Below are 56,741 nucleotides of genomic sequence, written 5' to 3'. Positions count from 1 at the left end.
TACGACACCCGGGGCCACGGCCTCTCCTCCAGCGTGTCCGGTGACTACGCCAACCACGACGACCTACGGACCCTGCTGGACGCCCTCGACATCCCGAGCGCCGTCCTCGTCGGCCTCTCGCACGGCGCCCGCATCGCACTGGACACCGCTCTCGCCCACCCGGACCGCGTGACGGCCCTCGCGCTGGCCTCCCCCGGTATCAGCGGTCGCGCCTTCAGCGACCCGTTCGTCCTGGAGCACATCAGGCACCAGGTGGCGGCGATCGGCGAACCGGACGGCGTGGAGCGCTACGTCGAGCACTTCCTACGGATGTGGGTGGACGGACCGCACCGCGAGCCCGGCGCGGTGCACCCCGGGATGCGCGAGCGGATGCGCGCCTCCGCCGAGGCCAACGCCGAGGTGCATGCGGACGGCCTGGGGGCCGGCATCGCTCTGGAGGTCGGGGCCATCCACCGCCTCGGCGAGATCCGGGTGCCGACCGTCGTCCTCGACGGCGACCTCGACAGCACGGACATCTCGTCCAACGCCCATGCGATCACCCTCGCCGTCCCCGGCGCCCGCAGGGTCCGCATACCGAGCGCCGCCCATATGGTCAATCTGGAGAACACCGCACTCTTCGACCAGGAGTTGCACGCCTTCCTGTCCTCCCTGGACTACTGACCTGCGGTCCGCCCCACCCCCAGGAGGGCACATAAGGGGGCATCTGCTGCGCTCCCGGGCCGACGGTTAGAGTGGCCGGGCCGTGGTGTTCGGGAAGACCGGTGACGGACCTTGTGGTCCCAGGCCGGAGCGGCCCTCGCCACTGTGATCGGGGAGTTTCCGGCCCCATGCGCCCGCGCCTCCACGCAGGCGACGCCACTGACCGCAGCCCGCGGCCGGGAAGGCGGGCCGGACGCGTGCACCCGTAAGCCAGGAGACCGGCCACGGCATCTCACGAACTGATTCCACGAGGTGCTGGAGCTGACCGCCGGATGGCCGTGTCCACCGATACCCCCCAACCCGCAGATACCGCTGCCCCGACCCCCGCGTTCCGTTGGCGCCGGCAGGACACGGTCCGCACCGCGGGCCTGATGGCCGTCATAGCCGGCCTGCACATCGTCGCCTTCGGTGTGCTCTTCCTCCTCGTGGTCCCCCACCACTACGCCGTGGGAAGCCAGGTGTTCGGCGTGGGCCTGGGCGTCACCGCGTACACCCTCGGCATGCGCCACGCCTTCGACGCCGACCACATCGCCGCGATCGACAACACCACACGCAAGCTGATGGCCGACGGCAAGCGACCGGTCTCGGTGGGCTTCTGGTTCGCCCTCGGCCATTCCAGCGTGGTCGTCGCGATGGCCGCCCTGGTCGCCGGCGGAGCCCAGCTCGCCGGCACGCTCCTCAACGACGAATCCCGTACCCACCAGGTCCTCGGCACCGTGGGCACCACCGTCTCGGGAACGTTCCTCTACCTCATCGCCGCCCTCAACCTCGTCGCACTGGCGGGGATCTGGCGGGTCTTCCGCGGTATGCGCGACGGCCGCTTCGACGAGACCGAGCTGGAGCAGCAGCTCGACTCCCGCGGCTTCATGAACCGCGTCCTGGGACGGTTCACCCGGTCCATCACCCGCCCCGGCCAGATGTTCCCGCTCGGTTTCCTCTTCGGCCTCGGCTTCGACACCGCCACCGAAGTGACCCTGATGGTGATGGCGGGCAGCGGTGCCGCGGCCGGGCTCCCCTGGTACGCCATCCTGTGCCTGCCGTTGCTCTTCGCCGCCGGCATGAGCCTGTTCGACACCCTGGACGGCACGTTCATGAACTTCGCCTACCAGTGGGCGTTCTCCAACCCGGTGCGCAAGGTCTACTACAACCTCACCATCACCGGCCTGTCGATCGCCGTCGCCTTCTTCATCGGCACCATCGAGCTGGTGACCGTCCTGCACGACAAGCTCGGTCTCCATGACCCGCTGACCGGCTGGATCTCCGCCCTCGACCTCGACAACGTCGGCTTCATCATCGTCGGCCTGTTCGTGGTCGTGTGGGCGGCGGCGCTCGCCTACTGGCGCCTCTCCGGCGTCGAACAACGCTGGGCAGCCCGCACGTCAGCGAAACCCTGAGGCCTCACCACCCGCCCACGGACGCCCCGTTCACCGCCCCGGCGAACGGGGCGTCCGACGTCAGGCACCTCACCCCTACCGCCCACTCCCCCTCCCCCTTCTCCTACTTCCGGACCAGCAGCACGATCCCGGCCACCACCAGCGCGAGGACCACCGCAGCCACGCCGTGGGCGAGCCGCTGCGCGCGCAGCACGGGCAGGAACCGGTCAACGGCGCACCGGCCGGGCCCCGTCAGCGCCAGTGCCGCCGCACCGGCAGTCAGCAGCAGCTCGTACTCCACTCCCTTGGGCGCGAAGAAACCGCCGCCCCACTTCACCGCGAGAGCATTGATCATGGTGCCGACGATCGCGGCGGCGGCGATCGGCGTGAGCAGCCCTACGACGAGCCCGAGGCCACCGAGCATTTCGCTCAGCCCGGCGACGACCGCCATCGTCCTACCCGCCGGATAGCCGCTCATCGCGAAGAACTGCCCGGTGCCGTCCAGCCCGGGGCCGCCGAACCAGCCGAGCAGTTTCTGGGCGCCGTGGACGGCCATGGTCAGTCCAAGCCCGATCCGGAGCACGAGAAGCCCCACGTCATAGCCGTAGGACGAAGGGGCGGGGCGCGGCGGTGCGCCGATTCGGGCACTCGGGATGGTGCCGAGGGAGGACGTCATGGGCAGCGCTCTTTCCGGTGTCGGGGGCAGGCCGGACAGCCCACCACAAGTACTTGAACATTCAATTCATGGCCTACGACCATACACAGCACCCCCACCCCGAACAACCACGAGCAGCCCCCACCAGGGGAGCCACCCGGCCCCCACTCCGCCAGGAGCAGCAGCGTCGCGATCCGGACATCAGGAACAACGGCGACACCCCCCTCGGAGACATCAACACCGGCCCAGGAATGCCCGATTGCCTCATGCGCGCGCGTCACTGCGTCACCTGCCCACGTAACGGCACCGAGGAACGGCCCCTTCCGCTCGGATTCCCGCCCACCCACACCCACACATCGCCCGGACATACCGCGCAGAAAAGCAGAAATGGCCTTCCGGAGGAGATCTCCGAAAGGCCATTCTCTGCATTTACGCTGGTGAGCGCGGTGGGCACAGCTGGGTTCGAACCAGCGACATCTGCTTTGTAAGAGCAGCGCTCTACCACTGAGCTATGCGCCCTTGCCGAGCCGACAGACTACCTTGCCGCCGGGGCTGAACTGCAAACCAATGCGCGAACTGCGAACTTACCGGCCGGTGTGTTCGTTTCCCTTCAGTGGGAGAATGGCAGTCGGCCCTGGGGCGATCCAACGGGAGAGGGATGTGACGGCGACACACACGCAGCCACACGAGCAGCGAGCACGCCGTCGACCCCGTGGGGGCGCGGTCCGGGATGTTGCGGCGCTCGTGCTGCTGCCGTTGCCGTTGCTGGCGGCGATGGTGCCGATGTCGTTCGCGGGCGGGGGTACGCGCCGTTGGTTCGGGCGCGGGGAGAGTCACCGGGGCGACGCGCAGGCCGCGAAGGATGCCGCCGCGGCCGCGTTCTACGACCTGGACACCGCACAGCGGGATCTGCGGATCTCCATAGAGACGATCACCGCGGTCGACAATTCGCCCGCGGCACGCCGGGCCGCCGAGGAGTACGCGGGCTTCGGCCGGCGGATCGACGAAGTGAGCCAGGGCTACATCACCGCCGTGGACTCCCACGATCTTGACCGTGACGACCTGGACGGCGCGGCCGTGGCTCGGGCGCGGACGGATCTCACGCGCGCCAAGGACGAGCTGGACCGCGTCAAGGCCGATCTCGACCGCTTCGCGCAGGGCCTGGGCCCACTGCTGCAGACCGCCGAGACGCAGCTTGCCCGGCTGGCCCCTGCGGTGGAGCGGGCCCGGCAGGCGCTGCTGGCGGCGAGCAACGCACTCGACGCCGTCCGCGCGCGGGGGCTGAAGGCCGACGAACTCGCAACGCAGCTGGCGGCGCTGGCACCGGAGCTGACCAAGCTCAATCAGGGCGCCGGGCAGCACGGCGTGAAGGAAACGATCCGGCGCGCCGACGACGTGCTGCGCAAGGCCGAGGTGGTCAAGGCCGAAGCGGAGCGGCTGCCGGAGACGGCCGCGGAGATCGACAAGCGCCTGGTGTCGCTCCGGACCCGGGCGCAGTCGATCACGACGCGGGCGGGAAAGGTCGATCCGGTTCTCAGCGAGCTGCGGCGGAGATACAGCGCGGCGTGCTGGCAGGACCTCCAGCACGTACCGGAACAGGCGGCGCGGGACGTTCAGCAGGCCGAGGTCAAGCTACGGGAAGCGCAGCAGGCGCGGGACGAGCAGCGCTGGGCGGACGCCACCAGCCGGCTGGGCACGGTCCGGGCGCTGCTGAACACCACGGATGAGGCGGTATCGGCGGCCGGTGACCGGCTGCAGCGGCTGGACTCGGTGTCGTTCGACCGGCAGAAGGAGGTCGAACGGACGCGCTTCGCCATTCGGGACGCGCAGCGGCTGGCGATGGCCGGCCGCAGCACCCCCGACCCCCGGCATGCCGGACCGCTGGACGACGCGGTGGCGCGGCTGGACCGCGCGGTCGACAGCCTGGAGGGGCGGCATCCGGACTGGTGGCACTTCCTGACGGAGACCGAGGCCATTCGCCGGACGGTGGCCCAGGTGGTGCAGGAGATCCGCGACGCCCGGGGCGGCGGCGCCTGAAGGCCTTGGCGGCCGGCGCCCCGCGGTGACGGCGGCCGTGGCGGCACGGGGTGGCGGCATGCGGAAAGGCTGCCCGTACGGCGTCGCGAGCAGCACAGCGCGATGGCGTGAAGCCGCGCGGAGGCGGATCCTGGAGTGGAGTACGGCCCAGGCGGCACCTCTGCGCGAAGGAGGCCGGACATGGCTACTGGGGCTACCGGTCACACCCTGCACAAGCCCACGAACCCGCTCCATCACGGCAAGCTGCGCCATACACGGCTTGATGAGCATCTGCCCACCGACCACAGCCTGAGCAAGGTCTACCGCATCGGCGCGGGGCTGATGGGGCTGGTGCTGCTCGCCTTCGGCATCCTCGGCCTGATCGACAAGATCGGGTTCTTCGACACCGGCGGTGACACCGTTGCGGGACTGAACACGAACGGTGCGCTGAGCGTGCTCTCGATCGTCGTCGGAGTTCTGCTCTTCGCGGGCATGGTGATCGGCGGGAACTTCGCCTCGACCCTCAACATCGTGTTCGGCGTGCTGTTCCTGCTGAGCGGTTTCGTGAATCTGGCTCTCTTGCAGACGGACGCGAACTTCCTCGCCTTCGAGATCCAGAACGTGCTGTTCAGCTTCATCGTCGGACTGATGCTGCTGGTCTTCGGGATGTACGGGCGGGTCAGCGGTGGCCTGCCACACGACAACCCCTACTGGCGCGCCCGGCATCCGCAGGAGGCGGAACGGCTCGACCGCAGGCAGCAGCGCCCGCTTTCCGGCGCGGCGGCAGCACGCCGGGCGGCGCTCGGCGAGACCGGCGGCGAACGGGGTCCTGCGGTGGGCGGTGGCACCAGCGGGAGCACTGGGGGCAGCGAAGGCAGTGGGGGCGCAGGCCGCAGCGTCGGCGACACGACGAGCGGCAAGGGCATGAGCAGGGGCAAGGGCAAGGAGATCGGCGGCTTGTAGGGGCGGGGCGGGGGGCGGAGCCCCGGACAGGAACCGGGGCGGGACCCGGGCAGGGGCGGACGCACATCGCTCCGTAGGCACGTCCGCGCATCCACCACCCCGGCACGCACCACCGGCGCCCACGCCAATCGCCCTTCAGCGCCGCGCCCTCCCCTTTCCGTCCCTCCCCTCCGCCCTCCGTCCCTCCGTCCCCCCTCAGCCGGGCGCGGCTGCTCCGCGCCCGACCTGGACGGCGTTCCCGATTAATTGCTAATTAACGACTACTTGTGCAAGCCTTTATCCATCACGTGGGGGCGATGCCACGTCGGCCGCGCCCCGAGCAGGGGAGCAGCATCATGGGGCAGCAGTCGGGAAATACGGCGTCCTCGGCGTCGCCATCGGCGTCCTACGCGGGACGCGGGGTTCACCGTGTGGCGGTCGAGGCACTCGCGAAGCGGATCTTCAGCGGCACGTACGGCGAGGGCGGCACTCTCGACCTGCCGGACCTGCTGGAGGAGCTGGACATCAGCCAGACCGTGCTGCGCGAGGCGATCAAGGTGCTCTCCACCAAGGGGCTTGTCGACGCCCGGCAGAAGCGGGGCACCTTCGTCCGGCCCCAGGAAGAGTGGAATCTGCTGGACGCCGATGTGCTGCGCTGGAAGCTCGAGGCCGGCGCCTCCTCGGATTTCTTCGCCGATCTGCTCGAACTGCGCCGTTCCATCGAACCGGCCGCTGCCGCGCTCGCGGCGGAACGGCGTACCGACGACGATCTGGCGGCACTCGACGCCGCGTTGAGCGCGATGGCCGCGACCGACAGTGATCCGGTGCTGCTCGTGCGGGCCGATGCGTCGTTCCACACGGCGATGCTGATCGCGTCGAACAACCGCTTCTATGCGCAGATGTACCGCGTGATCGTCCCCGTACTCATCCAGCGCGACCGGGCGGTGCATGCCGACGGCGAGGTCGACCATCCGCATCCCGCGCACGCCGCGGTCGTGCAGGCGGTGCGCGACAGGGACGTGGACGGCGCCTACGTGGCCATGCTCGAACTGCTCGATCTGTCCGCCCGCGATCACCCCTAGAGGGCCGCCACGCGCAGGCCCTTGCCCCCTCTGACCGGCACCCCGTGTCCCCGTGCCCCGTATGGACGGCACGCCCAGCCGCCCAGAGCCCCCTCACCCGCCCACCACCCCGATGACAGTGACGCCGAAAGGACGGCCCGGTTCATGAAGATCAGCCGCATCGAGACATTCCTCGCCCCGCCGCGCTGGATGTTCGTACGGGTGGAGACCGATGAGGGAATCATCGGATGGGGTGAGCCGGTGGTCGAAGGGCGGGCCGAGCCGGTGCGGGCAGCGGTGGAGGTGCTGGCCGAATACCTCCTGGGGCAGGATGCCTCGCGCATCGAGGATCACTGGCAGGTGATGACCAAGGGCGGCTTCTACCGCGGCGGGCCCGTCCTGTCGTCCGCCGTGGCCGGCCTGGACCAGGCGCTGTGGGACATCAAGGGAAAGCAGCACGGTGTGCCCGTCCACCAGCTGCTCGGCGGGCCCGTACGCGAGAAGATCCGCGCCTACGCCTGGATCGGCGGCGACGAGCCGGACGCCATCCGCGACGCCCTGACCGCGCAGATCGAGGCGGGCTTCACCGCCGTCAAGATGAACGGCTGCGGCCGCATGACGCCCGTGGCCACCCGCGCCGACATACGCGCATGCCTGCAGCGCGCCGAGACCGCACGCGAAGTCCTCGGTGAGGACCGGGACTTCGGCCTCGACTTCCACGGCCGCGTCTCCCCCGCCAATGCCCGCAGGCTGCTCCCCCTCCTGGCCGAATACGCGCCGATGTTCGTCGAGGAGCCCGTCCTCTCCGACTACATGCAGGCCCTTCCGGACCTCGTCAATGCCTCCAACATCCCCCTCGCACTCGGTGAACGCCTCTTCACCCGCCGGGAGTTCCTGGCCCCGCTGCAAGCCGGCGTCGCCATTCTGCAGCCGGACATCTCGCACGCCGGCGGCATCTCCGAACTGCGGCGGATCGCCGCACTCGCGGAGGTGTACGGAGCGCAGCTCGCCCCGCACTGCCCCCTCGGACCGGTCGCACTGGCCGCGAGCCTCCAAGTCGCCTTCACCACCCCGAACTTCCTCATCCAGGAACAGTCCATCGGCATCCACTACAACAAGGGCGCGGAGCTGCTGGACTACGTCGCCGATCCGGAGCCGTTCCGCTTCCACGGAGGGTCGCTGCTGCGCACCGACCGCCCCGGCCTCGGGGTGGAGGTGGACGAGGCCGCGGTACGGGCCGCCGACGCCCGCGGCCACGCCTGGCGGAACCCCGTCTGGCGCTACGAGGACGGCGCGTTCGCCGAATGGTGACCGCAGAGGGTTCGCATGCGGCGACGGCGACGAGGGCGGGGCGGGGAATCGGCGCACGCACGGGGACGCGGGCAGGCACGGGGGCGGCCGAGGGCTTACGGTCTTGACCGCCCGCGGCGGGCACGCGCCGGGCCCACCCCCACCGCATGCCGCCCCGCCTCCTCACCATCGCCACACCACACCCCGCGCACCGCGCCTCGCCGTGCCGTGCGGGGAGCACGAGAGAGAGTAAGCACCATGGACTTCAACACAGCGCTCCGGGACGAGCGGCTGGTCGCCATCATCCGGGGCAGCGACGCCAAAGCGGCGCTCCGTACGGTCATGGCACTGGTGGAGGAAGGCATTCCGCTGATCGAGGTGTCACTCAGTGGAACCGACGCCCTCTCCGTCATCCGACAGGCGCGCGCCGAAGTCGGTGACGCGGCCTGGCTGGGTGCGGGCACCGTCCTGACCGCCGACGACGCCCTACGCGCGGCCGACGCGGGGGCCAACCTGATGGTCACGCCGGGCCTCGGGGCCGGTCTGGAGGAATCCGTGCGCCGGGGCCTGCCGACGCTCGCGGGCGTGATGACACCGTCCGAGGTGATCGCTGCAGTGGCGGCCGGCGCCTCGGCGCTGAAGCTCTTCCCGGCCTCGGTCGGCGGCCCGGACTATCTGAAGGCGCTCCGCGCTCCCTTCCCCGACCTGCCCTTCGTCCCCGTCGGCGGGGTGGACGCGGCCGCGGCCGGTGCCTACTTCGCCGCCGGCGCGGTGGCCGTGGGCGTCGGCTCGCCACTGATCGGGGACGCGGCGGACGGCGGCGACCTGGACGGACTGCGCCGGCGTGCGGCGGAGTTCAAGGCGGTGTGCGCCCGATGACCGGACAGACAACGGCCCGCGGGGACGGACACGGGCCGGACGGTACGCCCGGGGGCGGCCCGGACGTCTTCACCTTCGGCGAGACGATGGTCGCGCTGCGCGGCAGCGGACCCCTCAAACTCGGCGGCACCATGAACGTGTCGATCGCCGGCGCCGAGAGCAACGTCGCGATCGGGCTGGCCCGGCTCGGACACGACGTGCAGTGGGCAGGCGCGGTCGGCGACGACGAGGCCGGACAGCTGGTGCTGCGTACGCTGCGGGCGGAGGGCGTCCGGATCTCCGGTGCCTCGGCCGACTCGGACGCCCCCACCGGGCTGCTTCTCTTCGAGCCGCGACTGCCGGACGTCACCCGGGTGCACTACTACCGCGCCGGGTCGGCCGGTTCACGCATCACGGACCACGCCGTCGAGCGGGCCTTCGCCGCCGCGCCGCCCCGCGCAGTGCACCTGACGGGCATCACGCCGGCCCTGGGCCCGGCGGCCCGTTCGGCGGCCTGGCGCACCCTCCGACTCGCCCGGCAGCACGGCTCGCTGATCTGCCTCGACGTCAATTTCCGGGCTCGGCTCTGGAGCGCCGAGGAGGCCGCTGAAGTACTCCGCGCATGGGCGCCCTTGGTGGACGTCCTGATCGCCTCGGACGACGAGCTGCCGCTCTGCCTGCCGGCGGAACGGAGCACTCCGGCCGGCGCCGCGCCCGAAGCCGCTCCGGCCGGCGCCGTACCCGCATGCGCTGCCGCCCCGGCCCCGTCCGACGACCCGGCCGCCGTCATCGCGGCGCAGGCCGCGCTGCTCCTGGACCTGGGCGTCGGCGAGGTCGTCGTGAAACTCGGCGCGGACGGCGCAACGGCCTTCACCCGGGCCGGCGCGCTCCACCGGCCCGCCGCCTCCGTACGGGCGGTGGACGCCGTAGGTGCGGGAGACGCGTTCGTGGCCGGCTATCTCTCGGCCCTGCTGGACGGCCACGACACGGCCGGACGTCTTGAGCGAGCGGTCACCACCGGCGCGTTCGCCGTCGCCTCCCCCGGTGACTGGGAAGGCGCGCCGACCCGTGCCGAACTGGGGATGCTGGGCGCGCCACCCGGCACCGTCGTGCGCTGAGCTGCGCCACGGCTAATCTGAGGCCATGCCTCGTTACGAATACCGGTGCCGCCCCTGTGGTTCCACCTTCGAGCTGAACCGGCCGATGGCCGAGTCCTCCGCTCCGGCTGTCTGCCCCGACGGCCACAAGGACACCGTGAAGCTCCTCTCCGCGGTCGCCGTCGGCGGCGCCGCCTCCGCCCCTGCCCCCAGTGGCGGGGGAGGCGGCTGCTGCGGGGGCGGCTGCTGCGGCTAGGGCTGCCAGGAGCTCCTTGCGGCCGGCCCGCCAGGCGGCTCTCCCCAACGGTCCGAAATCGGTGGCCATTCCGCGCGCCGGATGTGATCATCACGGGGCCGTTCGCCAGCCTCGGAGGCCGCATGCTGTTCCGTCCCACCACTGCCACCGACCTCGACCGGGTAGCCGCCTATGTCGTCGACGATCCGGTGAGCTGGATCCCCGAGGACCGCTACCGGAAGGAGCTGGCCGAGCGGGGATTCCGCCCCGAATGGACCTGGATCGCCGAAGAGGACGGGGAGATCCTGGCGCGTGCCCTGTGGTGGGGCCGGGGCGACAGCGATCATCCGCTGGCCCTGGACTGCCTCCATGTGAGCCGCTCGGTACGTGACCGTGCCGCGCTGGCCGCTGAGCTTCTCGCCACCGGACAGCGCGCCTTCCGGGCGGAGGGTGCGAAGCAGGATCCGCTCTACAACCTCTCGCTGCCGGACGGCTGGCGGGAGGACCCCGCCATCAGCGAGGCCGTGGCCTGGCGGAAGACCGCAGCCGATCTGGCCGGTCTCGGCGAGGAGGTCGAGCGGTTCCGCTACGCATGGACCCCGGATTCCGGTGTGCCGGAGCGAGCGGGCCGGCTCGTCTTCTCGCCGGAACCGGATGACGAGGCGTTCGTGGCGGTCTTCCGGCGCATCGCCGTCGGCAGCCTCGATATCGGCACGCGACGGAAGCTCGCCGCGATGGGAGCCGATCGCCAGGCCCGCGACGATCTGGACTTCTACCTGGGCTGTCCCGGTAAGCGCGAGTGGTGGCGCCTGGCGCGTACCCAGGAAGGGGCGGTGGTCGGGATGGCCATCCCCTCGCGCACTCCCTACAACCCCAACGTGGGCTACCTGGGTGTGGTGCCGGAATTCCGTGGCCAGGGGCACATCGACGAGATCCTCGCCGAGATCACCCGTTTTCACGCGGACAACGGAGCCCAGCGGATCACGGCCACCACGGACACCGTCAACGTCCCCATGGCCGCCGCCTTCGACCGTGCCGGCTACCGCGCCACCGAGATACGCCTCAACTTCGAGCCGCCGCCAGCCTGACCTGCGGGGAGACGCGGTTGCCGAGGGGCCCGAGGCGGTGTGCCGTCGGGCCCGCGCACGGCCTACCGCTTGCGTGCGACGGTGACGCCGTCCGCCACGGTGAGCATCACTGCCTCCATGCGCTCATCCGCCGCCGCATGATCGTTGAACTCCTTGATCGCCTTCGCCGATCCGGTCGCCGCCGGGTCGGTGACCTGGCCGTGGAACAGGACGTTGTCCACGACGATCAGGCCCCCGGGCCGCAGCCTCGGCACCAGTTCCTCCCAGTAGGCGATGTACCCGGCCTTGTCCGCGTCGAGGTACGCAAGGTCGATGTGCGGTGCGGCCGGCATCGCCCGCAGCGTGTCCACGGCGGGCGCGATCCGCAGCTCGATACGGTCCGAGACGCCGGCCTTCGCCCACGCTTCGCGGCCGTACGCGGTCCACTCCTCGGAGATGTCACAGGCGATCAACGTGCCGTCCGCGGGCAGGGCCTGGGCCATGGCCAGCGCGGAGAAGCCGGTGAAGGTCCCCACCTCGACGACATGCCGCGCGCCGATCAGCCGCACCAGGAAGGCGAGCAGCGGCCCCTGTTCCTCGGCCGACTGCATCCCTGCCGCATCGGGGAACCGCTCGTGCGTGACCGCGACGAGATCCCGCTGGGCGGAGTCCAGCGGCGGATTGTGGGCGAGGACGTAGGCGTACATCTCGTCTGTGATCGGCGTGCTCTTGGAATCGGTCACTGGCTCTCCTCGGTATCCGACCATCTTTCGGCCGGCTCCGGATGGCGCAGCCAACCGCCTCGGCGAGATTAACCGAGCAGCGTTGCGTACGTCCGCTGGAACTCTCCTTCTGTGTGCCGCCGTTTCCCCGGTGCTGCCCCGGCCCCCGTCCGACGTGCCCTTGGGCTGCGCCGGCGCGTGTCAGCCGGCGCGGGGCGGGGCCGCAACGCCGCGGAGGAAGGCCCGGACGATTTCCTCGCCCGCCGCGGCGCCCCGCTCCTCCAGCGCGATGACGTGCGGGGCCTGCCAGCCGGAGTCGGCCAGTTCGCCGTGGCCGGGCCGCCAGCCCCGGTCCGCCGCCAGCAGGAGGTCGGCGTCGAGGAGCGAGTCGCCCGCGGCGAGGACCTCACCGGCCCCGGTGCGGCGCGCGACCTCCGCGACCGCGGCGCTCTTGGTGAGCGGCTTCGGGACGGCGTAGATCTTGCGGCCCTGGAGGGAGACCGTCCAGCCGCGTTCGTCCGCCCAGTCGGTGAGGTCCTTCACCCAGGTGTCGGGAAGCAGCGGCCGCTCCACGACGAGATAGGCGAAGAGGTCCTCCGCGACGCGCTCCTTGAGGAGCCAGGCCGGGTCGGCGCTGCGGACGAGGTGGGCGCGGATCTCGTCCAGCGGCGCGCAGTCCGAGGCGAGGCGCCCGGCGACCGTGCGCTGCCAGTCCGGGTCCGACTCGCCGCGCACCAGGAGATGCCCGCCGTTGGCGCAGATCGCGAACTCCGGTGGCGGGCCGGGCAGATGAATGCGCCCGTACTGCTCGCGGGTGCGGGTGGTGGTCGGCACGAAGGTGGTGCTGCCGGCCAGTTCGGCGAGCAGACCGGCCGCCGTCTCCGTCATGTAGGACAGCGGCTTGTGCTGGTAGGTCTCGACGCACAGGAGGCGCGGGGCCTCGGCGTCGGGCATGGAAAGGCCCAGCGCGGCGGCCGAATAGATCAGGGTGCGGTCGAGGTCGCTGGCGACGATCGCGCTCATAGGGAGGCCACCGCCTTGCCGTCGGCGCCCGTGGCCCCGCGGGTGAAGCGCGGGTGGATCAACCCGACGCAGGTATAGGGGAGTTCGCCGACCTCTTCGACGGGCACACCCCGCTGTTCGGCCAGGAGGCGCACATGGTCGAGATCGGCGCCGGCGCCCCGCTTGGCGAGGATCTTCCAGGGAACCCTGCGCAGCAGGACGCGGGTGGTCTCACCGACACCGGGCTTGACGAGATTGACGTCGTGGATGCCGTATTCCTCGCTGATCCGCTCGACGGCCGCCCAGCCCTTCCAGGTGGGGGCGCGGTCGGTGGCGGCCAGCTCCGCGGCATCGGCCGCGACGGACTCGGCGACATCGTCGAACCGCGCGCTGACCGCGTCCAGGAAGTCACGCGACACATCGGTGCCGGCCAGTTCGCGGTAGAACTTCGCGCCGTGGAAGTCGTCCGGCCCCACGAGGTCGTCGCGCAGGACGGTGCGCGATATCAGCCCGGAGACGGTCGAGTTGAGGCAGGCGGAGGGGATGAGGAAGTCGTCGCGGGTGCCGTAGGTCTCGACACAGCCGCCGGGGTCGGCGAGCACGGCGATCCTCGGGTCGAAGCCCGGGAAGTCCTCCAACGCCTGGGCGAGTTCGCGCGTGATGGCGCCCTTGCCGGTCCAGCCGTCGACGAAGACGACGTCGGCCGGGTCGTGGTGGGCGGCGAGCCAGCGCAGCGCGGTGGTGTCGATGCCCCGGCCGCGCACGATCGAGACGGCGTAGTGCGGCAGGTCCAGACCGTGGGCGTGGTGCGCCCAGCGGCGCATCAGCACGCCGACGGGCGTGCCGGCCCGCGCCAGCGAGACGAGTACCGGACGTCGGCCGCGCTCGGTGAGCACGGTCTCGGTGACGGCTCCGACCGCCCGCGCGATCCGGCCCGCGGAGGTCCGCAGCGCGCTGTGGAAGAGGGCCTGGTACTGCTCGTTCGGCTGGTATTCGACCGGCAGCGACTCCGCGTAGTGGGCGCCGCCCTGCTGAATCGCCTCCTCGCGCTCCTCGGTGGGCGCTTCCAGCGTCACGTCGGACAGGTCCTGCAGCAGCCAGCCGACCTCGTCCGCGGTGTAGGAGGAGAAGGCGGGGCCGCGCAGCGGCTCGGGGAGGGGCATGGAGCGGGCCTGTCGTTGCGGAGGGTGCGGAGCGGAGGGCGCGTCCGCGGGCGGGGCGGCGTGCGAGCCGGCCTGCGGGACATAGGAGGGGATGACGGCGAGCAGCAGGCGGCCGGTGTGCTCGGCGAGGCGGCCGAGCAGTCCGTCGGCGGCGTGCAGCTCGGGCAGGTCGCCCTGCGAGTCCACCACGGCCACGATGGCGTCGAAGCGGCGTTCCGTGTCGCTGCCGGCAGCGACGTTGTACGCGTACCTCTCCCCCGGTCCGTCGGCCGGGCCGTCGTGGGCGGGGAAGGAGAGCCGGGTCCGTATCGCGTAGCCGGGGTCGTCGACCGCGAGGACGGGCGACCTGGTGGTGGTCGAGAAGTGGACCGCCGGGGTCGCCCCCGGCACGGCCGGTTCCGCGTTCGGTTCCCGGGCACCGTGCTCCACCCCGGCGAGATGGGTGTCCAGGGCCTCGGCAATCCGCAGGGGTGCGTACATCAACTCCTCGTTGCCGAGGACGAGAATCCGGCGGGCGCCGTCGAGCCGGTCGGCGATCCGGGCCGCCATGCCCGGCAATTCGGCCTCCAGCCGCTCGCGGTGCGCCGGTGTGAAACCGTGCCGCCCGCCGTCCGGCAGCCCCGCCGGCCAGGCGAGGGAGATCCGCTCGACGTCCACGGCTCCCGTCCCTCCGGGGGCGGCGGACGGTCGCGGTGCGGTGCGGTCCTCATGAGCGGCGACGAGCTCCTGGCCGCGCTCCAGGACACCCGCCGGCAGCCGTACGCCTCCCGCGGCCAGGGCCACGAGGTCGACGCGGGCGCCCAGTTCCGCCGCGCACTTCTCCAGGTGGCCGCGGTCGGTGTCGGAGCGCATATCGACGAGCGCGACGACGACGTACCGCTCGCGCGGGAAGCGCTTGTGCAGCGCCTTGATGGTGTTCAGAATCGTCCTGCCGGTGGAGAACTCGTCGTCGACGAGCACCAGCGGACCGTCCCCGGCGAGCAGGTCGGGGTTCTCCGGGAGCAGCAGATGCGAGGTGGCGTGGCTGTGCTCCTCCTCGAAGCCGCCCACCTGCGCGACGCCCGCCACCGGGCGGCGCGTGGAGTGCAGGTAGGGCGCGAGCGCCAGGCCGTCGGCGACGGAGTGGCCCAGGCCGGTCGCGGTCTCGGCGTAGCCGAGGACCACGGACCTGGCCGCGTCCTTGTCCCCCAGCAACTCCCTGACCCGCAGCCCCAGCCCGAAGCCGGCGCCGTGGACCGTTCCGGGCCGCTGCGGGACGTGCTTGCCCAGCACGTTCGACACGAGCAGATGGGCCCGCTTGGGGTTGCGCCGCAGCGCGAGGCCCAGCAGCTCCGGCAGCTCGTCCCCGCCGCTCAGCGAGACTCCGAGCCGCTCAGCGACCCACTCTCCTGTCCACACCACGCGTTCCGTCTCCTCCATCGTGTCGTTCGCCGTGTCCTGCATCGTGTTGTCCGCCGTGTTGCGCCCGTGTCGTTCGCCGACGGGTGCGGCGTGTGGTGCGTCGTCCCGCTCCGGGGTGCCCCGGAGCCGCCCTCGCCAGGACGTGTCCGCCCTAGGCCTGCGGGAGGCTCGCGGTCAGCAGCTCGACGAAGCCGATTCCTTCGCGTGCGACCCCGAATGCCTCGGCGCGCAGCAGGGTGCGCTCGGCCCAGGCGCGGTGCGGCTTCACCTCGTTCATCTTGTTCGTATAGGCGGAGCGCAGGACTCCGCCGTCGCAGCGCTCGGGCCGCAGGATGTCCGCGGCGTCGCTGAACTCCTCGTGGCTGACGACCGAGAGCGCGTGCACCGGCGCGACGTGCGAGGGGTGAATGCAGGTCTTGCCCGTCAGTCCGTTCGCCCGGTCCAGCTCGATCTCGCGCAGCAGTCCGTCCATGTCGTGCTCGATCAGTGCGGTCCGCAGCTCCTCGGCGCGTCCCAGGAAGGGGCTGCGGCGCAGCTGCGGTTTGAACATCCGCTCGTGTACGCGGAAGTACTCCCAGACCGGGCCGGTGACGGTGAATCCCGTCCCGTCCGCGCGCCCCAGGACGTTCACCACGTCGGAGATCACGGAGGCGACGATATGGACGTCGTAGGCCGTCATGTCGGGTGCCCTGCGCAGCCCGTAGGCGGAGCAGAAGTCGGTGACGCCGAGCCGCAGGGCGAGGACCCGCTCGCGGTACTTGTCGACGGTCTCGGCGATTCCGCGCAGCGTCTCGGCGCGGCTCTCCAGGTGCAGCAGCTGCGGAGATTCGAGCACCGGCATCGCGAACAGCCGCCGACCGCAGGAGGACTCGGCCTCCGCCAGCGCCTCCAGGAACGGAACTCCCCGCTCCCCGGTGAACTTCGGCAGCACGAATCCGGAGAGCCGACGGGCGGCCGGCCCCATCCGGCGCACCAGGTCGGGGATCTGCCCGGGGGCGCGGACACGGATGAACAGCAGCGGAAGATCGGTGCCGGCGTCGGCTGCCTCGTCGAGGAGGGCGAACTGCCGCACGAGGTTCTCCTCGCCGGCCTCCACGTCCCCGTCGCCTATGGAGTCCTCAAGGCACAACACCATGGAGACCACGCCGCGGCCGGCCTGCTTGAGGACGTCGGCGGCGAGCCGCTCACGGGTGGCGGGGCTGTAGAGGGTGGCACCGAGGGCGACCGCGAGCGTGCGCGAGGGGGAGTCGGCGGTGAACTCCACCGGCTCCTGGTGGAACAGTGCCTTCCGGATATCGGGCGCAAGGTGCCCAAAGTGACGCATACAACTCCCCGTATACAGGCGGGACCCGGGCACCCCCGCTGCGTCTCGCTGTCTCGATCCAGCCGGTAATCGTACGTGTGGCGGAGCACTGTTAGTTCCCCCGCGCATGAAAATCTCGTAACCCACACAAGGCGCCGAGGTGTCCGTGACCGCGACCCGCCCACGCCGGGCGGGCCCCCGCGTTGTCCCTGCGACCTCCGGGAAGGCAGGATTGCGGCATGACGCACGCGATGGTGAAAGGGTCGAACGTACCCCTCGATGCCGCGGCTGTAAGGGCCGTTCTGCGCTGGACCCCCGGCGCCGGTGTCCCCGATGTCGATGCCTCGGCTCTGCTGGTGGGAACCGAAGGCCGTGTGCGCTCCGACGAGGACTTCGTCTTCTACAACCAGCCGCGGCACCCCAGTGGCCTGGTCCGGCATCTGCCCAAGACCCGCCTGGCCGAGGGGCTGACGGACACCATCGAGGCGGATCTGTCGGCGCTGGACGCGTCGGTGGACCGGGTCGTGCTGACCGCTTCGGCGGACGGCGGGGCGTTCGGGCTCGTGGCGGATCTGCGTGTCCTGCTCTATGACGCGGCGGCGAGCGACGGTGATCCGATCGCGGTGTTCGACGTGGTGCCGGACACCGGCGACGAGACGGCGCTGATCTGCGGGGAGCTCTACCGACGGGCGGAGAGCTGGAAGTTCCGCGCGCTCGGCCAGGGCTACGTCACCGGCCTGATCGGCCTGGCGACGGAGTTCGGGATCTCGGTCGACGAGAGCGACTCCCCGTCCTCCGTCCGCACCACCGCGACCGGCGCCAAGGCCCCGGAGCAGGAGCAGACACCGTCGGCACCGGACACCTCCGCGGCCGATGCGTCCGCCCCGGTCGATACGACGGCTCCCGTCCCGGCCCCCGGACCGCCCGCCCCTCCGGTGACCCCGCCGCCGAGCACCTGGCCCGAGGAAGCCGTCGGCCCGCCCGCCGCGGCGGCCGCGCAGGCTTATCCGGCGGACGCCGACGCCGTCACCCAACGCGTGCCGGATCAGATGCCGGAGCCGCTCTCCACCGCGCCGCCGCCACCGCCCACGGGTGGGGGTTACGGCTACCCGCAGGATGTTCCGCCGCCGCCGGCCCAGCCGCCCGCCCCCGCCCCGTCCGCCTACGACTACCCGGTCGCGCCGCCGCAGCAGCCGCCGTACCAGCCCCAGCAGCAGCCCGCGTACGGATATCCGCAGCCGCCCCAGCAACAGCAGCAGTCGGCCCCGACATATGGCTACCCGATGCAGCAACAGCCCTTCGTACCGGACCCGTCGTTCGTACTGCCGCCGCAGGGGCCGCAGTTCCAACAGCGCTAGGCACTGTCGCCACACTCCCGTCGTTCGCCCGAAGGGCAGGCCTTGCGGCGTCCGGCGCGTGTCGCTGCGTTGTCGGGAGCGCCCCGGTACGTCCAGTACCGGGGCCGGCAGGAGTCTGACGACAGGGCCCAGGACGCCTGCGCACCGTCCCGCCGTCAGACCTTCGACTTGTAGCCACGCCCCCACTGCAGCCCCCAGCCGTACAGCCGGTCGAGTTCCGCCTGGAAGCCGTAGACGTACTTCACCTCGCGCCGCACCGTCAGCTCGCCCTTGTTGTTCTCCAGCATGAAGATGGCGCATGAACGGGCCTGTGGCGCCCGTTCGTCGAGCTTGATCTCCACTCGCGGGCCGGTGCTCGGATAGAGCGTCACCACCGCGTGGGTGCGGTCGAAGGCGGGCGTCCCGTCGTAGATGTAGACGAAGATCAGCATCCGCTTGATCTCGTCACGGTGGTCGACGTTGATGTACAGCGTCTCCCCGGACGGCGAGCCGAACCGGTCGTCCCCGCTGAGCTGCACATACGGCGCGGCGTTGAGGTCACCCAGGAAGTTGCCCAGCGGCTGCACCACGCCCTTGGTGCCGTCCTTGAGTTCGTACAGGCAGGCCAGGTCCAGGTCGATCTTGACGACGGCCGGCCCCTGGGCCTGGACCACCTCGGGCTTGAACATCTTTCCCGGATGCCGCAGCAGGCTCCCCCTGCGCCCGCCGCTCCGTTCGCCGAGGTCCGAGGTGCGCATCTGCCAGTGCAGGTTGACCCGCAGATGACCGGAGGCCGCTCCCTGTTTGCTCAGCGAGACGACCGGATTTCGTTTTGTCAGCTCGACGACATACGACGCTCCGCCGCTGTCGTACTTCGGCGCGCCACCGCGCCACCAGTTCCCCAGGAACGACACCTTGCCCACCCCATCGCTCGGCCCCAATTACCGCGGGGCGGCCTTGAGGTCCGCACCCCATGGCCGCCCCGCAGAGAGCGTTCCTCAATCAGAGCCGCGTCACACTCCGGACGCGACTTCCGACTGGGTTCCGGTGTCACTCCCCGGCTTGCCCTCGCGCTTGTTCCGCCGCACGGACGAGAAGAAGGAGAGGGCGATCAGCACGATGCCCACCAGGCCGGTGATGACCTCGTTGATCTCGTACTTGATCGTGACGAGCAGGATGACCGCCAGCGCGCCGATGGCGTAGTGCGCACCGTGCTCCAGATAAACGTAGTCGTCCAGGGTCCCCTTGCGGACCAGGTAGACCGTCAACGACCGGATGTACATCGCGCCGATGCCCAGACCCAGCGCCATCTCGAAGATGTCGTTGGTGATGGCGAACGCGCCGATGACGCCGTCGAAGGAGAAGGACGCGTCGATGACCTCGAGGTAGAGGAACATGAAGAACGCGGCCTTGCCGGCCAGGCCCACGACCGCTCCGGACCCGCCGTTCTTCTTCGCGGGGGCCGCGGCGCCCTCCGTGGCGTCGTCCAACGCGTCCTCTTCGTCTTCGAGTTTGTCCTCGAAGTAGCCCGAGATTCCACCGACGATGAGATAGGTGATTATTCCCGCGACACCGGACAGCAGCACCGTGGCGCTCTTGTCACCGCCGCCGTGCGCGACGTCGGTGGCCACGGTCATGGCGCTCACCAGCAGCACGAGCAGCGCGATGATGACCGACAGGGTGTCGAGCTTGCCGAGCTTGCCGAGCGGCTTCTCGATCCAGGCCAGCCACTTGTAGTCGCGCTCCTCGAAGATGAAGTCGAGGAAGATCAGCAGCAGGAACATGCCACCGAAGGCCGCGATGGCCGGGTGGGCGCTGGTGACCAGCTCCTCGTAGTGCGCCTTGTCGTTGATGGCAAGGTCGACCGCTTCGATCGGCCCCAGTTTCGCGGTGATCGCGACGATGACGACCGGGAAGACCAGCCGCATGCCGAAGACCGCGATGAGGATGCCGATGGTCAGGAAGATCTTCTGCCAGAAGGCGTTCATCTTGCGCAGGATGCCTGCGTTGATAACGGCGTTGTCGAAAGAGAGCGAGATCTCGAGGATGGACAGGATCCCGACAATCGCGAGCCCTTGCCACCCCCAGAGCACGCCGGCCAAGGCCAGGCCGAGCACCGTGATGGCGAACGACCAGCCAAAGGTTTTCAGGAGCACTGCCTACCCAATCCCTCGCTGTGTGGGGTCCCCCGCGCGCAGCGCGCGGCGCTTTTACGAAACGTTGACCCCGAAGTCTAGAGCGATGCCTCGCAGACCCGACGCGTACCCCTGGCCCACTGCCCTGAACTTCCACTCGCCGCTGTGGCGATAGACCTCACCGAAGATCATCGCGGTCTCGCTGGACGCGTCCTCGCTGAGGTCGTAGCGGGCGAGCTCGCTGCCGTCGGCCTGATTCACGACGCGGATGAAGGCATTGCTGACCTGGCCGAAGCTCTGGCCGCGCGGTTCGGCGTCGTGGATCGAGACCGGAAAGACGATCTTGTCGACCCGCTCCGGCACCTCGGCGAGGTTCACCAGGACCGACTCGTCGTCGCCCTCGCCCTCACCGGTGAGGTTGTCACCGGTGTGCTCGACGGAGCCCTCGGGGCTCTTGAGATTGTTGTAGAAGACGAAGTACTCGTCCCCCAGCACCCGGCCCGATTCGCACAGCAGCGCGCTGGCGTCGAGGTCGAACGGTGCTCCAGTGGTGGAGCGCGCGTCCCAGCCGAGGCCGACCATGATCTGCGTGAGATTCGGAGCGGCCTTGGACAGGGAGACGTTGCCCCCCTTGGCGAGCGTGACGCCCATATTTCGCTTCCTCCCCGGTGTCGGCGCGGGCCGGCCGTGCTCAGGCCCGGCCCGCTTCCCTTTGAAGCGCGCCCGGCGCCGCACTCCCCGCATGGGGTGTACGGCGCCGGACGCGATGGCGGTCCTCGATCAGACGTTGACGCCGAAGTCCTGCGCGATGCCGCGCAGACCCGAGGCGTAGCCCTGACCGATGGCGCGGAACTTCCACTCCGCGCCGTTGCGGTACAGCTCGCCGAAGACCATGGCGGTCTCGGTCGAGGCGTCCTCGCTCAGGTCGTATCGCGCCAGCTCATTGCCGTCCGCCTGATTGACGACGCGGATGTAGGCGTTACGGACCTGGCCGAAGCTCTGCTGGCGGTTCTCGGCGTCGTAGATCGACACCGGGAAGACGACCTTGTGGACGTCGGCCGGGACGCCGGCGAGGTTCACCTTGATGGCTTCGTCGTCGCCCTCGCCCTCACCGGTGGTGTTGTCACCGGTGTGCTCGACCGAACCGTCCGGGCTCTTCAGGTTGTTGAAGAACACGAAGTTCTGGTCGTTGGCGACCTTGCCCTGGTCGTTCGCCAGCAGCGCGCTGGCGTCCAGGTCGAAGTCCGTACCGGTGGTGGTACGCGCATCCCAGCCCAGACCGACGAGGACGGCGGTCAGATTGGGGGCTTCCTTCGTCAGCGAGACGTTGCCGCCCTTGCTGAGGCTGACTCCCACGAGTCCTCCCATAGATTCGAGGGTGCATAAAGATTGCGCCCCATCGTGCATGGCATCGGATCAACGAATTGATCCTAGTGACCGGTTCCCACCGAGTTACAGATATCGGACCCGGAGGGCCCGGATGTCGGTCCGGCGGGATACGCCGGCGCCGTGCGCGCCGCCGGATCAGAGGTTCTGCAGGGCCTTGAGGTAGTCGTTCAGGTCACGGGCGTCGGGCAGGCCGTTGACGACCGTCCAGCGGACCACGCCCTCCTTGTCGATGATGAAGGTGCCGCGGACCGCGCAGCCCTTCTCCTCGTCGAAGACGCCGTAGGCCCGCGAGGCCTCGCCGTGCGGCCAGAAGTCCGACAGCAGCGGGTACTCCAGGCCCTCCTGCTCGGCGAAGACGCGCAGCGAGAACGGGGAGTCGTTGGAGACGGCGAGCAGCTGCACCTCGTCGTTGGCGAACTTCGGCAGCTCGTCGCGGAGGGCGCACAGCTCACCGGTGCACACACCGGTGAAGGCGAAGGGGTAGAAGAGGAGGACGACGGCCTTCTCGCCGCGGAAGTCCGAGAGCTTGACCAGCTCGCCGTGCTGGTTCTTCAGCTCGAAATCCGGAGCCTTCGTGCCGACCTCGATCGCCATGGGTGCTTCCCTTCCGCTCACTCACAAACAGGACGCACCCAACCCTACGCGCCGGGCGGAACACCCCGGGAACCCGTCCTGAACGGGGCCGAGCCCCCTCCGGAACAGGCCGGAGAGGGCTCGGGGTAAATCCTTGAGGTGGTGCGATTCAGCGCTTGCCGGACTTCGCCCCCTTGGGCGTGACCAGTCGGGAGCCGGTCCAGTCCTTGCCCGCGTTGATGCTCTTGGTCTGGGACAGACCCGCGGTCTGCGCGGCCTCATTGATGTCGCTCGGCTCGACGTAGCCGTCACGGCCGGTCTTGGGGGTCAGCAGCCAGATCGCGCCGCCCTCTTCGATCAGCCCGATGGCGTCCACCAGCGCGTCCGTGAGGTCGCCGTCTTCGTCACGGAACCACAGCAGGACGACGTCAGCGACGTCGTCGTAGTCCTCATCGACGATGTCCTGGCCAATCACGGCCTCAATGCCTTCTCGGAGTTCCTGCTCGACGTCATCGTCGTAGCCGATCTCCTGGACCACCTGTCCGGGCTCGAACCCCAGCCTGGCGGCAGGGTTGGTCCGCTCCTCCGCGTGGTCCGCGGTCGCGCTCACGGATTGCCTCCTGTCAGTTTCGGAAAATGCTTTTGAACCCCGCGCGTGCGCGGAGCATTGGGCGTAGTCCACACGGGCCGGGCGGATCGCGCAAGTACCCGGCGGTCGAGACCGCCGAAACGGTGACGATTCGAGGCGTCTCATCGCAAGTACGACCCCACCGGGACAGGGCGAAGTGATTCACACCACAGCGTTCTGCCGGGTTTGTGGGGTAGTCGCGCGCGACTGGGCCCTTCGAGGGGCGCCGGGCCGTCTTCGGATCGACTTTCGAGGTGCGGACGACCGTACGCGAAGCACTTTCGACATGGGCGTATGGTTGCGATTTGGCCGACCTGAGAAATCGGCCTTTTCCGCGCCCATCTCGCAGACGGTGGTTACCCATCGGTAGAGGTGACGTTTCCCAGCGACTCGGTACACGATGGAAGCGGCGCGACACCACAGCAGAGACAGCACTCGTCCGCGTGCGCAGCATGAATGGCGTGCAGAGCACGACACGACCCGAACACGAAGGAACAGCGTGGCTTCCGGATCCGATCGCAACCCGATCATCATTGGCGGCCTTCCCAGCCAGGTCCCGGACTTCGATCCCGAAGAGACCCAGGAATGGCTCGACTCGCTCGACGCAGCCGTCGATGAGCGAGGCCGGGAACGCGCCCGCTACCTCATGCTTCGCCTCATCGAGCGGGCCCGCGAGAAGCGCGTGGCCGTGCCGGAGATGCGCAGCACGGACTACGTCAACACCATCGCCACCAAGGACGAGCCGTTCTTCCCCGGTAACGAGGAGATCGAGCGCAAGGTCCTGAACGCGACCCGGTGGAACGCAGCCGTCATGGTCTCGCGGGCGCAGCGTCCGGGCATCGGCGTCGGCGGCCACATCGCCACGTTCGCCTCCTCCGCCTCCCTCTACGACGTGGGCTTCAACCACTTCTTCCGGGGCAAGGACGACGGCAAGGGCGGCGACCAGATCTTCTTCCAGGGCCACGCCTCGCCCGGCGTGTACGCCCGTGCCTTCCTGCTGGACCGGCTCACCGAGAGCCAGCTCGACGCCTTCCGCCAGGAGAAGTCCAAGGCCCCGCACGGCCTGTCCAGCTACCCGCACCCGCGGCTGATGCCGGACTTCTGGGAGTTCCCGACCGTCTCGATGGGCCTCGGCCCCCTCGGCGCGATCTACCAGGCCCGGATGAACCGCTACATGGAGGCGCGCGGCATCGCCGACACCTCCGACTCGCATGTCTGGGCGTACCTCGGCGACGGCGAGATGGACGAGCCCGAGTCGCTGGGCCAGCTGTCGATCGCCGCGCGCGAGGGCCTGGACAACCTGACCTTCGTCGTCAACTGCAACCTGCAGCGCCTGGACGGCCCGGTCCGCGGCAACGGCAAGATCATGCAGGAGCTGGAGTCGCAGTTCCGCGGGGCCGGCTGGAACGTCATCAAGCTGGTGTGGGACCGCAGCTGGGACCCGCTGCTCGCGCAGGACCGCGACGGCATCCTGGTCAACAAGCTCAACAGCACGCCGGACGGACAGTTCCAGACGTACGCCACCGAGACCGGTGCGTACATCCGCGATCACTTCTTCGGTGACGACCAGCGGCTGCGCGCCATGGTCGAGAACATGACCGACGACCAGATCCTGCACCTGGGCCGTGGTGGTCACGACCACAAGAAGATCTACGCGGCGTACGCGGCGGCCAAGGCCCACAAGGGCCAGCCGACGGTGATCCTCGCGCAGACCGTCAAGGGCTGGACGCTGGGCCCGAACTTCGAGGGCCGCAACGCGACCCACCAGATGAAGAAGCTGACGGCCGAGGACCTCAAGGGCTTCCGCGACCGGCTGCACCTCCCGATCCCGGACAAGGACCTGGAGGACGGCGCACCGCCCTACTACCACCCGGGCCGCGACTCCGAAGAGATCCAGTACATGCACGACCGCCGCAAGGCGAACGGTGGCTATGTCCCCACCCGCGTCGTGCGTGCCAAGCCGCTGGAGCTGCCGGGCGACAAGGCGTACGCGACCGCCAAGAAGGGCTCCGGACAGCAGAAGATCGCCACGACCATGGCGTTCGTGCGTGTCCTGAAGGACCTGATGCGGGACAAGGAGATCGGCAAGCGGTTCGTGCCGATCGCGCCCGACGAGTACCGCACGTTCGGTATGGACGCGTTCTTCCCGTCGGCCAAGATCTACAACCCGCTGGGCCAGCAGTACGAGTCGGTGGACCGCGAACTCCTCCTCGCCTACAAGGAGTCGCCGACGGGCCAGATGCTGCACGACGGCATCACGGAGGCGGGCTGCACCGCCTCGCTGATCGCGGCGGGCTCCGCCTACGCGACGCACGGCGAGCCGCTGATCCCGGTCTACGTCTTCTACTCGATGTTCGGTTTCCAGCGCACCGGTGACCAGTTCTGGCAGATGGCCGACCAGCTCGCCCGCGGCTTCGTGCTCGGCGCGACCGCCGGCCGTACGACGCTGACCGGTGAGGGTCTCCAGCACGCCGACGGCCACTCCCAGCTGCTGGCCTCGACCAACCCGGCCTGCGTCGCCTACGACCCGGCCTACGGCTACGAGATCGCGCATATCGTCAGGGACGGTCTGCGGAGGATGTACGGCGAGAATTCCGAGGACATCTTCTACTACCTCACCGTCTACAACGAGCCGATCCAGCACCCCGCGGAGCCGGACGGCGTGGACATCGACGGCATCCTGAAGGGCCTGCACCGCGTCAAGCCCGCCGAGAAGGGCGAGCACCCGGCCCAGATCCTCGCGTCGGGTGTCGCGGTGCCGTGGGCGATCGAGGCCCAGCAGATCCTCGCGGACGACTGGAACGTCAAGGCGGATGTCTGGTCGGCGACCTCCTGGAACGAGCTGCGCCGCGACGCGGTGGAGATCGAGGAGCACAACCTGCTCCACCCGGAGGAAGAGCAGCGCGTCCCGTACGTGACGCACAAGCTCCAGGCCGCCGAGGGCCCGAAGGTCGCGGTCTCGGACTGGATGCGTGCCGTCCCGGACCAGATCGCGCGCTGGGTTCCCGGCACGTACCAGTCGCTGGGCGCCGACGGCTTCGGCTTCGCCGACACCCGTGGCGCGGCCCGTCGCTTCTTCCACATCGACGCGCAGTCGATCGTCCTGGGTGTGCTCACCGAGCTCGCCAAGGAGGGCAAGATCGACCGCTCGCTGCTGAAGCAGGCGATCGACCGCTACCAGCTGCTGGATGTCACGGCTGCCGACGCGGGCGAGGCCGGCGGCGACGCCTGACCCCTCCGCGGCCGACCGCCGCATCCCTCCGCCACGCCCCCCGACCAGCGTTCTCCGCCGGTCGGGGGGCGTGGTGGTGTCCGCCCCCCGGCGCTCCCCTCACCGCTCCCAGATCTTGAACGCCTTCACCTCGTACGGGGAGTCCGGCACCCAGCTGCCGCCGCCCGGGTAGGTGTCGAATTCGGCGGTCTCGGCACATTCCCCGCTCTGGTAGGTGGTGACCGGACGGCCGGTGCGGTTGGCGAGCGAGGCCGCGCCGGTGCCCTTGGGCAGCGGTACGCAGCTCTCGATGTCGGTGTCGGACAGGTCGTGCGTCTGCCGCTTTCCGGCGAAGCCCGCCTTGGGCCAGACGCACAGCTGGCCGCTCGCGCAGTCGCCGGACGCGGCGGCGGTGCGGCCGCCGGGTGTGGCCTGGGCGCCCGGGGCCCCCAGGGCTGACGGGGCGGTGAGCCCGGCGGCCAGTGCGGCGAGCGTGGTGACGAGTGCGGTGGTGTGGAACGTACGCAGTCGCATAGGAATCTCCCCCGTGAAGTACGGCGATGACGTCCCGCGTGGTGGGGCGGTTGCCCGCGGCGGGTTCGTCATCGAGCTTTGCGAGTGCGTGCGGCGGTTGCCAAGGCCGTGGCGGAGGTGCCACCCGGATCAGGTATGTGGAGGGCGGGGGCGGTGCGCAGGCGGCCGGCGGTGCACGGTGTTGACGGGGAACGCGCTGGTGGGGCGGGCTGCGGAAACCGTTCTCCGCGGGCGGGGCGGCGGACGGGACGGTGCGCCGGCCCTCGGCGTCCGGTGGCGGGCCGGCCGGTTCCCCGGCCGCGTCATCCGGATGAGGGATTCGCGCTGCGGGCGCGGGCCGTACGGCACCTGGGCTCCGGCGCGCCGGGCCGGTCGCGGGGGCCGGGTGGCGGGTTGACGCGACGGCGCGCGGCCGGCCGGGGATGTCCTCGGCCGGCCGCGCGCCGGATGATGCGTGTGGTGCGGGCCGCGGCTCAGATGTGGCCGACTCCGGCGCCTGCCTCCGCGTTCGCACCGCGCTTGGTGAAGATCGCGACGACGGCCGCGACGATCGCCACGCCGCAGGCGACGGTGAAGGCGACGCCCATGCCCGAGACGAAGGTGTCGTGGGCGACGGAGGTGATCTTCTGGGCCAGCTCCGGCGGGGCGTTCTTGGGCACCGGCGCGAACCCTGCCGAGACGGCGTCGGCCGCCTGGGACATCTGGGCGGGCGAGCCCGGCGGGAGGCCCGCCGCCTGCCAGTTGCCCGTCAGGTCGTTGTCGACCCGGGAGGCCATCACAGCGCCGAGGACGGCCGTGCCGAGGCTGCCGCCGACCTGCATCGCGGCCTGCTGGAGACCGCCGGCGACGCCGGACAGCTCCAGCGGGGCGTTGCCGACGATGACCTCGGTGGCGCCGACCATGACGGGTGCCAGGCCCAGGCCGAGCAGCGCGAACCAGAGGGACATCGGGCCGGTGCCGGTGTCCGTGTCCAGGGTGGACATGCCGTACATGGCGACGGCGGTGAGGACCATGCCCGCGACCAGCGGCACGCGCGGGCCGAGCTTGGTGATCAGGGCGCCGGCGAGCGGCGAGCCGACGATCATCATGCCGGTGAGCGGCAGGAGGTGCAGGCCGCTGTCGACGGGGCTCATGCCGTGGACGTTCTGGAGGTAGAACGTCACGAAGAAGAGGCCGCCCATGAACGCGAAGGCCATCAGGACCATCAGGATCGTGCCGGCGGTCAGCGGCACGGAGCGGAACATGCGCAGCGGGATGAGCGGTTCGCGGACCTTGGTCTCCAGGACGGCGAAGAGCGCGAAGAGGACGACCGAACCGATCAGGAAGCCCAGGGTCCTGGTGTCGCCCCAGCCCCATTCGGACGCCTTGATCAGCGGCCAGATGAGGCAGAACATCGCGCCGGAGAGCAGCACGATGCCGGGGATGTCGAAGGACCGGGGGGCGTTCTCCGCGCGGTGGTCCTTGAGGATCAGCAGGCCGAGGACCAGGGCCAGGATGCCGACCGGGACGTTGATGAAGAAGACCGACTGCCAGCTGACGTGCTCGACGAGCAGGCCGCCGACGATCGGGCCGCCGGCGGTGGAGGCGCCGATGACCATGCCCCAGATGCCGATCGCCATGTTGAGCTTCTCGGCGGGGAAGGTGGCGCGCAGCAGACCGAGCGCGGCGGGCATCAGCAGCGCGCCGAACAGGCCCTGGAGCACGCGGAAGACGATGACGAGGGTGACCTCGCTGGAGAATCCGATGGCTCCGGAGGCGGCGGCGAAGCCGAGGATGCCGATGAGGAAGGTCTGGCGGTGGCCGAAGCGGTCGCCGAGCTTGCCCGCCGTGATCAGCGAGACGGCCAGGGCGAGCATGTAGCCGTTGGTTATCCACTGGACGTCGGCGAGCGAGGCGCCCAGGTCCTGCTTGATGGCCGGGTTGGCGATGGCGACGATCGTGCCGTCCAGCGCGACCATCATGACGCCGATGGCCACGGAGAAGAGGGTCAGCCACGGATGGCCGCGCATCCCCTTACGGGGCTCCGGTACGTGAAGTTCCGGTGCGGGGTCGGCAACCGGGGTCTGAGAACTCATACCCCGAGATTAATGTCAGCCACTGACAGTTGACAAAGCAATTCATGAGTCGGTAACTGTCATTTAGCTCACAGGTATCCTGAGCAGCGAGAACACCACCGAAAGGCGGCGCAGGATGGCGACCCCGACGCCGCAGACGAACCCCTTGGGCGGGCTGCGCGAACGGAAGAAACAGCGCACCCGCGATGCACTGATCCGTGCCGCGCTCGAACTGTTCACGGAGCAGGGGTACGACGCGACGACGATCGACGAGATCGCCGCGGCCGTGGACGTCTCGCAGCGCACCTACTTCCGGTATTTCGCCAATAAGGAAGAGGTCGTCTTCGCCGTCCAGGAAATGGTGGAGGCCCGCTTCCTCGACGAGCTGCGGGCGCGGCCGGACGCCGAGGCCCCCCTTACGGCGCTGCGCCAAGCGGTGATGGTGGCGTGGGACGACATCGGGAGCGCCATCGAGTCGGTGGTCCCGGTGGAGCTGCACATGCGCTCGTATCGCATGATCGAGTCGACGCCCGCGCTGATCGCCGCCCATCTGCGGCGCTCCTGTGATCTGGAGGAGGAGATCGCCCGGCTGATCGCCCGGCGCGAGGGGCTGGATGTCGACGCCGATCCCCGGCCGCGGGTGCTGGTCGCGGCGTTCAGCGGGGTGATGCGGGTGGCGGGGAAGGTGTGGGGCGAGGGTCAGGACTGCAGCGTGGCGTCCATCCGCGAGCTGACCAAGTCCTATCTGGACCACATCGGGCCGGCGATCGGCGACGACTGGCGGAGCGGGTGAACGACCGGCGGGGCGGATGACGGACCGACACGCCCGCTCACGTCAACCCCCAGTAAGCGCCATCCCGCGCTGAGTGGTCATTTCAATGCTCAATGAGAACCGGCATGCGCGATTGAGCACCATAAATGAAGACACGCTGTCCGATTTGGTCGAAATACCCAGCGCGAAACGTGATATGACTCACGGCCTCCACAGGCGCCCTGCCGCGTCTCCTAGGGTGGCTCGCGGTGACTTCTTTCCAGGGCTTCGGCCCCTCCTTCGGTTTCGTTCAATCCACTGCCTTGCGCGCGGCTCTCGCCCTGGTGGTGGTGTTCGTGATGCTTGCCCTGACGGGCTGGACGGCCATCAGAGGCCACAAGGAGGACGCCAACCCCCTGGCCACGGCCAGAGCCACCTGGCAGCACGCCACGTTCCACGGACACCGGCTGCCCGACCCCAACGGCACCCCGGCGAAGCTCCGGGCCTTCTTCGGCACCCTCGACCGAGCCGAGGGGCGGCAGCTCGCGGCCCGCTATCCGCTGGTCGTCGGCAACATGGGCGGCGCCCCCGTCCAGCTGCGCTACCGCGCCAACCGGATCGCGATCGACCAGGCCCGCGCCGTCGAGCGCAAACGCACGGCTGACCGCAGGCTGACGCCGGTCGGCCGCCAGGAGGCGGGCAAGCTGATGCACCGCCTCGAATCGATGCTGGACGACGGCCGCCAGATCCTGTCCTTCGATCCGTCCGGCGACGGCCGGGCGGCGGAGGTCTTCGGCAACCTCACCAAGGCCCGCCGGGTCTCCGTGGTGGTGCCGGGCGTCGACACCAACCTCTCGACGTTCGAGCGCACCGCGCGGGCGAACACCGCGCCCGTCGGCATGGGGCGCTCCCTCTACGCCGCCGAGCGGAAGGCGGCCCCGTCGGCCCGTACTGCCGTGATCGCCTGGGCCGACTTCACCTCGCCCGCAGGGGTGGGCGTCGAAGCCGCCACCGGGAAGCTCGCCGCGGACGCCGCGGTCCGGCTGCGCGAGCTCGTGTCGGCGCTGCCCCGCTCCAGCTCCGTCTCGCTCTTCTGCCACAGCTACGGGTCCGTGGTGTGCGGCGTCGCCGCCCGCGACCTGCCGTCGAACGTCGAGGACATCGCGGTGGCCGGCAGCCCGGGAATGCGGACCGAGAGCAGCGCAGGACTGGGCACCCACGCCCGGGTCTGGGCGATGCGCGACTCCGACGACTGGATCGCGGATGTGCCCAACCTGGAGTTCGGCGGGCTCGGACACGGCGCGGACCCGGTCGATCCGTCCTTCGGTTCGCGCGTCCTGTCGGCGGAGGGCGCCGTCGGCCACGCGGGTTACTTCGCCCCCGGGACCACCAGCCTGCGCAACTTCGCGCTCGTCGGGGTCGGCGCCACCGGCGCCGTGGACTGCGCGAGCGACGACACCGGCTGCACCACCGGCCTTGCCTGAGGGCGCCGCGCCGCACGGCCTGCGGATACGGCCCGGCGCCCGGGGACGGGCCCATCCCGCGAAATCCGCGGCCCCGGCGTTGACCTGCACGGGGCGCGTGGCGGGCCGGGCGGCGCAGAGCCCTTCGACGCGCGTAGCGCAAGGTGCCCGGAAGGGGGACGGGCGGGCAACCGCCCGCATACGATGAGCCGCATGGGTGATGTGCTGGCCGGTTTTCACGCCGTCTGGGAGTTCGACACGGACTCCGTGCTCATCCGCTTCGAACGGGGGATCCGCAGGCCGAAGCTCTTCCAGGCGCTCGGCGAGCGACGCATTCCGTACGAGGCGCTGAGGTCGGTCGAGCTGTCCGAGGGCAGACGGGGCACGGTCGTGCTGCACGCCGTGCCACGACACGGCGCCGATCCGCTGATGGAAGCGGCCGACGGACAGCTCAAGGAGGACGCCGACCCCTACCGCCTGGTGCTGCCGGCCGAGCGCGAGACGCTCGCCGAGTTCTACGCCGATGAGCTGCGCTCCGCCCTGGGGCCCGCTTCCAAGGAGCCCGCGGACCGCTATCTGGTGGCGGCGCCGGAGCCTCCGCTGCACTTCAAGGCGTACGACGGCAAGGCGTCCTTCGACGGCCGGTCGGTGGCGTTCCGCTGGTTCTGGACGGGCGCGTCGTCGGCGAAGTGGAAGCGCGGCGACCAGTCGTTCGCGGTCGGTGAGCTGACCGGCGTCGAATGGCGTTCGCCGGAGATCTTCAACGGCTATCTGCGGCTGCTGGAGCGCGGGTCTCCGGACCCCGTCGCGGGCGAGGCCGACCAGGACCCGGCCGCCGTGGTGTTCGGACTGGGCTACGGCCCGGTCCATGAATCGCTGCCGTTCGCCGCCGCCGTGCTGCAGGCCGTCCGGGGCACGGAGCCGGAGCAGGACCCCCACGAGCGTGAGCCGGTGCGCCGGGCCGGGGACACCCGCCGGGACCCCGCGGACATCGCGGACCGGATACGGCACCTGGGCGAGCTGCACGGCGCGGGGCTGCTGACCGACGACGAGTTCAGCGCGAAGAAGGCCGAACTGCTGGCCGAGCTGTAGGGGCGGCGCCGGGATACGGTCCCGCGCCGGGGCCCCGGGGCCGCGTCATACCGTGGTACGGCCCGAAAGCCCGGACCCTGGTATGACGTCCCGCCCGGAGCGGTCCGCTTACATTGAGGGCGCGATGTCCACACCCACTCCCCCTCCCCCGCCCGCCCCGGGCCGCGAGCCCGCCCGGATCCGGGCGCTGCGCGCCGCACGCCAGGCGGGCCGCGCCCTCGCGGCCGACCTCCGCACCCCGGCCGGGCCCGGCACCCCGCTCTTCGGCACGGCGCACAGCCGCTGGCTGCGCGGGCTGCCGTATGTCGTCGCCTTCGCGTTCGCGGTGTCGCTGCTGCCGACCACCATCACCGTCCTCACCCATGACTACGGCATGAACGGCGGGCTGGCCGGCGGCCTCGCCACGGCGCAGACCGCGCCGCTGCTGCTGGCGGTGAGCCGGCCGCTGCAGGCCTGGTGGGTGATCTTCGCGGCGGACGTCGTCTGTGCGCTGGCGCTCATCGGCGCCGACCATGTCGAGGGCCACGCCTGGCCCTGGCCGCCCACGGTGATCGTCGGCTATCTGGCGCTGATGCTGGCACTGTCCCTGCGTGAGCGGCGCCGCACCCTCATCGCGGTGTGGCTGGCGACCGGCGCGGCGGGCATCCTCTCCGAGGCGATCGCCCCCGACCGCGTCCCGGGCACCTGGGTGCTGCTCTTCGTGCTCAGCGGTGTGGTGCTGCTGATGGGCGCCACGCTGCGCGAACGCGGCGACGCCCAGCGCAGGTTGCTGGAGCAGGAGACCATCAGCGAGGCGGAGCGCGCTCGCCGCACGCTCCTGGAGGAGCGCACCCGCATCGCCCGCGAGCTGCACGACGTCGTCGCCCACCACATGTCGGTGATCACGGTCCAGGCCGACAGCGCCCCCTATCGCATCAGCGGGATCCCCCCGAAGGCCCAGGAGGAGTTCAGCTCGATCGCCGCGACGGCGCGCGAGTCCCTGGCGGAGATGCGGCGGCTGCTGGGGGTGCTGCGCAGCGAGGAGACGGAGCGGGACGGCGGCCCGGAGAAGGCGCCGCAGCCGGGCATCTCTCAGCTGCCGAAGCTGGTCGAGGGGACCGTACGGGCCGGTGTGCCGGTCGAGTTGACGCTGCCCGAGGAGCCCTTGGCGCCGGACGCGGCGGTGGACCTGTCGGCGTACCGCATCGTGCAGGAGGCACTGGCCAATGTGGTGCGGCACGCGCCGGGCGCGCGGACCCGGGTGTCGGTGACCGCCACCTCGGACGGTGCCCGGCTGACCGTACTCATCGTCAACTCCGCACCGCCCGCGCCGTCCGCGCCGCTGGAGACCAGCGGCACCGGGCACGGCCTGGTCGGGATGCGCGAGCGGGTGCGCCTGCTGGACGGCTCGCTCGACACCGGGCCGCTGCCGGACGGCGGCTTCCGCGTCGCCGCCCAGCTCCCCCTGACCGGCTCTCCCCTCTCAGCGAAGGATCCTGACACCGCATGACGACCCGCGTGATCATCGTCGACGACCAGGCCATGGTGCGCGCCGGCTTCGCCGCGCTGCTCGCCGCGCAGAGCGACATCGATGTGGTCGGCGACGCGCCGGACGGTGTGCAGGGGGTGGAGCTGAGCCGCCGGACGCATCCCGATGTGGTGCTGATGGATGTCCGGATGCCGGAGATGGACGGGCTGGAGGCGGCCCGTCAGCTGCTGGATCCGCCGGTCGGCGTCAGCCACCGTCCGAAGGTGCTGATGCTGACGACGTTCGACGTCGACGACTATGTCTACGAGGCGTTGCGGGCGGGCGCGTCCGGCTTCCTGCTGAAGGACGCGCCGCCCGCCGATCTGATCTCCGCGGTGCGCGTCGTGGCGGCCGGGGAGGCGCTGCTGGCGCCGTCGGTGACCCGCCGGCTGATCGCCGACTTCGCGCGCCGGCGTCCGTCGCCCCGCAAGGACCGCGCCTCGCTGCGGCTCAACGGCCTGACGCCGCGCGAGACGGAGGTGCTGGAGCTGATCGCCCGGGGCCTGTCCAATCAGGAGATCGCCGATTCGCTGGTCCTCGCCGAGCAGACCGTGAAGACCCATATCGGCCGTGTGCTGGCCAAGTTGGAGCTGCGGGACCGCGCCCAAGCCGTGATCTTCGCGTACGAGTCGGGGCTGGTCACGCCCGGCGAGCGGTAGGGACTGCCACGGGGTGGGGGTAGGGATACCCCCACCCCGTCCCCTCCTCCCTGAGAACGAGCGGCCCCCGCACCCCCTACCCCGGTATCACCGGGGAGTTGGCCCCGCGGTGTGACGCCGCGTCATACACCTGCTTCGTACGTTTCCCTCCGCCACACCAACGGAAGAGGGAGACGCCACCATGCCGGTGCTGCGAACCACCGCTCGGCGCAGCAAGCGCACACTCATCACCGCCGCACTCGCGCTGGCGGTGGTCGCCGGCACGGGCGGCTGGGCGGCCGGTTCCGCACAGGAGGCCGTCACCGGCCCGCCGCCCGGCGCCACGGCCTGGCGCGCCGACCACTCTCTCGGCCTCCCGCTGCCCGACCCGGCGACCGCGGCTCCGGCCGACGTCGCCCGATTCTTCGGCTCGTTGACCGACCGCGAACGCCATGCGCTCGCGGCCCGGCATCCCTTGACCGTCGGCAACCTCGACGGCGTCCCCGTGACGCTGCGGTACGAGGCCAACTCCCTGGCCCTGAAGGCGGAACGGGATTTCCGGCGGGCCCGCGCCGCCGATCCGGCCGGCACCCTCCAGGACCACCAGGAGGCCCGGAAGGCGGCTGCCCGCTGCGCCGACCTGCTCCGGCCCGGCCGCAGGATCCTCGCCTTCGACCCGCGCGGCCGCGGCCAAGTGGCAGAGGTCTACGGCGACTTGACGACCGCCGAACGCACCGCCATGATCGTCCCCGGCTCCGACATCGACCTGGCCACCTTCGACCGCAGCAACGACCCTTACGGCACCCCGGCCGGCATGGCCACCTCGCTGCGGGCGCAGATGGCCGCCGACGCACCGCACACCCGCACCGCCGTCATCGCCTGGGCCGGCTACACCACCCCGGTCGGTGTCGGGCCGGACGCCGCCACCGGGCGGCTTGCCGAGGCCGGTGCGCCGCGGCTGGCCCGCCTGCTGTCCGGCCTCGCCGCCACCGAGGTGCCCGCGCCCACCGTGCTGTGCCACAGCTACGGCTCGGTCGTCTGCTCCCTCGCGGCCCCCGGAGCGGGCCGCGGCGCCATCGCCGACCTGGTCGTCTTCGGCTCCCCCGGGATGCGCAGGGACACCGTGGCGGAGCTGCGCACCACCGCCCGGGTCTGGGCCGCCAGGGACGCCTCCGACTGGATCGGCGACGTCCCGAACGTCGAACTCCTGGGCCTGGGCCACGGCGAGGACCCCACCGACCCCGCCTTCGGCGCGCGCCGTGTCTCCGCCGAGCGCGCCGACGGCCACACCGGCTACCTCGCCCCCGGTACGGACTCCCGCCGCAACTTCGCGGCCATCGCGCTGGGCCGCTACGGCGACGTGCGCTAGGGCCTGTCCGCCGCTCCCGCGCCACCGCACCGCCCGGTAACGCCACTCCTCACCACAGGGACCTCCCATGGCAACCGCAGCCACCGCGCTCCTCGTTCCCGTCAGCGGCACCTCGCTCGGCGGCACGCCCCGGAAGAACACCGGCCTCCCGGCCGCGGTCCGCAAGGCCGTCGGCGCCATCGAGGACCGGACCCCGGCCCACCGCGACCGCGCCATCGACGGCCTGCGCGCCCTGGCGCTGCTCGCCGTCCCCACCGGCCACTGGCTGCTCGGTGGTTTCACCCTCGACGCCGGCGGTGCGCTGCACAACGCCAGCCCGCTGTCCGCCTTCGGCGCGCTCGCGCCCGCCAGTTGGGTGCTGCAGATGCTCGGCATCTTCTTCCTGGTCGGCGGGTATGCCTCGGTGCTGTCCTGGCGCCGTGCCACCGGCCGGGGCGAGTCCACCACCCGCTGGCTGGGCGGCCGGCTCGTCCGGCTGGGCCGCCCGGTCCTCGGCGTGACCGCCGTCTGGGCGGCGATGCTGCCGGTGCTCCACGGGCTGGGGGTGCCGGAGGCGACGCTGCGGACCGGGGCGACGCTGGTGATCCAGCCGCTGTGGTTCGTCGGGGTCTACGCGGCGGTCACCGCGCTGACGCCGTACTGCGTACGCGCCGCGCGGCGGATGGGCGCCTGGGCCGCGGCACCGCTGCTCGCGGCGGTCGCCGTGGTGGACTTCCTGCGCTACGGACCTCTCGCCGACGCGATGCCGTCCTGGCTGAGCCTGCTCAACCTGCTCCCCGGCTGGATGTTCGCCTACCAGCTCGGCGTCTCCTGGGGCGAGCGGCGACTCGGCAGGGCCGCCGCCCGGTGGCTGCTGCTCGGTGGCGCCGCGCTGTTCGCCGCGCTGCTGGTCTTCTTCCACTACCCGGCGAGCATGGTCGGGGTCCCCGGGGTGTCACGGACGAACTCGCATCCGCCGTCGCTGCTGGTCCTGGCGCTGGCCGCGGCGCAGTCGGGCGCCGCGATCCTGCTCCGCGACCGCCTCGCCCGTCTGCTGCGCCGCCCCGCGCTCTGGGCGCCGGTCGTGGTCATCAACCTCTCGGCGATGACGATCCTGTGCTGGCACCAGACCGCGCTGCTGTCGGCGGCCGTGCCCGCGTCGTTCCTCGGCCACCTGCCCGGCCTGACGGTCGCGCCCGACTCCCCCGGCTGGGTCCTCGTCCGCCTCGCGTGGCTGCCCGTCTTCGCCGCCGCGCTGCTGCTCATCGGGCGTACCACGCGCCGCTTCGAGGCCCCTTGGACCGGCGTCACCCGCTGGTGGCGGGCCCTGGCGGCGGTCCTGGCGGCGGCCTTCGCCGTCTTCGCACTCGGGCTGGCATGAGCCCCGCGCGGCGCGTGCGGGAGCGGCCCGGGGGCCGCTCCCTGGTCCGGCGTGATCCCACGACAGACGACAGACCCTAGGCGCGCCCGGCGGAGGTGAACGTCATGTCGGCGTAGCGGGCCCCCGCGACCTGGCCCGCGATCGGCTCCAGCAGGGCCAGGTCCGCCGCGCTCAGTTCGATCCGGGTCGCCCCGGCGTTCTCCTCGGCCCGGCTGCGCTTGCGCGTACCGGGGATCGGCACGACGGCCAGTCCGCGCGCGGCGGCCTGCTGCTGCACCCAGGCGAGCGCGATCTGCCCGAGCGTCGCGTCGTGGGCCGCCGCGAGGGTGCGGACCGGTTCCAGCAGCGCGGCGTTGGCGGCGGCGTTGTCGCCGGTGAAGCGGGGCTGCTGGCGGCGGAAGTCGTCCGACGTCAGCTCCTTGTCGGCGCTGACGAACGCACCGGTCAGAAAGCCCCGGCCGAGCGGCGAGTACGGGACGACGCCGACGCCGAGCTCGGCCGCCGCCTGCACCACACCGTCCTCGATGTCCCGGCTGAAGAGCGACCACTCGGACTGCAGCGCGGCGATCGGGTGCACCGCCTGGGCCGCGCGCAGCTCGGAGGCGGTGACCTCGCTCAGACCGAGGTGCTTGACCTTGCCCTCGGCCACCAGCTCGGCCATCGCCCCGACCGACTCCTCCAGGGGGACGTTCACCTCCCGCCGGTGCATGTAGTACAGGTCGATCTCGTCGACCCCGAGGCGCCGCAGGCTCGCCTCGACGGCCTGCCGGATGTAGGGGCGGTCGTTGCGTATGACGCGCTTCGTCGGGTCCTGCGGGTCGAGGGACAGGGCGAATTTGGTGGCCAGCACGACCTCGTCGCGGTGCGCCCGGAGGAACGGCGCGAGGAACTTCTCGTTCTCCCCCATGCCGTAGACGTCCGCGGTGTCGTAGAGCGTGACGCCCAGGTCCAGCGCGCGGTCCAGGGTGGCGCGAGCCTCGTCGGTGTCGGTGGGGCCGTAGGCGAAGCTCATGCCCATGCAGCCCAGGCCCTGTACGCCGACCCGGGGGCCGCCGGCGCCCAGCTCCACCGTTTCGATCTTCGCGCTGCCGGTCTTCGTGGTGTGTGCGGTCTGCTCGCTGCCCATGGTGTCTCAGAACCTCTCGGACGCCCGGCGGGCGTCGGCATAGATGTCGATCTTGTAGTCGAGGACGTCCAGCGTGCTCCGCAGCTCCGCGATGCGCTGTCGTACGCCCTCGCGGTGCGCGGTGAGCAGTTCCTCGCGTTCGGGGAAGGTGGTGTCGCCGGCCCGCACCAGCTCGGCGTAGCGGACCATGTCGGCGACCGACATCCCGGTCAGCCGCAGTTTGGTCACCAGCTCCAGCCAGTCCAGGTCGCGGTTGGTGAAGCGGCGCTGGCCGGTGTGGGTGCGGTCGACGTGCGGCATCAGGCCGATGCGCTCGTACCAGCGCAGGGTGTGGGCGCTGAGCCCGGTGTGGTCGGCCACTTCGCTGATCGTGTAGCGGTCGCGGCCGGCCGGCTTGGGATGGGCGGCGGGCGCCGTCCCGCAGCGGGCCGCCTCGGCCGGCGGCTCCTCGGGGCAGGCGCGCAGCCGCCCCGGCCGCCCGCCGGCCGCCGTCACCCCGCCCGTCACCGGTTCGCTCTGCGTCACCGTCATGCGTGTCTCCCCTGTCCGCCGGATGCCGCCCGGCGTGCGCCGGGGCCTCTCGACGTCCTCAACGCTAGAGACTTCGAGTGCACTCCAGGCAAGCGCACTCTTGACCCGGAATTGGGGAGACCGGCCCCGGTCGGGACGGGATTTCGCGGCGGATAGTCTCGGAAGCATGCAGAGCCTGGGGATGATCGAGAACTGGCCGGTGCCCACCGCCGCGGCCGCCGTCATACGCGCCGACGGATCGGTGGCCGGCTCCTACGGCCCGCTGGAGCACCGCTTCCCGCTGGCGTCCGTCACCAAGCCGCTCGCCGCGTATGCCGCGCTGCTGGCGATCGAGGAGGGCGCCGTCGAGCTGGACGAGCCGGCCGGGCCCGCGGGGTCCACGATCCGTCATCTCCTCGCCCACACCTCCGGTCTGGCCTTCGACGAGCAGCGCACGATGGCCGAGCCCGGCACCCGCCGGCTGTACTCCAACTCCGGTTTCGAGGCGCTGGGCGACCACATCGCCAAGGCGACCGACATCCCCTTCCCGCAGTACCTCCACGAAGCGGTGCTCGAACCGCTCGGGATGACCGCGACACAGCTGCCGGGCTCGCCCGCCAAGGACGGCGTGTCCACGGTCGCCGATCTGATCCGGTTCGCCGCCGAGCTGCAGGCGCCGCGGCTGCTCGCCCCGCAGACGCTCGCCGAGGCGACGTCGGTGGTCTTCCCCGGTGTGACGGGTGTGCTGCCGGGCTACGGCCACCAGAAGCCCAACGACTGGGGTCTGGGCTTCGAGATCCGCGACGGGAAGTCGCCGCACTGGACGGGCGCCGCCTCCTCGCCCCGCACCTTCGGACACTTCGGGCAGTCCGGCACGTTCCTGTGGGTGGACCCGGACGCCGGCGCGGCGTGCGTCGCGCTGACCGACCGCGCCTTCGGGCCGTGGGCCGTCGAGGCCTGGCCGAAGCTGACCGACGCGGTGCTGTCCGAACTGCGCTGAGGGACCGCGGGGTGCGGCCGGGAAGGCGTGGAGCCGCCGGCCGGGCCCCCGGCCGCTCGGACGGCCGCACTCCGGGCCGCTCACATATACGTCTGCTCCGGCCCCATCTCCCACACCAGGCACTCCGCCGCCGCCAGTCCCTTCAGCTCCAGCCCGTCGGCGTCGGTGATCCGGGCCGCGTCACCGGCCTCCAGCCGCTCCTCGCCGATCCGGACCGCGCCCCGCACCACCTGCACATACGCGCGGACCGCGTCCGGGACGGCGGTGCGCTCACCGTCGGCGAGGCGGCGGACGTGCAGCATCGCGCCGGCCCGCGGAACCGCGTACGGCGTGCCGTCGGCGATGCCCCGCACCACCTCGTACTCCGGCTCGCCGCCGAACTCGGCCGGCGCCAGCCACATCTGGACGAAGCGGAGCGGCCCGGTCCCGTCATTGCGCTCCACGTGCCGTACGCCGCCCGCCGCGCTGAGCCGCTGAAGATCACCGGGCCGTACGGTCGTCCGGTGGCCGGCCGAGTCGCGGTGCGTCAGCTCGCCCTCGACGACCCAGGTCACGATCTCGGTCTCACGGTGCGGATGCTCGTCGAAGCCGGCCCCGGCCGCCAGCCGCTCCTCGTTGCAGGCGATCAGCGCGCCGAAACGCAGATTGTCCGGGTCGAAGTGGGGCCCGAAGGAGAACGCGTGCAGTGACTCGATCCCGGCGTCCGCGTCCTCGTCCCGATAGCGTTCATCGCCCCTGCGCACCTGAATCATTGGCCCACCGTAGAGGGGTGAGCCCCGAAGTCGCGCCCGCCCCGCAGGCCGACGACACGACGCCCCACTCCCCCACCCAGCCCCGCCGCGACACCCCGCAGCCCCGATAAGGCAGGCTTGTCCCGTGTCTGAACCCGCATCGCGCGACGCGCACCCGCACTACGCGACCCTTCGCCGCTTGGAGCAGTCGGCCGGCAAATTGGCGGCCGGGGCCATCGCCCGCATGGACGCCACGCTGCCGTGGTACCGCGCGATGCCACCGGAGAACCGCTCCTGGATCGGCCTGGTGGCGCAGGCCGGTATCGCCGCGTTCACCGAGTGGTTCCGGCATCCGGAGACGCCGCAGGCCATCAGCACCGATGTTTTCGGCACCGCGCCACGCGAGCTGACCAGGGCGATCACGCTGCGCCAGACCGTGGAGATGGTCCGGACGACCATTGAGGTCATGGAGTCCGCCATCGATGAGGTCGCAGCGCCCGGGGACGAGTCCGTCCTCCGCGAAGCGCTGCTGGTCTACGCCCGGGAGATCGCCTTCGCGACCGCCCAGGTCTACGCCCAGGCCGCCGAGGCCCGTGGCGCGTGGGATGCCCGGCTGGAGTCGCTGGTGGTCAACGCCGTGCTCTCCGGGGAGGCCGACGAGGGCGCCGTCTCCCGTGCCGCGGCGCTGGGCTGGAACTCCCCCGAACATGTCTGTGTGCTGCTCGGCACCGCGCCCGACGGGGACAGCGAGCTGACCGTCGAGGCGATCCGCCGGGCCGCCCGGCACGCCAAGCTCCAGGTGCTGACCGGTGTCCTCGGCACCCGCCTGGTGGTGATCGCGGGCGGCTCGGACAATCCGCTGAAGGCCGCGAAGTCACTGATCGGCCCCTATGCGGCCGGTCCCGTGGTGGCCGGCCCGGTCGTCTCCGACCTGCTCGCCGCGACCCGCTCGGCGCAGGCCGCGGCCGCCGGGCTGCGGGCCTGCGCCGCCTGGCAGGACGCCCCGCGGCCGGTGCTCGCCGACGATCTGCTGCCGGAGCGCGCGATGGCTTCGGACCCGGTCGCGCGCGACCAGCTGGTGGAGGAGATCTACAGACCGCTGGAGGAGGCGGGGTCGGCGCTTCTGGAGACGCTGAGCGTCTATCTGGAGCAGGCGAGCAGCCTTGAGGGGGCGGCGCGGATGTTGTTCGTGCACCCCAACACCGTGCGCTATCGGCTACGACGTGTGACGGACGTCACCGGCTGGTCGCCGTCCGATGTGCGCTCCGCGTTCACCTTGCGGATCGCGCTGATCCTGGGGCGTCTGGCTGACGCCGAGGCGCAGCTCTAGACTTTTGTCGAACACCAACAATTCCCCCGATGGTTCTTCGTCCCTGTCCCCACGGGCGGGCGGGACCTCCCACAAGAGAGAGTGTGAGGGTGCTCGTACTCGTCGCTCCCGGCCAAGGCGCTCAGACGCCCGGCTTCCTGACCCCCTGGCTCGACCTCCCCGGTGTCGAAGACCGGCTCCGTGAGTGGTCGGCCGCCATCGACCTGGACCTGGTCCATTACGGCACAAAGGCTGACGCGGACGAGATCCGCGACACGGCCGTGGCGCAGCCGCTCCTGGTGGCCGCCTCCCTGGTCTCCGCGCGCCAGTTGTTCGCGACGCCCGAGGACTTCGCAGCCCGCGTCGGCGCGGCGGCCGGACACAGCGTCGGTGAGCTCGCCGCCGCCGCGCTGACCGGCACGCTCTCGGACGGCGACGCGATGGGCCTGGTGCGCCGTCGCGGGCTCGCCATGGCCGACGCGGCCGCCGTCACCGAGACCGGGATGGCCGCGCTGCTGGGCGGCGACGAGGCCGTCGTCGTCCCGCATCTGGAGAAGCTCGGCCTGACCCCGGCGAACGTGAACGGCGCCGGCCAGATCGTCGCCGCGGGCACCGCCGCGCAGATCGAGGCCCTGGTCGCCGACAAGCCGGAGGGCACCCGCCGGGTCGTCCCGCTGAAGGTGGCCGGTGCGTTCCACACGCACCACATGGCACCCGCCGTCTCCGTCCTGGAGTCCGCGATCACCGAGCTGCCGGTCGCCGACCCGCACACCCGTTACGTCTCCAACAAGGACGGCCGGCAGGTCACGTCCGGCCAGGACCTGGTGCAGCGGCTGGTGGGCCAGGTGGCCAACCCGGTGCGCTGGGACCTGTGCATGGAGACGTTCAAGGAGCTGGGCGTCACCGCGCTCATCGAGGTGGCCCCGGGCGGCACGCTCGTCGGGCTCGCCAAGCGTGCGCTGCCCGGTGTGCAGACCCTCGCTCTCAAGTCCCCGGACGACCTCGACGCGGCCCGCACGCTGATCGCCGAGCACTCTGCAACGGCCGAATAGGAGCCCGAAGCACATGACCTCGAAGATCAAGCCCGCGCAGGGGTCCCCGTACGCGCGGATCATGGGGGTCGGCGGCTACCGCCCGACCCGCGTCGTGCCCAACGACGAGATCCTCAAGCACATCGACTCGTCCGACGAGTGGATCCGGTCACGCTCGGGCATCGCCACCCGCCACTGGGCGAGCCCCGAGGAGACCGTCGCCCTCATGTCGGTGGAGGCGTCCGGCAAGGCGATCGCCGACGCCGGCATCACCCCCGAGCAGATCGGCGCGGTGGTCGTCTCCACCGTCTCGCACTTCAAGCAGACCCCGGCCATCGCGACCGAGATCGCGCACCGCATCGGCGCGGTCAAGCCGGCCGCGTTCGACATCTCGGCGGGCTGCGCGGGCTTCGGCTACGGCCTGACCCTGGCCAAGGGCATGGTCACCGAGGGCTCCGCGGAGTACGTCCTGGTCATCGGCGTCGAGCGGCTCTCGGACCTGACCGACCTGGAGGACCGCGCGACGGCCTTCCTGTTCGGTGACGGCGCGGGCGCCGTGATCGTGGGCCCCGGCAAGGAGCCGGCGATCGGCCCCACCGTCTGGGGTTCGGAGGGCGACAAGTCCGAGACCATCAAGCAGACCGTCGCGTGGGACGAGTACCGGACGACTCCGGTACCCGGCGGCAACGGCCCCGAGGAGCGCACCGCTCCCGAGGCGATCCGCTATCCCGCCATCACCCAGGAGGGCCAAGCGGTCTTCCGGTGGGCGGTGTTCGAGATGGCGAAGGTCGCCCAGCAGGCGCTGGACGCGGCCGGAGTCAGCCCGGACGACCTGGACGTCTTCATTCCGCACCAGGCCAATATGCGGATCATCGATTCGATGGTGAAGACTCTGAAGCTGCCGGAGAGCGTGACGGTCGCCCGTGACGTGGAGACCACCGGCAACACCTCGGCCGCCTCGATTCCGCTCGCCATGGAGCGGCTGCTGGCGACCGGGCAGGCCAAGAGCGGCGACACCGCGCTGGTCATCGGCTTCGGGGCGGGTCTCGTGTACGCCGCGACGGTCGTTACCCTCCCCTAGGCAAGATCTGCGCAGCACCGTACGTCTTCGGAAGTGTCGGCCGCTGTACAGAGCTTCACCGAAATAACCGCAGTTTCCCCCAAAAGACCGAAGGAGCGCCATCATGGCCGCCACTCAGGAAGAGATCGTCGCCGGTCTCGCCGAGATCGTGAACGAGATCGCCGGGATCCCCACCGAGGACGTCCAGGTGGAGAAGTCCTTCACCGACGACCTGGACGTTGACTCGCTGTCCATGGTCGAGGTCGTCGTCGCCGCCGAAGAGCGCTTCGACGTGAAGATCCCGGACGACGACGTCAAGAACCTCAAGACCGTCGGCGACGCGACCGACTACATCCTCAAGCACCAGAGCTGATCCAGCTTCCGCGCATGTCGCCACCCCTCGGTGGCGCCGTCTATTCAGACCCCTCTACCCGTGGAGTAAGAATTCCTGTGAACGCGACCAATCGCACCGTGGTCGTCACCGGTATCGGCGCAACCACACCGTTGGGTGGCGACAGCGCTTCGACCTGGGAAGCCATGCTCGCCGGCCAGTCCGGCGTGGGTAACCTCACCGAGGACTGGGCCGCCGAACTGCCGGTTCAGATCGCCGCCCGCGCGGCTGTCGACCCCTCCGAGGTCATCCCCAAGCCGCAGGCCCGCAAGCTGGACCGCTCGGCGCAGTTCGCGCTGATCGCGGCCCGCGAGGCCTGGGCGGACGCCGGTTTCACCGCGAAGGCGGGTGAGGACACCTCCGTCGACCCCGACCGGCTCGGCGCCGTCATCGCCTCCGGTATCGGTGGCGTGACCACCCTGCTCGACCAGTACGACGTGCTCAAGGAGAAGGGCGTACGCCGCGTCTCCCCGCACACCGTCCCGATGCTGATGCCCAACGGCCCGTCCGCCAACGTCGGCCTGGTCGTGAACGCCCGTGCGGGCGTGCACACCCCGGTCAGCGCCTGCGCGTCCGGCTCCGAGGCCATCGGCTACGCGATCGAGATGATCCGCACGGGCCGCGCCGACATCGTCATCGCCGGCGGCACGGAGGCGGCGATCCACCCGCTGCCGATCGCCGCGTTCGGCAACATGATGGCCATGTCGAAGTCCAACGACGACCCGCAGGGCGCCTCCCGCCCCTGGGACACCGCACGCAACGGCTTCGTCCTCGGTGAGGGCGCGGGCGTCATCGTCCTGGAGTCGGCCGAGCACGCCGCCAAGCGTGGCGCCAAGGTCTACGCCGAGGCCGTCGGCCAGGGCGTCTCCGCCGACAGCCACGACATCGTGCAGCCCGAGCCGTCCGGCAACGGCATCGCCCAGGCGCTGCGGAACCTCATCGAGTCCAACGACGTCGACCCGGCCGAGATCGTGACGGTCAACGCGCACGCCACCTCGACCCCGCAGGGCGACCTGGCGGAGCTGAAGGCGCTGCGCAAGGCCTTCGGCGACGATGTCGACCACATGGCGATCACCAGCACGAAGTCGATGACCGGCCATCTCCTGGGCGGCGCCGGCGGTATCGAGACGGTTGCCTCGATCCTGGCGCTCTACCACCGGACGGCCCCGCCGACGATCAACATCGACAACCTCGACCCCGAGGTCGACGTGGACATCATCCGCGACAAGCCCCGCCAGCTGCCCGCGGAGGGCCGCCTCGTGGCGCTGAACGACTCGTTCGGCTTCGGCGGCCACAACGTCGTGCTCGCGTTCCGTACGATCTGAGCACGCCGTACGCACTGATCCACCATGAGGGCCCGCCCGGTCACCCCGACCGGGCGGGCCCTCGTGCGTGTCCTGCGGGCCGCGCCCGTCAGCGGTCGAAGCTGGCGAAATACGCCGCCGCGCCGTCCTCGTCGCCGTGCCCCTGCGCTTCCGACCGGCGAAACCGCTCCGCCGCCGCGTCCGCCAGATCCATCCGTACGCCGGCCTGACGGGCCGCGTCCGTGATGAGCCGGGCGTCCTTGCGTCCGGTGGAGACGCTGAAGCTCGCCGGATAGTCGCCGGCCAGGATCATCTCGGACTTCATCCGCAGATAGGGCACGTCGAGCGGCCCGCCGGCGACCGCGGCCAGGAAGTCGCGCGGGTCCACCCCGAGTCCCTCGGCGAGCGCGAGCGCCTCGCCCGCGCCGTTGATGAGGGTCAGCACCCAGCTGTTGGCGACGAGCTTGAGACGGCTCGCCGCGCCGCTCGCGGCGTCCTCGCCGACCCACCGGGTGCCGCTCCCCACCACGGCGAAGACCTCATCGGCCCGCTCCCGCACCTCCTGCGGACCGGCGGCCATGATCGTCAACTCCCCCTTCTCCGCCGGCACCTTGGTGCCGAGGACGGGTGCGTCGACGAACCGCAGCCCGTGCTCGCGGGCGAACGCGGCGAGCGGCGGGACGCCGTCCACGCCCACCGTGCTCATCTGCAGCCATACGGTGCCGGGGGCCAGCCGCGGCGCCGCCTGCCGCGCGGCGTCCAGGACGGCCGGCCCGTCGAGCAGCATCGTGAGGACGACATCCGCGCCGTCCACGGCCTGTGCCGGGGTGTCCATGACGCGGATCCCGTCGGCGGCCAGCGGTTCGGCCCTGGCGCGGGTGCGGTTCCAGGCGCGGACGTCGAACCCGGCCGCGACGAGGTTGCGGGCCATCGCCGCGCCCATGATTCCGGTACCGAGCACCGCTACTGAGGTGTGTTCAGACATGGAGGCACGCTAAGACCTGGAGTTCAGCCGAAGGCAACTCCGGCCCCGTTCGCCCGCGTCGTCCGGGGCGTCAGACGACCTGGTGGAGCCAGCGGACCGGGGCGCCCTCACCGGCGTACCGGAACGGTTCGAGTTCGTCGTCCCAGGGCTTGCCGAGGAGTTTGGAGACCTCGGCGGGCAGCTCGGTCTCGCCGCGCGCGGAGCGGGCGAGGGCGGCGCGCAGCCGGTCCTCGGGGATGAGGATGTCGCCGTGGATGCCGGTGACGGCGTGGAAGATGCCCAGTTCGGGGGTGGCGCTGTAGCGCTCGCCCTCGGCGGTGGAGCAGGGCTCCGCGGTCACCTCGAAGCGCAGCAGGTGCCAGCCGCGCAGCGCGGAGGCCAGCTTGGACGCCGTGCCCACCTCTCCCTGCCAGGAGAACTCGGCTCTCCAGGTGCCGGGGGAGGCCGGCTGGCGGATCCAGTCGAGATTGACGCGCACGCCGAGGACGCCCGCCACCGCCCATTCGACGTGCGGGCACAGCGCGCGCGGAGCGGAGTGGACGTACAGAACTCCACGTGTCGTCACCGGGACCTCCAGTGCGGTTCGAGGTTCGCCTTCCCCAGCGGCCTCGTGCCCGTTCCGGTTGCGGCCGGGACAGCTGCTGACATTCTGCCCCAATGATCACTTCGGCACCAGCTTGCGAGGTGACCTACAGTAAACACCATTCGGTGCAATTTGTCGCAAAAGGGACAGGAAATGACGTGATGTAATTTGTTTGTGCCGACTGCACTTGCCACTTTCGGTCACCACAAGGCAAGCGCGGGGCAAAGCTACCGCGCGGTCCCCATGGGGAGGGTGACGTACCGTCGGTACCGAAGAGATATCACCCGCGAGCCGGAGGGGACAGGGGATGACGACGATCGATCGGCCCGTTCGCTCCCGGCGTCACCGGCCCGCCCGCCGTCTCTCACTCACCGTCACCACCGCCTCGGCACTGCTGATGTCCGTCGCGGGCTGTGCCGCCGACGCCCCCTCCACGGGCCCGCACCCCGGCTCGACCACCCGGAGCCCGTCCCCGAAACCTGTACCCGTCTGGCGTACCGACCCCGCCTCGATCGCGGCACTCGGTGACTCCATCACCGTCGGCTTCGACGCCTGCACGATCCTCTCCGACTGCCCCGAGGTCTCCTGGGCCACCGGCACCGACCCCAAGGTCGACAGCCTCGCCCGGCGGCTGGTCAAGAATCCCGCCAAGCAGAGCTGGAACCACGCCAGGACCGGCGCCCTGATGAGTGATCTGCCCGAGCAGGTCGCCCAGGCGGCGGCCCACAGGCCCGAGTTGGTCACGGTCCTGATCGGCGCCAACGACGCCTGCCGCAACGACGTCCGCACGATGACCCCGCAAGCCGGTTTCCGGGCCGACTTCGCGGCGGCGATGAAGAGCCTGCGGCGCACCCTGCCGCGCACCCAGGTCTATGTCGCCGCGGTGCCGGATCTGCTGCGGCTGTGGTCGGAGGGGCGCAAGAACCCGCTCGGCAAGCAGGTGTGGAAGCTGGGGATCTGCGGGTCGATGCTGCACGACCCGGACAATCTGACGATGAAGGCCGACAAGCGGCGCAAGAAGGTGCAGGAGCGCGTGATGGCCTACAACGCGGCGCTGGCGGACGTGTGCGCCAAGGACCCGCTCTGCCGCTTCGACCCCTCGGTCTTCGACTACCGCTTCACCGGACAGCAGTTGAGCACCTGGGACTGGTTCCACCCCGGCACCCGCGGGCAGCAGGAGCTGGCGTCGCTCGCCTTCCGCGCCATCACCCGCGAGGAGCGCCCGTGAGTCCGCACATCCGGTCCGAGCCGTTCGGCACCCTGCCCGACGGCACGCCGGTCGAGCGCTGGACCCTGGAGTCGGACGCGCTGCGCGTGCGCGTCCTGACGTACGGGGGCATCGTCCAGACCATCGAGGCACCCGACCGGGACGGGACGCCCGCGCAGCTGGCGCTGGGCTTCGCCGACCTCGCGTCCTATGTCGCGCACGGCGGCTCGCACTTCGGGGCGCTGGTCGGCCGGTACGCGAACCGGATCGCCGGGGCGGCGTTCACGCTCGACGGCACCGCCCGCGCGCTGACGCCGAACGACGGACCGCACAGTCTGCACGGCGGGCCGAGGGGATTCTCCCGGGTGGTGTGGGGCGCCCGGGAGGTCGACGGCGGGGTGGAGCTGCGCCGGGTCAGCCGGGACGGCGAGGAGGGCTTCCCCGGCACCCTGGACGTACGCGCGACCTACACCCTCTCCCCCGGCGGGGCCCTGCGCATCGTCTACCGCGCGCAGACCGACGCACCCACCGTCGTCAACCTCACCAACCACAGCTATCTCCATCTGGGCGGCGAGGGCAGCGGCAGCGCCACGGGGCACCTGCTGCGGCTGGCGGCGTCCCGCTACACCCCCGTCGACGACACCGGCATCCCGCTGCCCGGCGCGCCCGCCGACGTCAGCGGCACCCGGTTCGACTTCCGCGCGGCGCGGGAGGTGGGCGGCGCCTATGACCACAACTTCGTGCTGGACGGCGGGGTGACGCGGGCTGCGCGCGAGGTCGCCGAGCTCTACGACCCGGCCTCCGGGCGGGCGCTGACCATCGCCACCACCGAGCCCGGTGTGCAGCTCTACACCGCGGACCACCTCGACGGCTCGCTGACCGGCACCTCGGGGCTGCCGTACGGCCCGGCGGCAGGTATCGCCCTGGAGACCCAGCACTTCCCCGACTCCCCGCACCGCCCTGACTACCCGGACACGGTGCTCCGCCCCGGTGAGACCTACCGCTCGGAGACGGTCTACACCTTCTCGGCGCGGCCCCGCCGGGACGGCTAGGGCCTGTCGTTCGGAGCACGCCGGACCCCGCGAGCCCCCCCCCCGGGTGATCCACACGACGGGCCCTGGGGCCTTCCCGTCCCGTCGTCCGTCAGCGCACGCTGACCTGTGCCGTCAGCCGGCAGTCGTCGATGCTGTGCGAGGCCTCGACGGTGTAGTCGCCCTTGACGCGGCGCCGGCCGCCCGCCGTCTCGTCCCAGATCTCGAACGCGCGGTCCGGCAGCGGGATCTCCGCCTCGGCGCTCTCGCCGGGGGCCGCCTCGACGACGGCGAATCCGGCCAGCCAGCGGGCCGGCCGCTCGGGCGCCTCGTCACCGGCGGGCGCGGTGGGTACCAGGTAGATCTGGACGGTCTCGCGGCCGGCCCGCCGGCCGGTGTTGCGGAGCCGGACCCGGACCGAGTCGGGGGTGGTGTCCAGCGACTCGTACTCCCAGTCGGTGTAGCCCAGGCCGTGACCGAAGGCGTACGCGGGGGCGGTGCCGGAGCGCTGCCAGGCGCGGTAGCCGATGAACAGGCCCTCGGAGTAGGGGAGTGTGCCGTCGTCGGGGGTGACGCGGGTGACCGGGGCGTCCTCCAGGCGGGCCGGCCAGGTGGTGGGGAGGCGGCCGCCCGGTTCGTGCGCGCCGAGCAGGACGTCGGCCAGGGCGGCGCCCGCCTCCTGGCCGGGGAACCAGCTCAGCAGGACGGCGGGGACCTGCTCGCGCCACGGAAGCTCCACCGGGGAGCCGGAGTTGACGATCACCACGGTGCGCGGATTGGCGGCGGCGACCCGGGTGACCAGCTCGTCCTGACGGCCCGGCAACCGCAGATCGCTGCGGTCGAAGCCCTCCGACTCGACCTCCTCGGTGGTGGCGACCACCACGATCGCGACATCCGCGGCGGCCGCGGCGCGCACCGCCTCCGCCATCTCGGCGTCGGGGTCGAGCTGGGGTTCGGCGTGCCCGAGGGCGAAGCTCAGCGCGTCCATGTCCGCGCCGAGGCCGAGGGCCGCCGGGACGAAGCGGAGGGTGACGTCGACCTGCTCACCGGCCGTCAGGCCGGCCTCCACCCGCCGCTCGGCCGGGTGCAGGAACGCCTCGAACGGGTCGCTGCCGTCCGGCGTGCAGCGGTCGTCGAAGCGGACGTCGCCATCGATCGTCAGGCGCAGATCGCCGGTGCCGGAGACGGCGAGGACGTGCCGGCCGGTGGTCTGCGGGGTGAAGGTGCCGGTGAGTTCGACGGCGTGCAGGGTGTGCTGGGTGACGCCCTCGGGGTAGCGGCCCATCACCAGCACCCTGCCGTCGAACTGCGGCGTTTCGGCCAGCAGTTGACCGTCCTCGGTGAGGTAGCGGGCGCGCAGCGTGAAGCCGGCGCGGGCGTGCGGAGTGCGGGTGCGGGGGTCGGCGCCGACCGCGAAGGTGACCTCGACGTCGTCGGGCAGGGCGGCGCGCAGTCCCTCCAGCGGGGAGACGATCTGCTCGGGGAAGACGGTGGCGGAGCCGCCGCCGAGCACCCGGGCGTCGCGGGCCGCGGCCCCGATGACGGCGACCTGCCGGACGGTGGCGGCATCGACCGGCAGCGCACGCCCCTCGCCGGCGGGCCGTTCGTCGCCGGACCGCTCACCGGCCGGCCGCCCGCCGCCCGCCGGCTCGTTCCGCAGCAGGACGAAGGCCCGCCGGGCGACCTCACGCGCCACCGCCCGGCCGTCGATCCCCTCGGGGACGTCCTCGGGGGCGACGGCGGCGGGGACGCCTTCCAGACATCCCGTACGGGCGGCGAGCAGCAGCACCCGGCGCACCGCCTCGTCCACCTCCGACTCCGCCACCTCGCCCGCGCGCACGGCCGCGGCGAGCGGGGCGCCGAAGACGGTGCGGGGGCCGGGCATCGCGGTGTCCAGGCCGCCCCTCAGGGCCCGCACCGTATGGCGGGCGGCGGTCCAGTCGGACACATTCCAGCCGTCGAAGCCCCATTCGCCGCGCAGCACCTCGCGCACCAGATAGCGGTGCTCGGTCATCGTTGAGCCGTTGACCTGGTTGTAGGCGGTCATGATGCCCCAGGGGTGGGCGTTTTCGACGATGTGCTCGAAGGGCGCGAGATAGAGCTCGCGCAGCGGACGCGGGGCGATGCGGTTGTCGACGGTGAGACGGTCGGTCTCCGCGTCATTGCCGACGAAGTGCTTGACCGTCGTCCCGACGCCGCCCTGCTGCACCCCGCGGACGTATCCGGCCCCGATCGCGCCGGTCAGCAGCGGGTCTTCGGAGTAGCACTCGAAGTGCCGGCCGCCCAGCGGCGAGCGGTGCAGGTTGACGGTCGGGGCGAGCAGCACGTGCACGCCCTTGCGGCGGGCCTCCTGGGCGAGGAGGTGGCCGGCGCGGCGGGCCAGTTCCGGGTCCCAGGTGGCGGCCAGCGCGGTGGGGCCGGGCAGCGCGACCGAGGGGTCCTCGGCGCTCCACTGCCGGCCACGTACGCCGATCGGTCCGTCCGACACCACCAGCGAACGCAGTCCGATGGCGGGTACCGCCGGCAGCGTCCACATGTCCTGGCCGGACAGCAGCCCGGCCTTGGTGTCGAGATCCAGCGCGCCGAGCGCCTTCTCCACGGCCGCGGTGTGCTCGCGCGCGCGAGCGGTTGCGCGGTCCTCGTCAGCGGCGTGGCCGTGGGCGTCGGGCTGCTCGGTCATGCGGTGCTCCCTGCGTGGACGTACGGGCCCTTGGCCGGAATCCTTCCCTCTTCGCCGTGCGAACGGTAGGCGCCGTCATGATTTCGTTACCCGTGCCGTACGGGCAGCCCCTCCGGGGATACCCTCGGCCGGGTGACGGCAAGAGACCAGGACCCGGCGGACCGCCGCCCCCGTGCTGGTGCGCGACGCGGCGGCGGACGGGAGGCGCAGCGCGCGGAACGGCGCGAGGCCATCCTGCAGGCCGCCATGGAGCTGATCTCCGAACGCGGATACCGCCGCACCTCCCTGGCCGCGGTCGCCGAGCGCGCCGGCCTCACCCAGCAGGGTCTGCTGCACCACTTCCCCACGAAGGAACAGCTGCTGGTCGCTGTCCTGGAGGCGCGTGACCGCTGGGATCTCGCCTCCGCCGCCGCGACCTCCGACGCATGGCGCACCGGCACGCTCGCCCAGCTCGTCGACTACAACGCCACCCGCCCCGGCATCGTCCGGACGTACACCGTCCTGTCGGCCGACAGCGTCACCGAGGACCACCCCGCCCGCGCGTTCTTCGAATCGCGCTTCCGGGTCGTCCGGGCCTCCGTGGCCGCCGTCCTGCGGGCGGAGTTCGGCGACACCCTGCCCGGCGGCCTGACGCCGGAGCAGGCGGCGCCGCTCCTGGTCGCCGTCATGGACGGGCTCCAGTTGCAGTGGCTGCTGGACCCGGAACACGTCGACATGCCCGCGTCGTTCCGGGACTTCCTGGCGCTGCTGGGACAGGGCCAGAGGGACGGGGCGGACGGGGCGGTCGGGGCCGAGGAGACGGGCGACGGGGCCGGCGGGGAGTGACCGGCCGCCGCCCCGAAGGTCACCTGAGGGGCTTGAGGCAGGTGGCGGTCGTCCCGCCCGGTCCGTAGCGGAGATCGGCGATGAACTCCCCGTCGGCGCAGGTAGCCTGCGAGGTCTCCAGCCTGCTGGTGGCCTTGTACTGCGCGTCGGCCGCGCCGCAGTCCGTGGTCCGCAGGTCCTGCTCGTCCCAGTCGCCGTCGTTGTGCACACAGTCGCCGACGGCGAGTGTCTGCGCCGTGTCGGTCCCCGCAACCTCCGCATCCGCCCGGCCGCCGGACACCAGGCCGATCACCATCAGGGTGGTGAGGGCGAGGGCCGCGAGAGCCACCACCGCCAGCGCCGTCAGGGCCACCGGCCTGCGCAGCAGCGACGGGCCCGGGTCGAGCGGGGGCCGCCAACCGCCCGTCGGCTCGGCCAGCTTGTGGAAACGGGACCGCGGGCCGAGGTTCACCAGCAGAGTGATCGGCGTGATGGCCACGGACAGCGGGCTCCACCAGCCCTGCCACAGCGTCTTCGCGGACATCTCGCGGTAGGTCGCCAGCCCGCAGGAACGGCAGAACACACCCTTGCGGCTCAGGAACCGCATCACGTACAGGATCCCCTGATGCCCGCGCACGGTCGCCTGCACCGCCGGCTGCGCACCGCAGAACTGACAGCCGGGGGCGCCGGGGTGGCCCTGATAGGGCTGCTGCGGGTACGGGCCCGGCTGCGGTGCGTACGGCCCCGCGGGCGGCGGGGGGTACGGCCCCGCGGGCGGCTGCCCGTACGCGGGGGGCTGCCCGTACGGACCCGCGGGCGGCTGCTGGTACGGATTGCCTGCGTACGGCTGCGGTGGTGGCGGTGTGGCCACGGAGATTCCCCCTCGGACTCGTCGGCAGCACCGTGCGCGAGCCGACGGAGAACCATATCCCGCCGGCCACCGCGGAGCGCCGGCGGCGAGGGCCGTGGTCCCGGGCGCCCCTCGATGCCCCTACCGCCCGCTGGGCACACCCGCTTTACTCGCCCCATGAAACGCATACGTACCCGGCTGGGCGCGCTCGGTGTCGCGCTGACCGCCGCCGTTCCCCTGTCCCTGACGGCCCCGGCAACGGCCGGTGCGGCGCCCGGCGGCCCGGCCGCCGCCGCGCCCGCGGGCACCGTGGAGGAGGGGCGGCTGGCGCAGGCAGCTCCCCAGGAGATTCTGCGGCGCAGCGGATTCGACGCGTGGGAGCGGGAGTTCACCGGCGGTCTGGCCCGGACGGCGACGTACCGGGAGGCGAAGCGGTATGTGGCGCGGGAGGGCGGTGCGCTGTGGCGGCGGGCCGTGGACCGTGCGCAGGGGCGCGGGCCCGCCGGTGGCGATCTGAGCCGGGACGACGACCGGCCGCTGTACTGGGCACGGCTGGGGATGACGAAGGCGCTGCGGGCATGGCAGCCCGGATTCGAGATGACCGGGGAGCAACGGGCGGCGCTGGTGGACGCGTTGGAGCGTGGCTCGCGCGGCCAGGACTCGATCGCGCTGCCCGCCGGGAAGCGGGTGGTGCGGATCGTCGTGACCGGTTTCGACCCGTTCCAGCTGGACGATGACGCGCGGCGCAGCAACCCGTCGGGGGCGGCGGCCCTGGCGCTGGACGGGACGACGGTACGGACGGCCTCGGGGCGCTCCGCCCGGATCGAGACGGCGGTCTTCCCCGTGCGCTGGGCCGATTTCGCGGACGGGACGGTGGAGCGCACGCTGCTGCCGCACTTCCGGCACGGTCCGCGGCAGGCGGATCTGTTCACCACGATCAGCCAGGGGCGGCCGGGGCGCTTCGATGTGGAGCGGACCAACGGCGCCTGGCGGGGCGGCTATCCGGACAACGCCCGGGACGAGCGGACCGGAACCGTGCCGATTTCGGCGGGGGTGCCGACCGTGCGGCCGCAGCCGCAGTGGACGACGACCAGCCTTCCGTACGGGCGGATCGTCGGGGCCGGCACCGGCCCGTACCCGGTGGTCGACCACACGGCCGTGACCGAGATCCCGGCGGGCGGCACCGGGCCGGTGAACCGGCCGGACGGCCCGACCCCGGGGTCCACGGCCCGCGCCGGGGGCGGCGGCGACTATCTCTCGAACGAGATCGCCTACCGGGCGACGCTGCTGCGGGACGCGGTGCGGCCGGCGCTCCCCGGAGGCCATCTGCACACCCCGGTGCTGGAGTTCGGTCCCGGCAACACCGACCCGGCGCACGGGCGGATCACCGACCCGGATTTCGTACGGAACCGCGTCTCGATCACCGGGCAGGTACGGAAGATCGTGGCGGTGGCGGCGTCGGAGGCGGGCCCGTAGCCACGACAGGCCCCCGTCCCGTAGCCCTCGGCGGCCGCGCGGGGCCCATGGTCGGCCCGGCCCGGCTCCGGGATGATGGGCGGGTGATCCTTGCTGCCGCTCAGATCCCGACAGTCCCCCGCCGGCTCCACCGGCCGAGGGAGCTGACCGTCCGGTGACCGCTCCCCTGCTGCTCGGCGACCCGGAGGTCCGCGCGCGCCTCACCCCGGCGGACGCGGTGGCGGCCGTCCGGCACGCGCTCCTCGCCCACCACGCCGGGCAGTTGTCCGCGCCGCCGCGGGTGCGTGCCCCGCTCGCCTCGCGGGAGCTGGTGTTCACCGTCGGCGAGCTGTCCGCCGACGGTCTGTACGGCTTTCGCGCGTACGACGCCGGGCACCACGGCACCCAGTTGGTCGCGGTGTGGGAGCGCGCGAGCGGGGAGTTGGCCGCCGTGGTGCACGGGGCGGAGCTGGGGCCGCGCAGGACCGGCGCGATCGGCGCGGTGGCGGTCGAGGCGCTGGCCCGCCGCGACGCGTCGCGGATCGGGCTGATCGGGACCGGGCCGCAGGCCTGGACGCAGCTGTGGGCGCTGTCCGCGGGCCCGCTCCGGCGCGCCGAGGTGGCGGTGTTCGGCCGGCGGACGGAGCGCGCGGAGCGGTTCGCGGCCCGCGCCCGGGACGAACTGGGGCTTTCGGCCCGGGTGGCCGGTTCGGCGCGGGAGGCGGTGGCGGGCCGCGAGGTGGTGATCGTGGCCACCGACAGTGCGACGCCCGTCCTGGAGGCGGACTGGGTCGCGCCGGGCACCCACCTGAGCACCCTCGGCCCGAAGTCCACCACCCGTTACGAGATCCCGCCCGAACTGGCCGCGCGGGCCACCGTTCTCGTCACCGACTCCCGCGCCCAAGCAGGCCGTTACGGTGCGGACCATCTGCTGGGCCCGGCGCCGATGGCCGAGCTGGGCGCCGTCCTGGCGGGCGCCGCACCCGGCCGCACGGGCGACGAGGACATCACGCTGTTCTCCTCCGTCGGGCTGGCGGGCACGGAGGTCGCGGTGGCGGCGGCGCTCGCCGCGGCCTGCGGCCCGCCGCGCACCGAGGACCTCGGCGCCGGTTGACCTCAGGCCGCCGGCAGCTCGTCCGGTGTCGGATACGAGGGCTGGGCACCCGGCTTGGTGACCGCGGCGGCGCCGACGCGTACCGCGAAACGGGCCGCGTCGGGCAGTGCGTCGCCGCGTGCCAGGCGGGTGGCGAGGGCGCCGGTGAAGGCGTCGCCCGCACCCGTGGTGTCCACCGCCCTGACCTTGATCCCCGGCACCTCGTACACCCCCGCGGAGTCCAGGACCAGCGCGCCGTCCGCGCCGAGGGTGATCACGACCGAACGGGCGCCCCGCTCGCGCAGCGCCGCCGCCCACTCCCCGGGAGTGCCGCCCGAGCGCCCGGACAGCTGCGCGGCCTCGTGCTCGTTGACGACCAGCGGGTCGGCCACCGCGAGGAGTTCGGGGGCCAGCGCTTCGGGGGCCGGGGACGGGTTGAGGACGACGCGGGTACCGGCCTGCTCGGCGGCCTCTGCCGCGGCCCGCACGCTCTCCATCGGGATCTCCAGCTGGAGCGAGAGCACGGACGACGCCTCGATGACGTCCTTGGCTGCGGCCACGTCCTGCGGGGTGAGGGCGGCGTTCGCGCCGGGCGAGACGACGATGCTGTTGTCGCCGTCCGGGCTCACGATGATCATCGCGGTGCCGGTGCGGGCCGCGTCGTCC

The 56,741-nt window shown here is 71.6% G+C and carries 50 protein-coding genes, 1 tRNA gene, 1 pseudogene and 1 riboswitch (2 of these 53 running past the window's edge); of the genes and pseudogenes, 30 read left to right on the top strand and 22 right to left on the bottom strand.

Features of this window, described 5'->3' with window-relative positions; translation table 11 throughout:
• Together ACIRQ7_RS14485 and ACIRQ7_RS14480 are read left to right on the top strand one after the other, a co-directional pair.
• Positions 1-660: the 3' portion of an alpha/beta fold hydrolase gene (locus ACIRQ7_RS14485; RefSeq protein WP_404262529.1), read on the top strand. It extends 189 nt beyond the left edge of the window; only the last 660 of its 849 coding nucleotides appear in the window; the start codon falls outside the window, past its left edge; it ends in the stop codon at positions 658-660.
• A gap of 66 nt (positions 661-726) precedes the next feature.
• A riboswitch (cobalamin riboswitch) is annotated at positions 727-941 on the top strand.
• A gap of 30 nt (positions 942-971) precedes the next feature.
• Positions 972-2,093 carry a HoxN/HupN/NixA family nickel/cobalt transporter gene (locus tag ACIRQ7_RS14480; protein WP_401472036.1) on the top strand — a complete coding sequence of 374 codons (1,122 nt, stop codon included), beginning with the start codon at positions 972-974 and terminating at the stop codon, positions 2,091-2,093.
• 103 nt (positions 2,094-2,196) lie between these two features.
• Here ACIRQ7_RS14480 and ACIRQ7_RS14475 read toward each other — a convergent pair whose 3' ends face one another.
• Together ACIRQ7_RS14475 and ACIRQ7_RS14470 are read right to left on the bottom strand one after the other, a co-directional pair.
• Entirely contained in the window at positions 2,197-2,748 is a 552-nt protein-coding gene (locus ACIRQ7_RS14475) for a DoxX family protein (RefSeq protein ID WP_404262527.1), read from the bottom strand.
• Positions 2,749-3,174: 426 nt separating this feature from the next.
• A tRNA-Val gene (locus ACIRQ7_RS14470) sits at positions 3,175-3,246 on the bottom strand.
• Positions 3,247-3,387: 141 nt separating this feature from the next.
• Here ACIRQ7_RS14470 and ACIRQ7_RS14465 point away from each other — a divergent pair.
• The 8 genes from ACIRQ7_RS14465 to ACIRQ7_RS14430 all read left to right on the top strand — a co-directional run bounded on the left by ACIRQ7_RS14465 (position 3,388) and on the right by ACIRQ7_RS14430 (position 11,314).
• Positions 3,388-4,764 (top strand): hypothetical protein, encoded by a 1,377-nt coding sequence (locus ACIRQ7_RS14465; protein ID WP_404262525.1) that lies wholly within the window; start codon positions 3,388-3,390, stop codon positions 4,762-4,764.
• Between the two features lie 180 nt (positions 4,765-4,944).
• On the top strand, positions 4,945-5,706 hold the full coding sequence (locus ACIRQ7_RS14460; protein ID WP_404262523.1) for a DUF4383 domain-containing protein: 762 nt from the start codon (positions 4,945-4,947) through the stop codon (positions 5,704-5,706).
• Positions 5,707-6,041: 335 nt separating this feature from the next.
• A complete protein-coding gene (locus tag ACIRQ7_RS14455) occupies positions 6,042-6,767 on the top strand; it encodes a FadR/GntR family transcriptional regulator (protein ID WP_404262521.1) in 726 nt (241 codons plus the stop codon).
• Positions 6,768-6,911: 144 nt separating this feature from the next.
• Positions 6,912-8,057: a galactonate dehydratase gene (gene dgoD, locus ACIRQ7_RS14450; protein WP_404262519.1), complete on the top strand. Its 1,146-nt coding sequence runs from the start codon at positions 6,912-6,914 to the stop codon at positions 8,055-8,057.
• A gap of 237 nt (positions 8,058-8,294) precedes the next feature.
• Positions 8,295-8,915 (top strand): bifunctional 4-hydroxy-2-oxoglutarate aldolase/2-dehydro-3-deoxy-phosphogluconate aldolase, encoded by a 621-nt coding sequence (locus ACIRQ7_RS14445; protein WP_404262518.1) that lies wholly within the window; start codon positions 8,295-8,297, stop codon positions 8,913-8,915.
• Positions 8,912-10,012, top strand: a complete 1,101-nt coding sequence (locus tag ACIRQ7_RS14440; RefSeq protein ID WP_404262516.1) for a sugar kinase — start codon at positions 8,912-8,914, stop codon at positions 10,010-10,012. Before ACIRQ7_RS14445 ends, ACIRQ7_RS14440 begins: the two co-directional genes overlap by 4 nt.
• Before the next feature lie 25 nt (positions 10,013-10,037).
• Positions 10,038-10,247 (top strand): zinc ribbon domain-containing protein, encoded by a 210-nt coding sequence (locus ACIRQ7_RS14435; RefSeq protein WP_401472012.1) that lies wholly within the window; start codon positions 10,038-10,040, stop codon positions 10,245-10,247.
• Positions 10,248-10,369: 122 nt separating this feature from the next.
• Positions 10,370-11,314 (top strand): GNAT family N-acetyltransferase, encoded by a 945-nt coding sequence (locus ACIRQ7_RS14430; RefSeq protein ID WP_404262513.1) that lies wholly within the window; start codon positions 10,370-10,372, stop codon positions 11,312-11,314.
• A gap of 62 nt (positions 11,315-11,376) precedes the next feature.
• Here the strand turns inward: ACIRQ7_RS14430 and ACIRQ7_RS14425 are convergent, their stop codons facing one another.
• From ACIRQ7_RS14425 to ACIRQ7_RS14410, 4 genes are all read right to left on the bottom strand, one after another.
• Positions 11,377-12,060 (bottom strand): O-methyltransferase, encoded by a 684-nt coding sequence (locus ACIRQ7_RS14425; protein ID WP_404262511.1) that lies wholly within the window; start codon positions 12,058-12,060, stop codon positions 11,377-11,379.
• 156 nt (positions 12,061-12,216) lie between these two features.
• Positions 12,217-13,038 (bottom strand): HAD family hydrolase, encoded by an 822-nt coding sequence (locus ACIRQ7_RS14420; RefSeq protein ID WP_404262510.1) that lies wholly within the window; start codon positions 13,036-13,038, stop codon positions 12,217-12,219.
• Positions 13,035-15,623, bottom strand: coding sequence for a phosphoribosyltransferase (locus ACIRQ7_RS14415; protein WP_404262509.1), 2,589 nt, complete (start codon positions 15,621-15,623; stop codon positions 13,035-13,037). Before ACIRQ7_RS14415 ends, ACIRQ7_RS14420 begins: the two co-directional genes overlap by 4 nt.
• A gap of 109 nt (positions 15,624-15,732) precedes the next feature.
• On the bottom strand, positions 15,733-16,905 hold the full coding sequence (locus tag ACIRQ7_RS14410; protein WP_401472001.1) for an HpcH/HpaI aldolase/citrate lyase family protein: 1,173 nt from the start codon (positions 16,903-16,905) through the stop codon (positions 15,733-15,735).
• A gap of 218 nt (positions 16,906-17,123) precedes the next feature.
• On the opposite strand from ACIRQ7_RS14410, the gene ACIRQ7_RS14405 reads away from it, so the two are divergent.
• Positions 17,124-18,242, top strand: a complete 1,119-nt coding sequence (locus ACIRQ7_RS14405) for a TerD family protein (RefSeq protein ID WP_404262507.1) — start codon at positions 17,124-17,126, stop codon at positions 18,240-18,242.
• Positions 18,243-18,397: 155 nt separating this feature from the next.
• Here the strand turns inward: ACIRQ7_RS14405 and ACIRQ7_RS14400 are convergent, their stop codons facing one another.
• The 6 genes from ACIRQ7_RS14400 to ACIRQ7_RS14375 all read right to left on the bottom strand — a co-directional run bounded on the left by ACIRQ7_RS14400 (position 18,398) and on the right by ACIRQ7_RS14375 (position 22,928).
• Positions 18,398-19,135 carry a Tellurium resistance gene (locus tag ACIRQ7_RS14400; protein WP_401471995.1) on the bottom strand — a complete coding sequence of 246 codons (738 nt, stop codon included), beginning with the start codon at positions 19,133-19,135 and terminating at the stop codon, positions 18,398-18,400.
• Between the two features lie 99 nt (positions 19,136-19,234).
• Positions 19,235-20,377: a DUF475 domain-containing protein gene (locus ACIRQ7_RS14395; RefSeq protein ID WP_401471992.1), complete on the bottom strand. Its 1,143-nt coding sequence runs from the start codon at positions 20,375-20,377 to the stop codon at positions 19,235-19,237.
• A 54-nt stretch (positions 20,378-20,431) separates the two neighbouring features.
• A complete protein-coding gene (locus tag ACIRQ7_RS14390) occupies positions 20,432-21,007 on the bottom strand; it encodes a TerD family protein (protein ID WP_401471989.1) in 576 nt (191 codons plus the stop codon).
• A gap of 129 nt (positions 21,008-21,136) precedes the next feature.
• Positions 21,137-21,712 carry a TerD family protein gene (locus tag ACIRQ7_RS14385; protein ID WP_401472356.1) on the bottom strand — a complete coding sequence of 192 codons (576 nt, stop codon included), beginning with the start codon at positions 21,710-21,712 and terminating at the stop codon, positions 21,137-21,139.
• A 168-nt stretch (positions 21,713-21,880) separates the two neighbouring features.
• Positions 21,881-22,339 (bottom strand): peroxiredoxin, encoded by a 459-nt coding sequence (locus ACIRQ7_RS14380; RefSeq protein ID WP_401471986.1) that lies wholly within the window; start codon positions 22,337-22,339, stop codon positions 21,881-21,883.
• A gap of 148 nt (positions 22,340-22,487) precedes the next feature.
• Positions 22,488-22,928, bottom strand: coding sequence for a DUF3052 domain-containing protein (locus tag ACIRQ7_RS14375; RefSeq protein ID WP_401471983.1), 441 nt, complete (start codon positions 22,926-22,928; stop codon positions 22,488-22,490).
• A gap of 517 nt (positions 22,929-23,445) precedes the next feature.
• Between ACIRQ7_RS14375 and aceE the strand changes: the two genes are divergently transcribed.
• Complete coding sequence (gene aceE / locus ACIRQ7_RS14370) at positions 23,446-26,178, top strand: pyruvate dehydrogenase (acetyl-transferring), homodimeric type (RefSeq protein WP_404262505.1); 2,733 nt, start codon at positions 23,446-23,448, stop codon at positions 26,176-26,178.
• A gap of 99 nt (positions 26,179-26,277) precedes the next feature.
• Here the strand turns inward: aceE and ACIRQ7_RS14365 are convergent, their stop codons facing one another.
• Both ACIRQ7_RS14365 and ACIRQ7_RS14360 read right to left on the bottom strand, forming a co-directional pair.
• Positions 26,278-26,691: a peptidase inhibitor family I36 protein gene (locus tag ACIRQ7_RS14365; protein WP_403671062.1), complete on the bottom strand. Its 414-nt coding sequence runs from the start codon at positions 26,689-26,691 to the stop codon at positions 26,278-26,280.
• 442 nt (positions 26,692-27,133) lie between these two features.
• Positions 27,134-28,766: pseudogene (locus ACIRQ7_RS14360) on the bottom strand (MFS transporter); the annotation flags it as partial.
• 115 nt (positions 28,767-28,881) lie between these two features.
• Here ACIRQ7_RS14360 and ACIRQ7_RS14355 point away from each other — a divergent pair.
• The 7 genes from ACIRQ7_RS14355 (at position 28,882) to ACIRQ7_RS14325 (ending at position 36,925) form a co-directional block, all read left to right on the top strand.
• The gene (locus ACIRQ7_RS14355; RefSeq protein ID WP_404262503.1) at positions 28,882-29,538 is read left to right on the top strand and encodes a TetR/AcrR family transcriptional regulator; all 657 of its coding nucleotides are present in this window, start codon (positions 28,882-28,884) and stop codon (positions 29,536-29,538) included.
• 227 nt (positions 29,539-29,765) lie between these two features.
• Positions 29,766-30,980 carry an alpha/beta hydrolase gene (locus ACIRQ7_RS14350; protein ID WP_404262501.1) on the top strand — a complete coding sequence of 405 codons (1,215 nt, stop codon included), beginning with the start codon at positions 29,766-29,768 and terminating at the stop codon, positions 30,978-30,980.
• A 192-nt stretch (positions 30,981-31,172) separates the two neighbouring features.
• Positions 31,173-32,051 carry a DUF4429 domain-containing protein gene (locus tag ACIRQ7_RS14345; protein WP_404262499.1) on the top strand — a complete coding sequence of 293 codons (879 nt, stop codon included), beginning with the start codon at positions 31,173-31,175 and terminating at the stop codon, positions 32,049-32,051.
• Positions 32,052-32,175: 124 nt separating this feature from the next.
• Entirely contained in the window at positions 32,176-33,540 is a 1,365-nt protein-coding gene (locus tag ACIRQ7_RS14340) for a sensor histidine kinase (RefSeq protein WP_404262498.1), read from the top strand.
• A complete protein-coding gene (locus tag ACIRQ7_RS14335; protein WP_401471965.1) occupies positions 33,537-34,217 on the top strand; it encodes a response regulator in 681 nt (226 codons plus the stop codon). The genes ACIRQ7_RS14340 and ACIRQ7_RS14335 overlap by 4 nt, the downstream gene beginning before the upstream one ends.
• A gap of 181 nt (positions 34,218-34,398) precedes the next feature.
• Positions 34,399-35,565: an alpha/beta hydrolase gene (locus ACIRQ7_RS14330; protein WP_404262496.1), complete on the top strand. Its 1,167-nt coding sequence runs from the start codon at positions 34,399-34,401 to the stop codon at positions 35,563-35,565.
• Positions 35,566-35,632: 67 nt separating this feature from the next.
• Positions 35,633-36,925 (top strand): acyltransferase, encoded by a 1,293-nt coding sequence (locus ACIRQ7_RS14325; protein WP_404262495.1) that lies wholly within the window; start codon positions 35,633-35,635, stop codon positions 36,923-36,925.
• Positions 36,926-37,001: 76 nt separating this feature from the next.
• Here ACIRQ7_RS14325 and ACIRQ7_RS14320 read toward each other — a convergent pair whose 3' ends face one another.
• Together ACIRQ7_RS14320 and ACIRQ7_RS14315 are read right to left on the bottom strand one after the other, a co-directional pair.
• Positions 37,002-38,051, bottom strand: a complete 1,050-nt coding sequence (locus tag ACIRQ7_RS14320) for an aldo/keto reductase (RefSeq protein ID WP_404262494.1) — start codon at positions 38,049-38,051, stop codon at positions 37,002-37,004.
• Positions 38,052-38,057: 6 nt separating this feature from the next.
• Positions 38,058-38,582 carry a MerR family transcriptional regulator gene (locus tag ACIRQ7_RS14315; protein WP_404262492.1) on the bottom strand — a complete coding sequence of 175 codons (525 nt, stop codon included), beginning with the start codon at positions 38,580-38,582 and terminating at the stop codon, positions 38,058-38,060.
• A gap of 166 nt (positions 38,583-38,748) precedes the next feature.
• Here ACIRQ7_RS14315 and ACIRQ7_RS14310 point away from each other — a divergent pair, with 166 nt between their 5' ends.
• Positions 38,749-39,561: a serine hydrolase domain-containing protein gene (locus ACIRQ7_RS14310; protein ID WP_404262491.1), complete on the top strand. Its 813-nt coding sequence runs from the start codon at positions 38,749-38,751 to the stop codon at positions 39,559-39,561.
• A gap of 80 nt (positions 39,562-39,641) precedes the next feature.
• On the opposite strand, the gene ACIRQ7_RS14305 is transcribed toward ACIRQ7_RS14310, so the two are convergent.
• Positions 39,642-40,313, bottom strand: a complete 672-nt coding sequence (locus ACIRQ7_RS14305; RefSeq protein ID WP_404262489.1) for a pirin family protein — start codon at positions 40,311-40,313, stop codon at positions 39,642-39,644.
• Between the two features lie 106 nt (positions 40,314-40,419).
• On the opposite strand from ACIRQ7_RS14305, the gene ACIRQ7_RS14300 reads away from it, so the two are divergent.
• From ACIRQ7_RS14300 to ACIRQ7_RS14280, 5 genes are all read left to right on the top strand, one after another.
• On the top strand, positions 40,420-41,622 hold the full coding sequence (locus tag ACIRQ7_RS14300) for a PucR family transcriptional regulator (RefSeq protein ID WP_401472351.1): 1,203 nt from the start codon (positions 40,420-40,422) through the stop codon (positions 41,620-41,622).
• Between the two features lie 89 nt (positions 41,623-41,711).
• Entirely contained in the window at positions 41,712-42,653 is a 942-nt protein-coding gene (locus ACIRQ7_RS14295; RefSeq protein WP_403670463.1) for an ACP S-malonyltransferase, read from the top strand.
• A 13-nt stretch (positions 42,654-42,666) separates the two neighbouring features.
• Entirely contained in the window at positions 42,667-43,713 is a 1,047-nt protein-coding gene (locus tag ACIRQ7_RS14290; protein WP_403670460.1) for a ketoacyl-ACP synthase III, read from the top strand.
• Positions 43,714-43,816: 103 nt separating this feature from the next.
• Positions 43,817-44,065, top strand: coding sequence for an acyl carrier protein (locus ACIRQ7_RS14285; RefSeq protein WP_393679986.1), 249 nt, complete (start codon positions 43,817-43,819; stop codon positions 44,063-44,065).
• Between the two features lie 77 nt (positions 44,066-44,142).
• Positions 44,143-45,408 carry a beta-ketoacyl-[acyl-carrier-protein] synthase family protein gene (locus ACIRQ7_RS14280; protein ID WP_403670457.1) on the top strand — a complete coding sequence of 422 codons (1,266 nt, stop codon included), beginning with the start codon at positions 44,143-44,145 and terminating at the stop codon, positions 45,406-45,408.
• Between the two features lie 88 nt (positions 45,409-45,496).
• On the opposite strand, the gene ACIRQ7_RS14275 is transcribed toward ACIRQ7_RS14280, so the two are convergent.
• Positions 45,497-46,372: an NAD(P)-dependent oxidoreductase gene (locus ACIRQ7_RS14275; protein WP_404262486.1), complete on the bottom strand. Its 876-nt coding sequence runs from the start codon at positions 46,370-46,372 to the stop codon at positions 45,497-45,499.
• 70 nt (positions 46,373-46,442) lie between these two features.
• On the bottom strand, positions 46,443-46,937 hold the full coding sequence (locus ACIRQ7_RS14270) for a DUF3145 domain-containing protein (protein ID WP_401471933.1): 495 nt from the start codon (positions 46,935-46,937) through the stop codon (positions 46,443-46,445).
• A gap of 325 nt (positions 46,938-47,262) precedes the next feature.
• Here ACIRQ7_RS14270 and ACIRQ7_RS14265 point away from each other — a divergent pair, with 325 nt between their 5' ends.
• The gene (locus tag ACIRQ7_RS14265; RefSeq protein WP_404262484.1) at positions 47,263-48,183 is read left to right on the top strand and encodes an SGNH/GDSL hydrolase family protein; all 921 of its coding nucleotides are present in this window, start codon (positions 47,263-47,265) and stop codon (positions 48,181-48,183) included.
• Positions 48,180-49,214, top strand: a complete 1,035-nt coding sequence (locus ACIRQ7_RS14260) for an aldose epimerase family protein (RefSeq protein ID WP_404262483.1) — start codon at positions 48,180-48,182, stop codon at positions 49,212-49,214. Before ACIRQ7_RS14265 ends, ACIRQ7_RS14260 begins: the two co-directional genes overlap by 4 nt.
• Positions 49,215-49,305: 91 nt before the next feature.
• On the opposite strand, the gene ACIRQ7_RS14255 is transcribed toward ACIRQ7_RS14260, so the two are convergent.
• Positions 49,306-51,873 carry a beta-glucosidase gene (locus tag ACIRQ7_RS14255; RefSeq protein WP_404262481.1) on the bottom strand — a complete coding sequence of 856 codons (2,568 nt, stop codon included), beginning with the start codon at positions 51,871-51,873 and terminating at the stop codon, positions 49,306-49,308.
• A 132-nt stretch (positions 51,874-52,005) separates the two neighbouring features.
• On the opposite strand from ACIRQ7_RS14255, the gene ACIRQ7_RS14250 reads away from it, so the two are divergent.
• Positions 52,006-52,698, top strand: a complete 693-nt coding sequence (locus ACIRQ7_RS14250) for a TetR/AcrR family transcriptional regulator (RefSeq protein WP_404262480.1) — start codon at positions 52,006-52,008, stop codon at positions 52,696-52,698.
• Positions 52,699-52,717: 19 nt separating this feature from the next.
• Here ACIRQ7_RS14250 and ACIRQ7_RS14245 read toward each other — a convergent pair whose 3' ends face one another.
• The gene (locus ACIRQ7_RS14245; protein ID WP_404262479.1) at positions 52,718-53,548 is read right to left on the bottom strand and encodes a hypothetical protein; all 831 of its coding nucleotides are present in this window, start codon (positions 53,546-53,548) and stop codon (positions 52,718-52,720) included.
• 156 nt (positions 53,549-53,704) lie between these two features.
• Here ACIRQ7_RS14245 and ACIRQ7_RS14240 point away from each other — a divergent pair, with 156 nt between their 5' ends.
• Both ACIRQ7_RS14240 and ACIRQ7_RS14235 read left to right on the top strand, forming a co-directional pair.
• Positions 53,705-55,003 (top strand): pyroglutamyl peptidase, encoded by a 1,299-nt coding sequence (locus ACIRQ7_RS14240; protein WP_404262477.1) that lies wholly within the window; start codon positions 53,705-53,707, stop codon positions 55,001-55,003.
• 154 nt (positions 55,004-55,157) lie between these two features.
• Entirely contained in the window at positions 55,158-56,096 is a 939-nt protein-coding gene (locus tag ACIRQ7_RS14235) for an ornithine cyclodeaminase family protein (protein ID WP_404262476.1), read from the top strand.
• Positions 56,097-56,098: 2 nt separating this feature from the next.
• Here the strand turns inward: ACIRQ7_RS14235 and rbsK are convergent, their stop codons facing one another.
• Positions 56,099-56,741 carry the 3' portion of a ribokinase gene (gene rbsK, locus ACIRQ7_RS14230; RefSeq protein WP_404263132.1) on the bottom strand. Its footprint extends 257 nt past the window's final position, so 643 of the gene's 900 nt are visible here — the last part of the coding sequence; its start codon lies off the right edge, out of view; the stop codon is at positions 56,099-56,101.

It is taken from the genome of Streptomyces sp. NPDC101393 (assembly GCF_044767385.1).
GTDB lineage: Bacteria > Actinomycetota > Actinomycetes > Streptomycetales > Streptomycetaceae > Streptomyces.
The sequence above is the reverse complement of the archived record's forward strand: the minus strand, read 5'-3'. Positions and strand labels throughout refer to the sequence as shown.

Coding starts and splice junctions, on each gene's coding strand:
- ACIRQ7_RS14480 (WP_401472036.1), top strand. CDS start 972: ATGGCCGTGTCCACCGATACCCCCCAACCCGCAGATACCGCTGCCCCG.
- ACIRQ7_RS14475 (WP_404262527.1), bottom strand. CDS start 2,748: ATGACGTCCTCCCTCGGCACCATCCCGAGTGCCCGAATCGGCGCACCG.
- ACIRQ7_RS14460 (WP_404262523.1), top strand. CDS start 4,945: ATGGCTACTGGGGCTACCGGTCACACCCTGCACAAGCCCACGAACCCG.
- ACIRQ7_RS14455 (WP_404262521.1), top strand. CDS start 6,042: ATGGGGCAGCAGTCGGGAAATACGGCGTCCTCGGCGTCGCCATCGGCG.
- dgoD (WP_404262519.1), top strand. CDS start 6,912: ATGAAGATCAGCCGCATCGAGACATTCCTCGCCCCGCCGCGCTGGATG.
- ACIRQ7_RS14445 (WP_404262518.1), top strand. CDS start 8,295: ATGGACTTCAACACAGCGCTCCGGGACGAGCGGCTGGTCGCCATCATC.
- ACIRQ7_RS14440 (WP_404262516.1), top strand. CDS start 8,912: ATGACCGGACAGACAACGGCCCGCGGGGACGGACACGGGCCGGACGGT.
- ACIRQ7_RS14435 (WP_401472012.1), top strand. CDS start 10,038: ATGCCTCGTTACGAATACCGGTGCCGCCCCTGTGGTTCCACCTTCGAG.
- ACIRQ7_RS14430 (WP_404262513.1), top strand. CDS start 10,370: ATGCTGTTCCGTCCCACCACTGCCACCGACCTCGACCGGGTAGCCGCC.
- ACIRQ7_RS14425 (WP_404262511.1), bottom strand. CDS start 12,060: ATGGTCGGATACCGAGGAGAGCCAGTGACCGATTCCAAGAGCACGCCG.
- ACIRQ7_RS14420 (WP_404262510.1), bottom strand. CDS start 13,038: ATGAGCGCGATCGTCGCCAGCGACCTCGACCGCACCCTGATCTATTCG.
- ACIRQ7_RS14415 (WP_404262509.1), bottom strand. CDS start 15,623: ATGCAGGACACGGCGAACGACACGATGGAGGAGACGGAACGCGTGGTG.
- ACIRQ7_RS14410 (WP_401472001.1), bottom strand. CDS start 16,905: ATGCGTCACTTTGGGCACCTTGCGCCCGATATCCGGAAGGCACTGTTC.
- ACIRQ7_RS14405 (WP_404262507.1), top strand. CDS start 17,124: ATGACGCACGCGATGGTGAAAGGGTCGAACGTACCCCTCGATGCCGCG.
- ACIRQ7_RS14390 (WP_401471989.1), bottom strand. CDS start 21,007: ATGGGCGTCACGCTCGCCAAGGGGGGCAACGTCTCCCTGTCCAAGGCC.
- ACIRQ7_RS14380 (WP_401471986.1), bottom strand. CDS start 22,339: ATGGCGATCGAGGTCGGCACGAAGGCTCCGGATTTCGAGCTGAAGAAC.
- ACIRQ7_RS14365 (WP_403671062.1), bottom strand. CDS start 26,691: ATGCGACTGCGTACGTTCCACACCACCGCACTCGTCACCACGCTCGCC.
- ACIRQ7_RS14355 (WP_404262503.1), top strand. CDS start 28,882: ATGGCGACCCCGACGCCGCAGACGAACCCCTTGGGCGGGCTGCGCGAA.
- ACIRQ7_RS14345 (WP_404262499.1), top strand. CDS start 31,173: ATGGGTGATGTGCTGGCCGGTTTTCACGCCGTCTGGGAGTTCGACACG.
- ACIRQ7_RS14340 (WP_404262498.1), top strand. CDS start 32,176: ATGTCCACACCCACTCCCCCTCCCCCGCCCGCCCCGGGCCGCGAGCCC.
- ACIRQ7_RS14335 (WP_401471965.1), top strand. CDS start 33,537: ATGACGACCCGCGTGATCATCGTCGACGACCAGGCCATGGTGCGCGCC.
- ACIRQ7_RS14330 (WP_404262496.1), top strand. CDS start 34,399: ATGCCGGTGCTGCGAACCACCGCTCGGCGCAGCAAGCGCACACTCATC.
- ACIRQ7_RS14325 (WP_404262495.1), top strand. CDS start 35,633: ATGGCAACCGCAGCCACCGCGCTCCTCGTTCCCGTCAGCGGCACCTCG.
- ACIRQ7_RS14320 (WP_404262494.1), bottom strand. CDS start 38,051: ATGGGCAGCGAGCAGACCGCACACACCACGAAGACCGGCAGCGCGAAG.
- ACIRQ7_RS14315 (WP_404262492.1), bottom strand. CDS start 38,582: ATGACGGTGACGCAGAGCGAACCGGTGACGGGCGGGGTGACGGCGGCC.
- ACIRQ7_RS14310 (WP_404262491.1), top strand. CDS start 38,749: ATGCAGAGCCTGGGGATGATCGAGAACTGGCCGGTGCCCACCGCCGCG.
- ACIRQ7_RS14305 (WP_404262489.1), bottom strand. CDS start 40,313: ATGATTCAGGTGCGCAGGGGCGATGAACGCTATCGGGACGAGGACGCG.
- ACIRQ7_RS14290 (WP_403670460.1), top strand. CDS start 42,667: ATGACCTCGAAGATCAAGCCCGCGCAGGGGTCCCCGTACGCGCGGATC.
- ACIRQ7_RS14285 (WP_393679986.1), top strand. CDS start 43,817: ATGGCCGCCACTCAGGAAGAGATCGTCGCCGGTCTCGCCGAGATCGTG.
- ACIRQ7_RS14275 (WP_404262486.1), bottom strand. CDS start 46,372: ATGTCTGAACACACCTCAGTAGCGGTGCTCGGTACCGGAATCATGGGC.
- ACIRQ7_RS14265 (WP_404262484.1), top strand. CDS start 47,263: ATGACGACGATCGATCGGCCCGTTCGCTCCCGGCGTCACCGGCCCGCC.
- ACIRQ7_RS14255 (WP_404262481.1), bottom strand. CDS start 51,873: ATGACCGAGCAGCCCGACGCCCACGGCCACGCCGCTGACGAGGACCGC.
- ACIRQ7_RS14240 (WP_404262477.1), top strand. CDS start 53,705: ATGAAACGCATACGTACCCGGCTGGGCGCGCTCGGTGTCGCGCTGACC.